Here is a 50,219-nt window from a genome sequence, read left to right as displayed (position 1 = left end):
TTCTCGGTGGTGTTGATCTTCTCGCCGCGGAACATGGCGTCCCGCAGCCCGAACACGTCGGTGGCGGCGGCCAGCTCCCGCAGCAGGGCCAGCGTCTCGTCGGTGACCAGGTGCTTGGAGTAGTCGACGTACAGGTCCCCCACCCGGAGGGCGTACGCGCTGCCGCGGCCGGGGTCGGCGGCGAACAGCTCGCGCAGCTGGACCTCGCCCAGCTCCTCACGGTGCTTGGCCAGCGCCGTCCACTCGGACGTCTGGTTGAGCCTGGTACGGCCGTCTGCGTTCATCTCGGACTTCAGCCTTCTTTCCTGTCCTGCCTGTGCTGCTGCGTACCTGCCCCGCTGCCGGTCCCAACCTAATTGATCAGCGGTTGCCGTGGCCTGTCGTCGTACCGTCCTCCGGCGCAACAACAGGTACGTCCCGGCGGCGCCCGGGTATCAGCGCGATGACGGACAGGACGAAGAAGGCGGCCGCGAGCAGGGCCGGGGTGTTCTTCCCCCAGGCCGTGGCGGCGGCCCCGCCCAGCACCGCGCCCAGGGGCGCGCCCGCGACGGCGAGCGTCCGGTATGCGGAACTCACGCGGCCCAGCATCTCGGCGGGGCTGCGCTGCTGCATCAGCGTCGTGGTGTTGACGTTCCACACCATGCCCATGAACCCGAAGACGGCCAGGGCGGCCGTCAGCGCGATCATGCTGCGCACCGACCCCATGACGAGGAGCGCTCCGGTCTGCGCCGTCCCGGCGACGAGGACCATGCGCATCCGCCCGAAGCGGGTGACGAGCCGGCCGCCCGCCACTCCCCCGGCCAGGCTGCCGGCCGTGCAGGCGGTCATCGCCGCCGCGTATCCCGCGTTCCCGGCGTCCAGCCAGCCGGTCACCAGGACCACGAGGGTGGCGATGAGGGCGCTCATGCCGATGTTGCACAGGGCGGTGGCGGCGCAGAGGCCGCGCAGGGCCTTGTCGCGCGCCAGCGTGCGCAGCCCTTCGGCGATCTCGCGGCGCAGGGTGCTGCCCGCCGGTCTGGGCTTCCGCTCGGACGCGGCGGCCGGCAGGGAGGCGATGAGCACGGCGGCCACCAGGAACGTCACGGCGTCGGCGGCGAAGGGCACGGCCGTCCCGGCGATCAGCAGCAGCGGCACGGCGGGGCCGCCGAGCAGGCCGCCCGCGATGCGCTGGCCGGTCAGCAGCCGGGCGTTGGCACTGCCCAGCGCCTCCCGGCCGACCAGGGAGGGCAGCAGCGCCGTGGCGGCGTTGTCGAAGAGGGTCTGGAGCGTGGTGAGGGCGAAGGCCAGGACGACGAGCAGGCCGATCGACGCGTGGCCGAGGGCGACGGCCACCGCGAAGGCGCCGACCAGCAGCCCGCGCACGGCGTCCACGAGCCACATGGCGCGCCGCTGGTCGACACGGTCGGCGACGGCCCCGCCGAGCAGGCCGAAGACGATCCAGGGCAGATAGCCGCAGGCCGTGACCGAGGCGACCAGCAGCGGCTCGTCGGTCAGTGTGACGGCGAGCAGGGGCAGTGCGGCCGTGCGCAGGGCGTCGCCGAAACTGGACAGCACGGCGGCGCTCCACAGCCGTCCGAAGCCCCCGCGCCGCGCGGGCGCACGCACGTCCCGCACCTCGACCCTCGCCACCGCTCCCCCTCGGTTCGCCCGATGCACGAACCGTAGAGGGCACCACTGACAATCGGCCGGCCGCGGACCGGGAGAGCAGCTCCGGCCGGGCACCCGCTGGTGCCCGGCCGGTCCCGACTGCTAGATCTCGCCCCGCAGTTTGGCGAGCGCCTCGGCGAGGATCGCCTCGCCGTCCGCGTCGCTGCGCCGCTCCCGCACGTACGCCAGGTGCGTCTTGTAGGGCTCGGTGCGCGGCGGGGCCGGGGGGTTGTCCCGGTCCTGGCCGGCCGGGAAGCCACAGCGCGGGCAGTCCCAGGTGTCGGGCACCTGCGCGTCGCTGGCGAAGCTCGGCTGGGTTTCGTGTCCGTTGGAGCACCAGAAGGAGACGCGCAGCCGGGGCGCGGACTCGCCGCGCTCGGCCTCGCCCATCGGCCCCGCCCCGACCCGGCTTCCCCGGATCGCGTTGCCACTTGCCACGGTCGTAACTCCCTGCGTGATGGTGCCGCGAAGCGAGTCGGCGTTCCGCTTCGCTGCGAGCGCCTCAGTCTACGTAAGGCCCAACGCGCGTCCAGTGGTTGGAGTTACAACCCTCACACCTAGACGCAAGCCCCATGATAGGCCGCGCTCAGCTGCGCGTACCGAACATGGGGCCTTACGTACGGGTTCCGTGCGGGCGGGGCTCGGTCAGTTGTTCACCTTCATCAGGATGCCGAGCACGACAATGCACGCGAACCACAGCAGACCGACCACGACGGTGATCCGGTCGAGGTTGCGCTCGGCGACCGAGGAACCACCGACGGAGGACTGCATGCCGCCACCGAACATGTCGGAGAGGCCGCCGCCCTTCCCCTTGTGCATCAGCACCAGCAGCATCAGCAGCAGGCTGAAGACGATCAGGGCGATCGAGAACCCCAAAACCACGGCTGGACCAACTTCCTCGGACTCGGATGGACGACGCGGGGCCCAGCACGGCGCTGGACCCCGCAAGGGTACGACGAATCACCGTTAGCGCATACTCACTGGTCGCGGAAGCGCACGATCTTGACGAACTCGTCGGCGTCCAGGGAGGCGCCGCCGACCAGGGCGCCGTCGATGTCGGCCTGCGCCATGATCTCGGCGACGTTGCCCGACTTCACGGAGCCGCCGTACTGGATGCGGACCTTGTCGGCCAGCTCCTGCGTGTACAGCTCGGCGATCTTGCCGCGGATGGCGGCGCAGACCTCCTGGGCGTCCTCGGCGCCGCAGACCTTGCCGGTGCCGATGGCCCAGACGGGCTCGTAGGCGATCACGATCGTCTCGGCCTGCTCGGCGGCGAGGTCCTTCAGGCCGCCCTCGACCTGGGCGAGGGTGTGGGAGACGTGGTTGCCCGCCTCGCGGACCTCCAGCTCCTCGCCGACGCACAGGATCGGGGTCAGGCCGTGCTTGTAGGCGGCCTTGACCTTGGCGTTCACCAGCTCGTCGGTCTCGCCGTGGTACTGGCGGCGCTCGCTGTGGCCGATGGCGACGTAGGTGCACTTCAGCTTGGCCAGCATCGGGCCGGAGATCTCGCCGGTGAAGGCGCCGCCGTCGTGCGCCGAGATGTCCTGGGCGCCGTACTTGATCTTGAGCTTGTCGCCGTCGACCAGGGTCTGCACGGAGCGCAGGTCGGTGAAGGGCGGCAGGACGGCGACCTCGACGGCCTCGTAGTCCTTGTCGGCCAGGGCGAAGGCGAGCTTCTGGACGTGCGCGATGGCCTCGAGGTGGTTGAGGTTCATCTTCCAGTTGCCCGCCATCAGCGGCGTGCGCGTGCTCATGTAGGTCAGTCCTCCAGTGCGGCGAGGCCGGGGAGCGTCTTGCCCTCGAGGTATTCGAGGGAGGCGCCGCCGCCGGTCGAGATGTGGCCGAATGCCGTCTCGTCGAAGCCCAGGGTGCGCACGGCCGCGGCGGAGTCGCCGCCGCCGACCACGGTGAAGCCCGGGGAGTCGATGAGGGCCTGGGCGACCGCCTTGGTGCCCTCGGCGTAGTCGGGGTGCTCGAAGACGCCCATGGGACCGTTCCAGAAGACGGTGGCGGCGTCGGCGAGCTTGGACGCGTACAGCTTGCGGGTCTCGGGTCCGATGTCGAGGCCCATCTGGTCGGCCGGGATGGCGTCCGCGGCGACGGTGGTGGGGTTGGCCGGGGCCTTGGTCTTCAGGTCCGGGAAGGCGCTGCCGGTCAGCGCGTCGACGGGCACGACCAGCTCGACGCCGGTCTTCTCGGCCCGCTCGACGTACTCGCGCACGGCCGGGATCTGGTCCTCCTGCACGAGGGACTTGCCGATCTCGTACCCCTTGGCCGCGAGGAACGTGTAGGCCATGCCGCCGCCGATCAGGATGCGGTCGGCCTTGCCGAGGAGCTGGTCGATCACGGCGAGCTTGTCGGAGACCTTGGCACCGCCGAGGGCGACGACGTAGGGCCGCTGGACGTCGTCGGTGAGCTTCCTGAGGACGCCCACCTCGCCCGCGATGAGGTAGCCGGCGTAGTGCGGCAGCCGGGCCGGGAGGTCGTAGACGGAGGCGTGCTTGCGGTGCACCGCGCCGAAGCCGTCACCGACGTAGACGTCCGCGAGGGCGGCGAGCCGGTCGGCGAAGGCGGCGCGCTCGGCGTCGTCCTTGCTCGTCTCGCCGGCGTTGAAGCGGAGGTTCTCGAGGACGGCGACCCGGCCGTCCTCGAGGGCGGCGACGGTCGACTCGGCGGACTCACCGACCGTGTCGGTCGCGAACGCCACGTCGGCGGTGAGGAGTTCCCCGAGCCGGGCGGCGGCGGGCGCGAGGGAGAAGGCGGGGTCCGGGGCGCCCTTGGGACGGCCCAGGTGCGAGGCGACGACCACGCGGGCGCCCGCCTCGGCGAGGGCCTTGACGGTGGGCAGCACGGCGCGGATGCGGCCGTCGTCAGTGATGGTCGTGCCGTCCAGCGGCACGTTCAGGTCGGCGCGGACGAAGACCCGCTTGCCCGCGACTCCTTCGGTGAGGAGTTCGTCGATCGTCTTCATGGGGACTCCTGCAAGTGCTCGTGATCGCTCGGAAGCGCTCGGGATCGAACAGGTCGGTTCTGTACGTGAGTCAGGGCTCGGACGGCGCGGTCACGCGCTGCCCGAGCCCTGCCCTCACATGGAGGCCTGCTCTATTCGATCAGAGCTGGTTGCCGACGAAGACCGTGAGGTCGACGAGGCGGTTGGAGTAGCCCCACTCGTTGTCGTACCAGCCGATGACCTTCACGTTCTTGCCCTCCTGGACCATGGTCAGGGAGGAGTCGAAGGTGCAGGACGCCGGGGCGTTGACGATGTCGGACGAGACGATCGGGTCCTCCGTGTACTCGAGGATGCCCTTCAGCTCGCCCTCGGCGGCCTTCTGGAAGGCGGCGTTGACCTCTTCCTTGGTGACCTCGCGGCCCAGCTCCAGGACCAGGTCGGTGACCGAGCCGGTGGGGACCGGCACGCGCATGGCCATGCCGTCCAGCTTGCCCTTCAGCTGGGGCAGGACCAGCGCGGTGGCCTTGGCGGCACCGGTCGTGGTCGGAATGATGTTCTCGGCGGCGGCACGCGCGCGGCGCAGGTCCTTGTGCGGGAAGTCCAGGATGCGCTGGTCGTTGGTGTACGCGTGCACCGTCGTCATCAGGCCCTTGACGATGCCGAAGTTCTCGTCGAGGACCTTGGCCATCGGCGCCACACAGTTGGTGGTGCAGGAGGCGTTGGAGATGACGTGGTGGTTCGCCGGGTCGTACGTGTCCTGGTTGACGCCCATCACGATGGTGACGTCCTCGTCCTTGGCCGGAGCCGAGATGAGGACCTTCTTGGCGCCGCCCGCGATGTGCTTCTCGGCGTCGGCCTTCTTGGTGAAGATGCCGGTCGACTCGATGACGATGTCGACGCCCAGCTCGCCCCACGGGATGTCGGCCGGGTTGCGCTCGGCGAGGACCTTGATGGTCTTGCCGCCGACGGTGATGGTGTCCTCGGTGTGCGTGACCTCCTGCTTGAGGCGGCCGAGGATGGTGTCGTACTTCAGCAGGTGAGCGGTGGTCGCGGTGTCACCCAGGTCGTTGACAGCCACGATCTCGATGTCTGCACCCTGCTCCAGCAGCGCGCGGAAGTAGTTACGACCGATGCGGCCGAAGCCGTTGATGCCTACGCGGATCGTCACGAACCGATCTCCTCGTTGGTACGCCGGCCATGAAGAGCCGGCGAGCTCTGTTTGGGATGTCCCCGACCGCCTCCGACCCTACCTCCCTGAGGCCCCGGTGGTGACATCCAGATGCCCCATACACGGCAGGGCGGTCCGTACCGGCCAGTAGGGGTACGGACCGCCCGGCCCCGGGAGCGGGGATCACCCGATTCCGCTCCTCGGAGTGGTGCCGGTCGAGCGCGGAGTTCCCCCTTCGGGGGAGGTCACACGTCGAGGGAGGCGAGCGCCTTCCTCATCAGTGCCGCCCGGTCGGCGGCGGTGGCGACGTGCTCCAGGCCGAAGCCCAGCAGCACGGTGTCGTCCGTGGTGACCGCGCCGTAGGTCTGGAAGAGCGCCCCGGTGCGGGTCCAGTCCTTGGTGACGGCCGGGCTGCCCGCGGGCGGCCCGGCGACCTTCCAGGCGCCGAGTGAGGTCTCGAAGCCCTCGGTCTCCTTCGCCGTGCCGCCCACGACCAGCGAGGCGTCGTCGGCCAGGACGCCGTGGCCGCCGGTGCCCGGGTCGGTGACGTAGCTGATCGCGACCTCGATCGTCCTGCCCGCGTACGCGCTCAGGTCGAACTCCACCTGCTGCCAGCCGCCGGAGCTGCCGGTGAGACTGTTCCACGCGCCGGTGCTGCCGGTGGCCGCGCAGCCGTCGTCGGACCGGGTCAGGTAGTGCGTCAGCCAGGGATGCTCGCGGAGGTAGAAGCCGCCCTCGCACTCCGCCGGCACGGTCGCCTTGGTCGCGCCGCCCTTCTCGGGCAGGGTCGTCCAGTCGTCGGCGCCCGTGGTGTGGGCCTCGACCAGGACGTTGTCGTAGCCGGGCTCGGTGTCCCACATCAGCCGGGTGCGCAGCGTGGGCCCGTCGGCCGCCGTGACACCGGTGAGGTCGACGGTGCGCATGAGGCGCTTGTAGCCGTCGTCGGTGTGGACGGCGGCGGCCATCGAGGAGCCGGCGTACGGGCCGTAGGGGTTGACGGCCCCGGCGAACTGACCGGCGCCCCTGCTCGCGAACTGCGGGAACTGCTCGGCGGGCAGTTCGTCGGAGGTGACGCTGTACCGGCCCGCCTTGTCCAGCGGGTTGCCGGGGGCCGCGGCCAGCGGGCCCGAGAAGCCGCGCAGCTCACCGGCGCCGGTGAAGCCGGTGGCTCCGCCGGCCGAGGTCCGGCTGTAGGCGCCCAGGTAGTACTGGCTGAAGTCGTCCGACAGGGCACCGCCGCCGAGGTCGACGCTGCCGCCGGCCTGCTCGCCGGCCTCGATCAGCCGCCCGCCCTCGTTGAGGAAGGCCCGCAGCTGCAGCTGGGTGGCGTTGCCGGGGACGCTCGCGCCCGTGTAGTGCACGACGGTGTCGAAGTGGCTCAGCACGCCGAGCGCGTCGGGCGCGCCGTGCCGGGCGACGTCCCAGACGACCGCCGTGCGGCCGCTCGCCCTGAGCGCGTCCACGTACTTCTGCGCCTGCGTGGCGGTCGCGCCCTCCTCGGCGACGACGAGGGTGTCGGCCCGGGGCCGCTCGGCGACGGTGTAGGTGAAGCGCTCGCTGGTCACCTTCCTTCCGCCGCGCGTCTCCGCGGTGAACCACACCTCGACCCTGTCGCCGGGCCCGCCGTCCTTCACCTTCGCCCGGTACTCGTCGAAGTAGAGGTTGTCCTCACCGCCGTAGGTCTCGCCGCCCTTCCAGGGCCTGAGCGCCATGTCGTGGGTGCGGCCGCCGTTGACGCGGTACCTCAGTTCCTTGTCGCGCAGCGCCTTGCGCGCGACGACGGAGACCTCCTGGTCGGCGCCGCGCGCGTACGACGTCGGGAACGCGGCCGGGGTGAAGTCGGCGGCGCTCAGCCCCACCGACGACTTCGGCCGGTCGGGGTGGGCGGCGGACTCGGCGACGGAGAGCGCGAACGGGACGTTCTTGGCGAACTCCTGCTGGATCAGCTTCTCGTCGTCCGGGAAGGTGAAGACCGAACGGCAGTCGGACGCCTTCCACTCGTCGTCCGGGTCCAGGTTGGAGGCGGTCTGGCAGGTCGACATCTCGGGGGTGAACATCGCCAGCCCGTTGACGTTCGCCGCGTGGCCGTCGGCCTCGCCGTTGGTGGTGTACAGCTCGGAGGAGACCTGCGGGTGGTAGCCCGGGACCGCGGGGTTCTCGGGCGTGCCGGCGAGCGCCTTGTACGCGACGTCGTCCGGGGTGTTCGTGGCCACCTGCCAGCCGACTCCGTAGAGGATCAGTTCGGCCGCGGAGTGGTAGTTGATGCCGTACGTGAAGCCGATCCGCTTCTGGAAGGCGTCCAGGGCCTTGGTCTCCGGCTCGGAGTTCGGGCCGGCGCCGCGGTAGGTCTCGCCGGCGGGGTTGGGGGACGAGCCCTCGTTGTCGTAGCCCCACTTGTAGGCGAAGTTGCGGTTGAGGTCGACGCCGTCGCCGGTGGTGATGGCGCCGTCGCCGTTGACGTCCCGGAGGTTCTTGCGCCACATGCGGTTGGCGTCGTCGGCGTGGGTGAAGTCGTAGCCGTCGGGGTTGGCCGAGATCAGGAACCACAGCTCGGTGGAGTCGACGATCTTCTTGACGCGCCGGTCCTTGCGGTAACTGTCCAGGTAGTGGTGCATCAGGCGCCGGGTCATCTCCGGCGTGATCCACTCGCGGGCGTGCTGGTTGGACATGTAGAGGACGGCGGGTTTCGAGCCGTCCTTGGTCTTCTTCGCGCCCTTGGTGAGCTTCAGGGCGAGGATGTCCTGGCCCTTCACGGTCCTGCCGATGGAGACGACCTTGGTGAGGTCCGGGTTCTCCTGCGCGACCCTGAGGATCTCCTCCTTCAGGCCGCCCTGCCCGCCGTACGGACGGAACACGCCTTCGGCGGCCGCCTCGACGCGGGCGTCCGCGCGGGTGGACAGGGTGTGCTCGGCGAGGTCGACGCCCTGTTTCTCCAGCTTCTTGGCCTGACGGGCGGTCAGGTAGACCTCGACGCTGGCGGTGCCCTTCTCGGGCACCCGTTCACTGAGCTCGTGACCGTCCTGGCCGGCCGCCAGCAGCAGGGGTACCTGCTTCCGGGTGACGTCGGCGTGGAAGACCTTGACTTCGTCCGGGTCGGACGGGGTCGAACTCCCCGGTTGTGCCTGGGCGATGGGTGCGATGCTCGCTCCGCCGAACAGGAGCGCGCCGACAGCGAGGATCGATCTCGCTCTTCGTCTCATGAACCCCCCTAGCGTGGGTCCGCCACAGCAGCGAACAGATGCCAGGCTCATGACAGTCCATGATCGAGTCAAGGGTGCTCGAACGACACGCGAAAGCCGGTGACGACCACCCAAGTGGCGGTCGGCACCGGCTTCTTGACGCTGCGTGGGTCCAGAGGTCAGCCCACGAGGTTGTCGGCGAGCTCCTCGCTGAGGTTGGCCTCCGTGCCGGGGATGCCGAGGTCGGAGGCGCGCTTGTCGGCCATGGCCAGCAGGCGGCGGATCCGCCCGGCGACCGCGTCCTTGGTCAGCGGCGGGTCGGCGAGCGCGCCCAGCTCCTCCAGAGAGGCCTGCTTGTGCTCCATGCGCAGCCGGCCGGCCGCGGCCAGGTGCTCGGGCACGTCCTCGCCGAGGATCTCCAGGGCGCGCTGCACCCGGGCTCCGGCGGCGACGGCGGCGCGCGCCGAGCGGCGCAGGTTGGCGTCGTCGAAGTTGGCCAGTCTGTTCGCCGTGGCGCGCACCTCGCGGCGCATCCGGCGCTCCTCCCAGGCCAGCACCGACTCGTGGGCGCCCAGGCGCGTCAGCAACGCGCCGATCGCGTCACCGTCACGGACGACGACCCGGTCCACCCCGCGTACCTCGCGGGCCTTCGCGGCGATCTGCAGCCGGCGGGCGGCGCCGACCAGGGCGAGCGCCGCCTCGGGACCCGGGCAGGTCACCTCCAGGGAGGAGGAGCGGCCGGGCTCGGTGAGCGAGCCGTGCGCCAGGAACGCACCGCGCCAGGCGGCCTCGGCGTCGCAGGTGGCCCCCGAGACCACCTGCGGGGGCAGGCCGCGGATCGGGCGGCCCCGCCCGTCGACCAGGCCGGTCTGGCGGGCCAGCTGGTCGCCGCCCGCGACCACCCGCACCACGTAGCGCGAGCCCCGGCGCAGCCCGCCCGGGGCCATCACGATCAGCTCGGAGCTGTGGCCGAAGATCTCCAGGATGTCCCGCTTGAGGCGGCGGGCCGCCATCGCGGTGTCCAGCTCCGCCTCGATCACGATCCGACCGCTCACCAGGTGGAGGCCGCCGGCGAACCGCAGGATGGCGGAGACCTCCGCCTTTCTGCAGCAGGTCCGGGTGACGGGAAGCCGGGAGATCTCGTCCTTCACCGCTGCCGTCATCGCCATGGGCCGATCCTTCCATGCATCCGAAAAATACGGTCGTACGCGGCGGCCAACAGCTCCGGGTCGTGCCTCGGGGTGCCGTCGGGCCGGGCCACCGGCGCCAGCTCGACCGCGGCCCCGAACCGCTTGGCGGCATCGGTCAGGAAGTCGCGGTCGGGCACGGCGGCCTCGTCGGCCAGCACCACGTCCAGGGCGAGTTTAGGGGCGTGTCGTCCCAAAACCTCCAAATGACGCTGCGGGGAGAAGCCCTCGGTTTCTCCGGGCTGCGGGGCGAGGTTGAGCGAGAGTACCCGGCGGGCCTTGGTCTGCGTGAGCGCGTCCAGCAGCTCGGGCACGAGCAGGTGCGGGATGACCGAGGAGAACCAGGAGCCTGGGCCGAGCACCACCCAGTCCGCGTCCAGGACGGCCTCGACCGCCTCGGGCACGGCCGGCGGGTCGCACGGCACCAGGTGCACGGACTGCACCTCGCCCGGGGTGAGGGCCACGGTGGCCTGGCCGCGGACCGTGTCGACCTCGTCGGGGCGCGCCGGGTCATGGCCCCTGACCAGGGCCTGCAGCTCCAGCGGCACCGCGGACATCGGCAGTACGCGGCCCTGGGCGCCCAGCAGGCGTCCGACCAGGTCGAGGGCCTGGACGTGGTCGCCGAGCTGCTCCCACAGGGCGACGATCAGCAGGTTGCCGACCGCGTGCTCGTGCAGGTCGCCCTGGGACTGGAAGCGGTGCTGGATGACCCGGGCCCAGGTCTGGCCCCAGTCGTCGTCGCCGCACAGCGCGGCCAGCGCCTTGCGCAGGTCGCCGGGCGGCAGCACGCCCAGCTCGTCGCGCAGGCGCCCGCTGGAGCCGCCGTCGTCGGCCACGGTGACGACGGCGGTGAGGTCGCCGGTGATCCGGCGCAGTGCGGCGAGCGAGGCGGACAGGCCCATGCCGCCGCCGAGGGCGACGACCTTGGGCTGGGTGCCGCGGCGGCGCGGGCGGCCGCCCCGGGCCTCGGCCGGCCGGGCCCCCCTGCCTCCGGTGTTGCCCTCGGGCACCACCCGGCGCAGCCGGCTCAGCCGCGGAGTACGTCGTGTCATTCGCGTCCCATGTCCCGGTGTACGACCACCGTCTCCACGCCCTCGGCGGCGAGCCGGGCGGCGAGCTTCTCCGACATGGCGACCGAGCGGTGCTTGCCGCCCGTACAGCCCACGGCGATGGTCACGTAGCGCTTGCCCTCGCGGCGGTAGCCGGTGGCGACGAGCTGGAGCAGTTCGGTGTACCGGTCGAGGAACTCCTTGGCGCCGGGCTGGTTGAAGACGTAACCCGACACCTCCTCGTTGAGGCCCGTGTACGGGCGCAGCTCCGGGACCCAGTGCGGGTTCGGCAGGAAGCGGCAGTCGACGACGAGGTCGGCGTCGACCGGCAGGCCGTACTTGTAGCCGAACGACATGACCGTGGCCCGCAGCTCCGGCTCCTCCTCGCCGGCGAACTGGGCGTCCATCTTGGCGCGCAGCTCGTGCACGTTGAGGCTGGAGGTGTCGATCACCAGGTCGGCGTCGCCGCGCAGCTCGCGCAGCAGCTCGCGCTCGGCGTCGATGCCGTCGACGATGCGGCCGTCGCCCTGGAGGGGGTGCGGGCGGCGCACCGACTCGAAGCGGCGCACCAGGGCCTCGTCTGAGGACTCCAGGAAGACGATCCGCCGGGTGACGTGCTTGGCCTCCAGGTCGGCGAGGGACTCGCGGAGGTTGTCGAAGAAGCGGCGGCCGCGGACGTCGACGACGACGGCGATCCGGGCCACGTTGCCCTGGGAGCGGGCGCCGAGCTCCACCATGGTGGGGATCAGCGCGGGCGGCAGGTTGTCCACGACGAACCAGCCGAGGTCCTCCAGGCACTTCGCGGCCGTCGAGCGGCCCGCCCCCGACATTCCGGAGATGATCACCAGCTCGGGGATGGCCGCGTCCGGGACCGGGGCCTTGTCGTTCGCCGTGCCCGTACTCACCTGTGCTCCCGCTCCGGCTTGTTCCTGCTGCTGGTGGTGCTCGTTCACATTCATGTCTCCTGCCCCCGTCGTTCGTCCGGTGCGCCCGTCCGTACGGGCTCGCCGCTGGAACCCATGGTGCCGGGTTCCTCTTCCATGATCTCTCCAGTCGCGGTGTTGACGGCGGGTGCGGGCGGGGCCGAGCGGGCCAGGGCCACGACGATCGTCTCCGCCGTCTTGCGGCCTATGCCGGGGACCTCGCAGATCTGGTCGATGGTGGCGGATCGCAGTCTCTTCAACGAGCCGAAGTGCTTCAGAAGTGCCTGCTTGCGCGTGTCGCCGAGGCCGGGGACGTCGTCCAGGGGGCTGGAGCGGAAGCGCTTGGAGCGCTTGGCGCGCTGGTAGGTGATCGCGAAGCGGTGGGCCTCGTCACGGACCCGCTGGAGCATGTAGAGGCCCTCGCTGGTGCGGGGCAGGATCACCGGGTCGTCGTCGCCGGGCAGCCAGACCTCCTCCAGGCGCTTGGCGAGGCCGCAGACGGCGATGTCGTCGATGCCGAGCTCGTCCAGGGCGCGCCGGGCCGCCGCGACCTGCGGGGCGCCACCGTCGACCACCACGAGCTGGGGCGGGTAGGCGAACTTCCTGGGACGGCCGTCGTCCTCGGTGAGCCCGCCCGGGCCGACCGGGGCGCCCGAGGCGGTGAGGACGTCGGGGCCGGCCGGTGCCTGCGTGCCGGTCAGGGCGTCCGGGCCGGCGAGGGTGCCGTCGCCGCCCCCGGTGCCCCCGCCGTTGTCGCCGTCGGTCCACTCGCCCGTCTTCTCCTTCTCGGCGAGGTAGCGCCGGAAGCGGCGGGTGATCACCTCGTGCATGGAGCGGACGTCGTCCTGCCCGGCGAAGCCCTTGATCTGGAAGCGGCGGTACTCGCTCTTGCGGGCGAGCCCGTCCTCGAAGACGACCATGGAGGCCACGACGTCGTCGCCCTGGAGGTGGGAGATGTCGTAGCACTCGATCCGCAGCGGGGCGCTGTCCAGGCCGAGGGCGTCGGCGATCTCCTCCAGGGCGCGCGAGCGGGTGGTCAGGTCGGAGGCGCGCTTGGTCTTGTGCAGCACGAGCGCCTGCTGGGCGTTGCGCTGCACGGTCTCCATGAGCGCCTTCTTGTCGCCGCGCTGCGGGATCCGCAGGGAGACGCCGGAGCCGCGCCGTCCGGCGAGCCACTCCTGGACCGGCTCGACGGGGTCGGGCAGGGCGGGGACGAGGACCTCCTTGGGGACGGCGTCCCCGGTCTCCTCCCCGTACAGCTGCTGCAGGGCGTGCTCGACGAGGGCGCCGGTGGTGATCTCCTCCACCTTGTCGGTGACCCAGCCGCGCTGGCCGCGGACGCGTCCGCCGCGCACGTGGAAGATCTGGACGGCCGCCTCCAGCTCGTCCTCGGCGACCGCGATCAGGTCGGCGTCGGTCGCGTCGGCGAGCACGACCGCGTTCTTCTCCATGGCCTTCTTCAGGGCCCCGATGTCGTCGCGCAGGCGGGCCGCCCGCTCGTACTCCATCTCCTCGGCCGCCTCGCCCATCTGCCGCTCCAGGCGGCGGATGTACGTGTGCGTGCGGCCGGTCATGAAGTCGCAGAACTCCTCGGCCAGTTCGCGGTGCTCCTCGGCGGAGACGCGGTCCACGCAGGGGGCCGAGCACTTGCCGATGTAGCCGAGGAGGCAGGGGCGGCCCGTGCGGGCGGCGTTCTTGAACACGCCCGCCGAGCACGTGCGCACGGGGAAGACGCGCAGGAGCAGGTCGACCGTGTCGCGGATGGCCCACGCGTGCGCGTACGGGCCGAAGTAGCGCACGCCCTTCTTCTTGTGACCGCGCATCACCTGCACGCGCGGGTACTCCTCGTTCATCGTCACCGCGAGGTACGGGTAGCTCTTGTCGTCGCGGTACTTGACGTTGAACCGGGGGTCGTACTCCTTGATCCAGGAGTACTCCAGCTGGAGTGCCTCGACCTCCGTGGACACCACCGTCCACTCCACGGACGCGGCCGTGGTGACCATGGAGCGGGTGCGCGGGTGCAGGCCCGCCAGGTCCTGGAAGTAGTTCGCCAGGCGCTGGCGCAGGCTCTTCGCCTTTCCGACGTAGATCACCCGGCGGTGCTCGTCGCGGAACCTGTAGACCCCCGGCGAGTCGGGGATCTCACCCGGTTTGGGGCGGTAGCTGGAGGGGTCGGCCATGTCTCACACCCTACTGGCGGGCACCGACAGCCGAGCGCGCGGCGGGACGTGATCACGGTCCCGGCCCGGGGGCGCTTTTCAACGGCATGTGCCGCCCCGGGGTTACGGCGGGCCGGGAGCGGGAATGCCAGCTTCCCACGGGCACGGCGGCGTCCGCAGGACGCAGGCCGTGCCGGTGCGGGCACGGATTGTCGGTGCGGACCGGCCGTCTCCCACGCGGAGCGGCTCGGGCCACGGGTCGGAGGGCTGCGCAGATGAAGCGGATGCGGATCGAGAAGAACCGGCGGACGGTCCGTGCCCGCCGGCACGCGGACGAGACGTTCGGGCTGCGCGACCTCCTGGACCCGCGTGACGCCGACATAGTGCGGGCCAAGCGCCTGTCGCTCGAGGAGCGGGGCGGCGGCGACCGCAACTAGAGGCCGTCGTCCGCCGAGGACGCCCGGGGCACACCGCCCCGGGCGTTCGCATGTCCGGATCCGGGCGGCCGGGCGTACGTCACTGTCCGGCATCAGGTGGTTGTCGGGACCAGGTCAACACGCTTCAATGCGGGGGAACTCGGGACCCTGAACGACGGCGTACGGATGTGAGGACCCGCCCGGCGCCGGCGGAACGGCCCCGGGCGGCCCGCGCGAACGGTCTGACCAGCCGTCGCCGACTCACAGGAAGGCCCCTGCATGCCGCACGCCCCACAGCACGCGGACGCCGTCACCGCCGAGCTGGACTCGGCCCTGCGGGGCGGCCCCTTCCACGTCGCCCTGCGTGCCGCGATCGCCGCCCGCGGGCTGCCGCTGCAGCGGGTGCAGCACCATCTGTCCCGCCACGGGGTGAAGGTGGGCGTGACGAGCCTCAGTTACTGGCAGCAGGGGGCACGGCGCCCGCAGCGGCCCGAGTCGCTGCGGGCCGTCCGCGCGCTGGAGGAGATCCTGCAGCTGCCCGAGGAGTCGCTGCTCCGGCTGCTCGCCGCGTCCGGCGACGGCCCCTCCGGGCAGCGGTCCGCGGCCCGGTCCTACCGTTCCCTCGTCGAGGCCTCCGGGGTCCTGGACCAGCTGCTGGCCGAGCTGGAGTGCCCGCCGGACGGGGGCCTGCACACCCTCGGGCACCACGAGCGGCTGCGGATCGGGGCGCGGCGCGAGCTGGCCGAGCGCGAGTCGCACCACATCGTGCGCGCCCACCGCGACGGCGTCGACCGCTTCGTCGCCGTCCACCACGGCGAGCGGGGGGCCGTGCCGCAGCGCATGCGGGTGCACGCCCTGGAGAACTGCCGTACGGGACGCGTCCGTTGGCACGGCGACACGGGGGTGCTCGCGGCCGAACTGCTCTTCGACACCCGGCTGCGGGCCGGGGACACGTTCCTGTTCCGCTACGGCGTGGAGGACGGCACCGCGGGTGTGTCGCGCGAGTACGTCCGCGGCTTCGACTCCCCCGGAGGCCAGTACGCGCTCCAGGTCTCCTTCGACCCGACGGCCCTCCCGCTGCGCTGCCACCGGTTCGCCCAGCACTCGGCGGCCGCGCCCCGCAGCGGCTGCCAGGAGCTGACGCTGAGCGGGCGGCACCGGTCGGTGCATCTGGTCGAGCCCCGGGTGCGGACGGGTTTCCTGGGGATCGGCTGGGACTGGGAGGCGGGAGTCTGACGGCGGTGTCCGCGGTCGCCCACTGCGGCACCCCTTGAGACGTAAACGCTTGCGCAAACGTTTACGCCTGTCGCCGGATGCGGTACGTTCCCCGCCTGAGGGCCCTGCCGGAGCAGCGGAGGAAGGGAGCGGCATGGCGACGATGGCCGACGTCGCGCGGAGCGCCGGTGTCTCCGTGGCGACCGTCTCGCACGTGCTGAACGGCACCCGGCCGGTGCTGCCGCACACCCGCCAGGCGGTCCTGGACGCCGTCGAGGAGCTCGGCTACACCACGAACACGTTGGCCCGTGCCCTGGTGACGTCCCGCACCCGGTCCATCGGACTGGCGGTGTCGGCGATCAGCAACCCGTACTTCACGGAGATCCTCCAGGGCGTCGAGGCCGCCGCGCTGGAGGCCGGCTACAGCCTGCTGATCGCCGATCCGCACGACGACCCCGAGCACGAACGCAAGGTGGTGCAGCTGCTGCACGAGCGCCGGGTGGACGGCATGATCGTCGCGCCCTCCGCCGATCCGCGCGGGCTGCTGGCCTACCTGGAGCGGCACGACGTACCGGCCGTGTTCCTCGACCGGCTGGTGGACGCCCCGGAGGCGGACGGCGGTCCGCGGTTCGACCAGGTGTGCGCGGACAGTGCCGAACCGACGTCCCGGCTGGTCGGCCATCTCGCCGGGCTCGGGCACCGGCGGATCGGGCTGGTGGCGGGGCTGCCGGGGCTCAGCACCACGACCGAGCGGATCATGGGCTACCGCACCGGCCTCGCCTTCGCGGGGCTGCCCTACGACGAGCGGCTCCTCGTGCACGGCGACTCGGCGTCCGCCGGTGCCGAGGAGGCCGTCGCCGCCCTGCTGTCGCTCGCCGTGCCGCCCACCGCGCTGGTCACCGGCAACAACGCCATGACCATCGGCGCGCTGCGCGCCCTGCGCGCCCACGGCCTCGCCGTGCCGGAGGACATCGCGCTGTGCTGCTTCGACGACTTCGCCTGGGCGGATCTGTTCTCGCCCCGGCTCACCGCGATAGCCCAGCCCAGCAGGGACATCGGCGCCCGGGCCGTGGGCGTGCTGCTGGAGCGGCTCGCCGAGCCGGACCGGCCCGCCCGGACCCTGCGGCTTCCCTGCACCTTCGTCCACCGCACGTCGTGCGGCTGCCCGTCCGAGGAAGGAACCCCGTCGTGATCGTCGTCGCCGGTGAGGCACTGATCGACCTGGTACCGCAGGGCACGGGTGCCCTGGCCGCACTGCGGCCGGCGCTCGGCGGCGGCCCCTACAACACGGCGGTGGCCCTGGGCCGCCTCGGCTCCCCCGCCGCCTTCTGCTCCCGGCTCTCGTCCGACGCGTTCGGGCAGGCCCTGCTGGACCGGCTGCGCGAGACCGGGGTGGACGTGTCGGCGGTGCAGCGCGGCTCCGAGCCCACGACCCTGGCCGTCGCCACGGTCGGCGCGGACGGCTCGGCGGCGTACTCCTTCTACGTCGAGGGGACGGCGGACCGGCTGTTCACGGCGCCCTCCGCGCTGCCGGACGGCACGCGCGCGATCTCCTTCGGCACCTGCTCGCTGGTGCTGGAGCCGGGGGCGAGCGCGTACGAGGAGCTGATGCGGGCGGCAGCCACCCGGGGCGTCTTCACCGCGCTCGACCCGAACATCCGGGCCGGGCTGATTCCGGACGCGGACGCCTACCGGGCTCGCTTCATGAGCTGGCTGCCGTCGGTGACGCTGCTGAAGCTGTCCGAGGAGGACGCCCGGTGGCTCGGCGGCACCCCCCAGGAGTGGCTCGCGGCCGGTCCGGCCGCGGTCGTGATCACCCGGGGCGGGGAGGGGCTGACCGCGTTCACGGCCGATGGCGGCACGTACTCCGTGCCTGGCGAGCGGGTGGAGGTCGTGGACACGATCGGCGCGGGCGACACGGTGAACGCGGCCCTGCTGCACGGACTCGCGGTACGTGACGCGCTCAGCGGGGCGGCCCTGGCCGCACTGGGGCCGGACGGCTGGTCGGAGCTGCTGGGCTTCGCGGCGCGTGCGGCGGCCGTGACCTGCTCGCGCGCGGGGGCGGAGCCGCCGTACGCGCGTGAGCTGGAGGGCTGACGAGCGCCGGAGCCGTCCGGTCGCTCAGCCCGTCTCCCCCACCGCCCGCAGCGCGCCGGGGCGGCGGCCGTCGAGGCGGTCCAGGGCCGCGGCCGTGGCGTCGTCGGCGGGCAGGTGGATGATGACGCGCTGTCCCTCGTCGGGGAGCGCGAGCGTCTCGTGCAGCAGCCGCAGGGAGCCGGCCTCCGGGTGGTCGAGGTGCTGCGAGCCGGTCAACCGCGGTGCCATGGTCAGGTCGGCGAACCGGTCGGCGAAGTCCGCCCCCGCCGTCACCGTCAGCTCGTCGGCCAGCTCCGTGAGGTGGGGGTCCCTCAGGGGGACGCCGTGCCGCAGCCGGGCGACGAGGTCGTCGGCCACCCGGTCCCAGTCGCGGTAGGCGCTCCGCGCCCGCTCGTCGGTGAACAGGTAGCGCAGCAGGTTCGGCCGCTCGTCGTCGAGCAGGCCGATGGGGCCGACCAGCCGCGCGTAGCCGGCCGTGTACGCGAGGACGTCGCCGATCCAGTTGACCACCAGCGCGGGAGCCGGCTCCAGGCGGTCCAGCACGGCCCGCACGGTGGGGCGGGCCGTGCGGCTGAGGTCCGGGGCGGCGCCGCAGACCAGGGGGTCGCCGCCGTCGGCCTCCTTGGTCAGGCGGCGCAGCAGCATCCGGTCGGCCAGGGACAGGTTCAGCGCGTCGGCGAGGGCGCCGAGCACCTGGGCGGACGGGTTGCGGTCGCGGCCCTGTTCCAGCCGGGTGAGGTACTCGACACTGATGCCGGCGAGCGTGGCCAGCTCGGCGCGCCGCAGGCCCGGCGTGCGGCGCCGCGGGCCGGTGGGAAGCCCGGCCTCGGCGGGGGTGACGGCTTCACGCCACGTGCGCAGGTAGGTGCCCAACTCGTTGTCGCTCACCCACAGGAACGTACCTCGCCCACGGGCGCGGAGGATGGCCCTGTCACTACCAGCCTCGGGCCGGTCTCCCTGTCCGGCCGCGCAGCCCGCAGGGTGGGGGGCATGACGAATGACACCGCCACCACCACCCTGCCGCTGGCCCCCGGGCACTGGGCCCTGGACCCGTTCCACTCCTCCGTGAACTTCACCATCCGTCACCTGGGCATCGCCAAGGTGCGGGGCCGTTTCGAGCGGCTGGAGGCCGAGCTGTTCGTCGGGGAGCGGATCGAGGACGTGCGCGTCCGTGCCACCGTCGACCTGGCCTCGATCGACACCGGCAACGCCGACCGGGACGCCCATGTGCGCGCCTCCGACCTGCTCGACGTCGCGAAGCGCCCGACGATGACGTACCGCTCGACCCGGGTGTCGGGCGCGGGCGAGGACTGGACGATGGAGGGCGAGCTGACGATCGGCGGCGTGACCCGCCCGGTGACGCTCGCCGTGGAGTTCGGCGGGCTGGTCGACGTGCCGATGGACGGCAGCCGGCATGCCGGGTTCGAGGCGACGGGCGAGATCCGGCGCAGCGAGTTCGGGCTCGACTTCGCCCCGGGGCTGCTCGGCGAGGTGGTGAAGATCCAGCTCGACATGCAGTTCGTGGAGCCGAAGGGCGACTGACCCCCGGCACACGGACGCGCCATGCCCCACGGGAGTCACCCGTGGGGCACGGCGCGTCCGTCGTGAGCCGTCAGCCCTTGGTCGTCCGCGTGGTCTTCTTCGCGGTCGCCTTCGTGGTCCTGGCGGTGGTGGCGGTCGCCTTCGTGGTCCTGGCGGTCTTCTTCGCCGTGGCCTGGGCCGGGACCGTCTTCTTCGCCACCCGGCGCGGTGCCCGGACCGAGGAGGCGTCGCTGATGCGGTCGGCGCCGAGGACCTCCCGGAGGAACTTGCCGGTGTGGCTGGCCGGGACGGCGGCGACCTCCTCGGGCGTGCCCTCGGCGACGACCAGACCGCCGCCGGCGCCGCCCTCGGGGCCCATGTCGATGATCCAGTCGGCGGTCTTGATCACGTCGAGGTTGTGCTCGATGACGATGACCGTGTTGCCCTTGTCGACCAGGCCGGACAGGACCTTCAGCAGCTTGCTGATGTCCTCGAAGTGCAGACCGGTGGTCGGCTCGTCCAGGACGTAGACGGTGCGGCCGGTGGAGCGCTTCTGCAGTTCGCTGGCGAGCTTCACGCGCTGTGCCTCGCCGCCGGACAGGGTCGTCGCGGCCTGGCCGAGGCGGACGTAGCCGAGGCCGACGTCCTTGAGCGTGTTGAGGTGCCGGGCGATGGCGGGGACGGCCGCGAAGAACTCGGTGGCCTCCTCGATCGGCATGTTGAGCACCTCGGCGATGGACTTGCCCTTGTAGTGGACCTCCAGGGTCTCCCGGTTGTACCGGGCGCCGTGGCAGACCTCGCACGGGACGTAGACGTCCGGGAGGAAGTTCATCTCGATCTTGATGGTGCCGTCGCCCGCGCAGTTCTCGCAGCGGCCGCCCTTGACGTTGAAGGAGAAGCGGCCGGGCATGTAGCCGCGGACCTTCGCCTCGGTGGTCTCGGCGAACAGCTTGCGGATGTGGTCGAAGACGCCGGTGTACGTCGCCGGGTTGGACCGCGGGGTGCGGCCGATGGGCGACTGGTCGACGTGGACGACCTTGTCGACGAGGTCGTCGCCGTCCACGCGCGTGTGCCGACCGGGCACGCTCCTCGCGCCGTTCAGCTCGCGGGCCAGGTGCGTGTACAGGATGTCGTTGACCAGGGTCGACTTGCCGGAACCGGACACGCCGGTGACGGCGGTGAACACGCCGAGCGGGAAGGACACGTCGATGTCCTGGAGGTTGTTCTCCCGGGCGCCGTGCACGGTGAGCTGCCGGGACGGGTCCAGCGGGCGCCGGATGTCGGGCAGCGGGATGGCCTTCCGGCCGGACAGGTACTGGCCGGTCTGCGACTCCTCGTTGGCGAGGAGTTCCTTCAGGGAGCCGCTGTGCACGACCTTGCCACCGTGCTCACCGGCGCCGGGGCCGATGTCGACGATCCAGTCGGCGGTCTTGATGGTGTCCTCGTCGTGCTCGACGACGATGAGCGTGTTGCCCATGTCGCGCAGCCGGACCAGGGTCTCGATCAGCCGGTGGTTGTCGCGCTGGTGCAGGCCGATGGACGGCTCGTCCAGGACGTACAGCACGCCGACCAGGCCGGAACCGATCTGGGTGGCCAGGCGGATGCGCTGGGCCTCGCCGCCGGAGAGGGTGCCGGCCGCGCGGTTGAGGGAGAGGTAGTCCAGGCCGACGTCGACGAGGAACCGCAGCCTCTCGTTGACCTCCTTCAGCACGCGCTCGGCGATCTTCTTGTCGCGGGCGGTGAGCTTCAGCTCGCCCAGGAAGTCCGCGCAGTCGCTGATCGACATGGCGGAGACCTCGGCGATGGACTTGCCCATGATCGTCACCGCGAGGACGATCGGCTTCAGGCGCGTGCCCTCACAGGTGGGGCAGGGCACCTCGCGCATGTAGCCCTCGAAGCGCTCGCGGCTGGAGTCGCTCTCGGCCTCGCTGTGCCGGCGCTTGACGAAGGGGACGGCGCCCTCGAAGGCCGTGGTGTAGCGGCGCTCGCGCCCGTAGCGGTTGCGGTAGCGCACCTCTACCTGGGTCTTGTGACCGTGCAGCAGGGCCTTCTTGGCGCGCTGCGGCAGCCCGGCGAAGGGGATGTCCGTACGGAAGCCCAGCGCGTCGGCGAGGGCGCCGATCAGGCGGCCGAAGTAGTCCTTGGTGTGGCCGTGCGACCAGGGGTGGATGGCGCCCTCGTCGAGGCTCTTGTCCGGGTCCGGGACGATCAGCTCCGGGTCGACCTCCATGCGCGTGCCGATGCCGGTGCAGTCCGGGCAGGCGCCGAAGGGCGAGTTGAAGGAGAAGGAACGCGGCTCCAGCTCCTCGAAGGACAGGTCGTCGTACGGGCAGTAAAGGTGCTCGGAGAACATGCGCTCGCGCTCGGGGTCGTCCTCGGGGAGGTCGACGAAGTCGAGCACGACCATGCCGCCGGACAGGCCGAGGGCGGTCTCGACGGAGTCGGTGAGGCGGCGCTTGGCACCGTCCTTGACCGTGAGGCGGTCGACGACCACCTCGATGGTGTGCTTCTCCTGCTTCTTCAGGGTCGGCGGGTTCGACAGCTGGACCGTCTCGCCGTCCACCCGCGCGCGGGAGTAGCCCTTGGTCTGCAGGTCGGCGAAGAGGTCGACGAACTCGCCCTTGCGCTCGCGCACCAGCGGCGAGAGCACCTGGAAGCGGCTGCCCTCGGGCAGTTCCAGGACCCGGTCGACGATGGCCTGCGGCGACTGGCGCGAGATCGGGCGGTGGCACTCGGGGCAGTGCGGCTTGCCGATGCGCGCGAAGAGCAGGCGCAGGTAGTCGTAGACCTCGGTGATCGTGCCGACCGTGGAGCGCGGGTTGCGCGAGGTCGACTTCTGGTCGATGGAGACGGCCGGGGACAGGCCCTCGATGAAGTCGACGTCCGGCTTGTCCATCTGGCCGAGGAACTGCCGGGCGTAGGAGGAGAGGGACTCGACGTAGCGCCGCTGCCCCTCGGCGAAGATGGTGTCGAAGGCCAGCGAGGACTTGCCCGACCCCGACAGGCCCGTGAAGACGATGAGCGAGTCGCGCGGGAGGTCGAGCGAGACGTTCTTCAGATTGTGCTCGCGCGCTCCACGAACGATGAGACGGTCGGCCACGCCGGTCCGCACCTTTCTTGAGAGAAGTGACAGGGGCGGGGCCCCCGTCTTTCCCAGACTAGGGGGAGCCACTGACAACGCCGGTCGGATTCACGGGTTGCCAACAAACCCCGGCTCTCCAGCATGCCCGACGCCACGTCCGACCATATAGCACGTGCTTTCGAATTACGGCACTCCTTCACCACCTTCACCCGAAGGAGTGGCGAGGCTAGGGTCAGCACCATGATTGATCACGCTCATGACCTGGCGTCTGTACGTGTCGCGACGGAACGGCTGCTGACCGCAGTCGGCACCCTGGACAACGCCGCTGTGACGCAGCCGTCACGGCTGCCCGGCTGGACCCGGGGCCACGTCCTGGCCCACCTCGCCCGGAACGCGGACGCCCTCGTGAACGTCCTGGAGGGCCGCCCCATGTACGTCTCCGGCGAGGCCCGGGACGCCGACATCGAGCGGGACGCCCCGCGTGCCCTCGACGTCCAGCTCACGGACCTGCGGGAGAGCGCGGCCCGCTTCCAGGAGGCCGGGGACGCTCCGGCGGACTGGTCACGCACGGTGGAGCTGCGCAACGGGGTGAAGGACACCGCGGCCCGGGTGCCGTTCCGGCGGTGGGTGGAGGTGGAGCTGCACCACGTGGACCTGGGCATCGGGTACGAGCTGGAGGACCTGCCGGCGGAGTTCACGGAGCGGGAGATCGACTTCCTCGCGGACCGGTTCGCCGGGCGTCCCGATGTGCCGTCCACCCGTGTGACGGACGGCACGCGCGCGTGGAGCACGGGACGCCGGCCGGACGACGGACCCGAGGTGACCGTCACGGGTTCCCCGGCGGACCTCCTGGGGTGGCTCGCGGGACGCCGTGACGGGGCCGCGCTGACGGTGGACGGCGGTCCGCTTCCGCCGCTGCCCCCGTTGTAGGACCCGGGCCCCTCCCCCGCTATAGGCTGGCGGTCATGACGTACAGCGGACAGGTGACGGTCGGCGGGCCTGCCGACGTGCACGAGCTCAAGGACCTGATGATCACGAAGATCGCGGTCGGTCCGATGAACAACAACGCCTATCTGCTGCGCTGCCGGGCCACGGACGAGCAACTGCTGATCGACGCCGCCGGCGAGGCGGGCACGCTGCTCGGCATGATCGGCGACGACGGGATCGCGTCGGTCGTCACGACCCACCGGCACGGCGACCACTGGCAGGCGCTCGCCGAGGTCGTGGCGGCCACCGGCGCCCGCACGTACGCGGGCCGCGACGACGCCGACGGCATCCCCGTACGGACCGACGTGCCCGTCGACGACGGCGACACGATCCGGGTGGGACAGGTGGAGCTCACCGCACGCCACCTGGTCGGGCACACCCCCGGTTCGATCGTCCTCGTCTACGACGACCCGCACGGGCATCCCCATGTGTTCACCGGGGACTGCCTGTTCCCCGGCGGTGTGGGCAACACCCACGACGATCCCGAGGCGTTCGCCAGCCTCATCCGCGATGTCGAGACCAAGATCTTCGACGTCCTCCCGGACGAGACGTGGGTCTACCCCGGACACGGCAACGACACGACCCTGGGCGCGGAGCGCCCGCACCTGCCGGAGTGGCACGCGCGCGGGTGGTGACGGGCCGCCGGTCTGTCGGTCCCCGCCCGCGGCCGGCGGCCCCGGCGACTGCCGAACGCGGCGTGCGGCGGGAGCAGTTCACACGGCCGCAACACCCGTTCCCACTATCCGGACATCTGTTGCCGTGACCTCGACAAACAGGACCGTCGGCTGCCAATCTCCCGCCATGCGACCTGCCCAGCGAGCCCTGCGCCGCACCGCCGCCGCCGTCGTTCTCCTAGCCGCCGTGAGCTGCGCTCCGCAGCCGGAGAGCTCGGGCAAGCCGTCGGCATCGGCCTCCGGTGCCTGCGACAAGGGCGAGCTGGCCACCGAGACACCGGGCAGGCTCACGATCGCGACCGACGAGCCCGCCTACGAGCCCTGGTTCAAGGACGACGATCCGGCCGGCGGCAAGGGATTCGAGTCGGCGGTGGCCTACGCCGTCGCCGAGCGGCTCGGGTACGGCAAGGACAAGGTCGTCTGGCAGACCGTGCCCTTCAACAAGGCCTTCGCGCCCGGTGAGAAGACGTTCGACTTCGACATCAACCAGGTGTCCATCAGCGACGAGCGCAAGAAGGCCGTGGACTTCTCGTCCGGCTACTACGACGTGCGCCAGGCCGTCGTCGCGCTGAAGGGCTCCACGGCGGCGAAGGCGAGGAGCGTCGCCGATCTGAAGGACGTGAAGCTGGGCGCCCAGGTCGGCACCACGAGCCTCGACTACATCAACGACGTGGTGCGGCCCACGCGGGCGCCCGCGGTGTACGGCAAGAACGACCAGGCCAAGTCCGCCCTGAAGAACGGCCAGGTCGACGCCATCGTCGTGGACCTGCCGACCGCCTTCTACATCACCGGGGCCGAGGTGACGGACGCCAAGATCGTCGGCCAGTTCGCGCACCGGGGCGGCACGCCGGAGCAGTTCGGCCTCGTCCTCGACAAGGGCAGCGCGCTCACCTCCTGCGTCTCGCGAGCGGTGGACGCGCTGCGCGAGGACGGCACGCTCGGGAGGATCGAGAAGCAGTGGCTGTCGGACGCCGTCGACGCGCCGGTGCTCAAGTGACGGTGGACGACAAGGAGCTCAGCGCGGGCTCCGGGCACGACGGTTACGTCCCCTCCGAGCGGCGCCTGGAGCGTGAGCGTCACCGGCGCGGCCGCGCCCGGCGCGCCACGGCGATCGGCGCGGTGTCGACGCTGGTCACCGGGGCCGTGCTCTACCTGGTGGTCGTCAACGCCCCGGGCTGGCCGCGCACCAGGGAGACCTTCTTCGACTGGGGGTACGCGCGCGAGGCGTTCCCGAAGGTCCTCGAAGGACTGTGGCTGAACGTCCGGCTGCTGCTGGTCTGCGGGGCCGCGGTGCTCGTCCTCGGCATGCTGATCGCCGTCGCCCGGACGCTGCGCGGCCCGGTGTTCTTCCCGTTGCGGTTCCTGGCCGCCGCGTACACCGACTTCTTCCGGGGACTGCCGCTCATCATCAACCTGATGATCGTCGTCCTCGGCGTCCCTGCGCTGCGGCTCCAGGGCGTGACCGTCGACCCGGTGATCCTCGGCGGCACCGCGCTCACCCTGACCTACTCGGCGTACGTGGCCGAGGTGTTCCGGGCCGGCATCGAGTCCGTGCACCCCTCGCAGCGCGCCGCGGCCCGTTCGCTCGGACTCAGCAACCGGCAGGCGCTGCGGTACGTGGTGCTGCCGCAGGCGGTGCGCCGCCAGGTGCCGCCGCTGCTCAACGACCTGGTGTCGCTGCAGAAGGACACCGGGCTGGTCTCGATCGGCGGGGCGGTGGACGCGGTGCGGGCCGCCGACATCATCGTCGGGCGCAGCCTCAACTACACGCCGTACATCGTCGCCGGCCTGGTCTTCGTCGCGCTGACCATCCCCATGACCCGCTTCACGGACTGGGTGACGGCACGCATGGACCGCCGTCGGGCGCAGGGAGGAGTCGCGTGAGCGGGAGGCCCGTGCTGCGGATGGAGTCGGTCCGCAAGAGCTTCGGCGATTCGGTCGTGCTGCGGGACGTCGACCTGGAGGTCGCCCCGCACACGGTGACCGCGCTGATCGGCGCCTCCGGTTCCGGCAAGTCCACGCTGCTGCGATGCGCCAACCTGCTGGAGGAGATCGACGACGGGGCGATCTGGCTGGACGGTGAGGAGATCACCGATCCGCGCGCCGACCAGGACGCCGTCCGCCGCCGGATCGGTGTGGTCTTCCAGGCGTACAACCTGTTTCCGCACATGACCGTCCTGGAGAACATCACGCTCGCTCCCCGCCGGGTGCACGGGATGTCCCGCGCCGAGGCCGAGGCACGCGCGCGTGAGCTGCTGGAACGGCTGGGACTCGGCGGGAAGGCCGGCGAGTACCCGGACCGGCTGAGCGGAGGCCAGCAGCAGCGCGTGGCGATCGTCCGCGCCCTGGCCGTACGCCCCCGGCTGCTGCTCCTGGACGAGATCACCGCCGCCCTCGACCCCGAGCTGGTGGGCGAGGTCCTCACCGTCGTGCGCGGCCTGAAGGACGAGGGCATGACCATGGTGCTGGCCACGCACGAGATGGGCTTCGCCCGGGACGTCGCCGACCAGGTGTGCTTCCTGGAGGGCGGCGTGGTGCTGGAACGCGGCACCGCCGAGCAGGTCTTCCAAGCGCCTCGGCAGGAGCGCACCCGGCAGTTCCTGCGGCGGATCGTGGAATCGGGGCGGTTGTAAGGGCCGCACGCCAGGCAGTCGGTCCTTACGCCTCCGCCTGGCCGGCCGCCGCCAGTGCCGCGACGCGCTCCACGCCGAACACGTACCCCTGGACTCCGCATCCGGCGATGACGCCGTCGGCTCGCAGCGAGACGTAGGAGTGGTGGCGGAACGACTCCCGCCGGTGGATGTTGGAGATGTGGACCTCGATGACGGGCATGCCGTCACAGGTGTTGAGAGCGTCCAGGATGGCGACCGAGGTGTGCGAGTAGGCGCCCGGGTTGATCACGATCCCGCAGTGGTTCAGCCGTGCCTCGTGGATCCAGTCCACCAACTCCCCCTCGTGGTTGGACTGCCTCAGGTCCACCGTGCCGCCGTGCGCGGCGGCCGCCTCGGCGCACAGCGCCTCGACGTCGGCGAGGGTGTCGGAGCCGTAGATCTCCGGCTGGCGCTGGCCGAGCAGGTTCAGGTTGGGGCCGTTGAGGATCATGATCGGGGCGTTGGCCAGGGTGCGGGGCACGGTTCCTCCGGTCCGTTCGGGGTCGGGCGGCCCGTGACGGACCGCTGCTCACAGCCGGTTTATCACGGTGCGCCGGCAGCCCGCCGGGCCGTAGCCTCCCGGCATGACGAGCCCTGCCTATCCGCCCAAGCCGTCGCCCGGCGACCGCATCGCCGTGCTCTCGCCCTCGTCCGGTCTGCCAAGCCTCTTCCCGCTCCCCTACGAGTTGGGGCTGGAGCGGCTGCGCGAGGAGTACGGGCTGGAGCCGGTCGAGTATCCGGCGACCCGCCGGATGGGTTCCACGCCCCGGGAGCGGGCCGCCGACCTCCACGCCGCGTTCGCCGACCCGGGCATCAGGGCGGTCATCGCCTCGATCGGCGGGGACGACCAGATCACCGTGCTGCCGCACCTGGACCGTGAGGTGTTCCGGGCGAACCCGAAGCCGTTCTTCGGGATGAGCGACAACACCAACCTGCTGGCGTTCCTGCGCAACAGCGGCATCGTCGGCTACCACGGCGGCAGCGTCATGTGCGAGCTGGGCCGCCCCGGGGCCATGCATCCGCAGACCGCCGAGTCCCTGCGGGCGGCCCTGTTCACGTCGGGCCCCTACGAGTTGAGGCCCGCCGAGCGGTGGCGGGACGTCGACCGCGACTGGGCGGACCCGGCGACCTTTGAGGCCGAGCCGGAGACCCGTCCCGGCACCGGCTGGACCTGGGTGAACCCCGACCGGGTGGTGGAGGGGCGCAGTTGGGGCGGCTGCCTGGAGATCCTCGGAGGGCTGCTGATGGCCGACCGGGAGGTCGCGCACGACCTCTCCGTGTACGACGGCGGTGTCCTGTTGCTGGAGACCTCCGAGGACATGCCGAGCGCCACGGAGGTGTACCGCGCGATCCGGAGCATGGGCGAGCGCGGGCTGCTCCAGCGCTTCTCGGCCCTGCTGATGGGCCGTGCGAAGACCTGGTCCCTGGAACGCCGCAACAGCCCGCAGGAATCCGCCCGTTACGCCTCCGAACAGCGCGAGGCCGTCCTGCGCGCCATGCGGACCTACGCGCCCGGCACCACGATCGTCTTCGACGTGGACTTCGGGCACACGGACCCGCAGCTGGTGATCCCGTACGGAGGCACCGTGCGCGTGGACGGACCGGCCCGGCGCATCACGGTCATGTACTGAGGCCCCGAGCCCTGCGCGCCCTCCGCGCGCCCCCGTAACCGCCCGTCACCGTGGGTAGTTGACGCGGCATGCACGACGTACGCACCGTGAAGGCACCCTCCATGCCGCGCCTCGCGGCCGCTTCACTCGCCGGAACGGCCATCGAGTTCTACGACTTCTTCGTCTACGGCACCGCGGCGGCCCTGATCCTGGGGCCGCTGTTCTTCCCGACCTTCTCACCGGTGGCGGGGACGCTGGCCGCCTTCGCCACCTTCGGCGTGGGCTTCGTGGCCCGGCCGCTGGGGTCGGTGCTGTTCGGGCACATCGGCGACCGGCGCGGGCGGCGGCCGGTCCTCGTCGCCTCCCTGCTGCTGACCGGCGCGTCCACCGTCGCGGTGGGCTGCGTGCCGACCTACGACACGATCGGCGTGGCCGCTCCCCTGCTGCTCCTGGTGCTGCGTTTCCTGCAGGGGCTGGGGCTCGGCGGGGAGTGGGGCGGGGCGGTGCTGCTGACGGTGGAGCACGCGCCCGCCGGGCGGCGCGGGCTGTGGTCGAGCTTCCCGCAGGTCGGGCCCGCACTGGGCTTCCTGCTCGCCAACGGGGTGGTTCTGGGCCTGTCCTCGGCATTGTCCGAGGCGCAGTTCGCCGCGTGGGGGTGGCGGGTGCCGTTCTGGGCGGCGGGGGTGCTGGCCGTGGTGGGGTTGTGGCTGCGTTCGTCGCTCGCCGAGAGCCCGAGCTTCCTGGAACTGGACGACCACGCGCGCGTGCCGCTGGTCGAGGTCGTACGCCACCACTGGCGCCTGCTCCTGCTGACCGGCGGCGCCCTCGCCATCGGCTACGCCATCTTCTACGCCGTGACGACCTGGTCCCTCGCCTACGGCACGGAGCGGCTCGGTGTCAGCCGCGGTGTCATGCTGACCTGCATCATGGGCGCGGTGGTCGTGAAGGGCGCGCTCACCCCCCTGGTGGCGTTGCTCGGGGACCGCTACGGACGGCGGCCCCTGTGCCTGATCGGGTGCGCGGCCGCGGCCCTGTGGATGTTCCCGATGGTCGCGCTGCTGGCCACCGGCGCGCCGCTGCCGATGTTCCTCGGCTTCCTCGGCGCGATGCTCTCGTTCATCACGATGTTCGCCGTGATCGCGGCGTACCTGCCGGAGCTCTACGAGCCGCGGGTGCGCTGCACCGGCGCCGCCGTCGGCTACAACCTCGGCGGGGTCCTCGGTGGCGCGCTCACCCCGATCGTCGCCACGGCCCTCGCCGAACAGGGCGGGCGTGTGCCCTGGGGTGTGGCCGCGTACCTGACGGTGATCGCGCTGTGCAGCCTGGCCTGCTTCGCGATGCTTCCGGAGACCCGGCCGGTGCCGGTGAGGGCGGCTGCGGAGGCGGCTTGAGCCGGGGGTGGCGTCGGGAAGGTGTGGGTACGGGGTGATGCAGGGCCGGCCGGATGCGTAAACCGTGCGCGAGCGCTTGCGCAAGCGTTTACCACCCACTCACGGGTTGATCGCCAGCTCCAGGTACGCCGCGAACAGCACCAGGTGGACACCGCCCTGGAGTGGCGTGGCCCGGCCCGGTACGACCGTCAGCGAGGCGACCACCACCGTCAGGGCGAGCAGCACCATGTGCGTGGCGCCGAGGCCGAGGACCAGCGGGCCGGAGAGCCAGAGCGAGGCGAGTGCGACGGCGGGGATGGTCAGGCCGATGCTGGCCATCGCCGAACCGAGTGCGAGGTTCAGGCTGGTCTGGACACGGTCGCGGCGGGCCGAGCGCAGGGCGGCGATGGTCTCCGGCAGGAGAACCAGCAGCGCGATGATCACACCGACGACGGCGGGGTGCAGACCGGCGGCCTCCACCCCGGACTCGATGGTGGGCGACACCCCTTTGGCCAGGCCCACCACGCCGATCAGCGCCAGGCCCAGCAGTCCCAGGCTGATCGAGGCGGTGCGGGCGGTCGGCGCCTCGGCGTGGGCCTCCGCGGTGATCACCTCGCCGTGCCGGGTGATCGGCAGGAAGTAGTCCCGGTGCCGCACGGTCTGCGTCGCGACGAAGAGGCCGTACAGCACCAGGGAGGACAGCGCCGCGAAGGTCAGCTGGACCGTGGAGAACTCCGGGCCCGGCTTGCTCGTGGTGAACGTCGGCAGGACCAGGCTGAGCGTGGCCAGGGTGGCGACGGTCGCGAGGGCGGCGCCGGTGCCCTCGGGGTTGAACACGGCCGTGCCGTGCCGCAGTGAGGCGACCAGGAGGCACAGTCCGACGATGCCGTTGCAGGTGATCATCACGGCCGCGAAGACCGTGTCGCGGGCCAGCGTCGAGCTCTTGTCCCCGCCGTCGGCGATCAGGGTGACGATGAGGGCGACCTCGATGATCGTGACGGCGATGGCGAGGACGAGGGAACCGAACGGTTCGCCGACCCGGTGGGCCACCACCTCGGCGTGGTGCACAGCGGCCAGGACGGCTCCCGCGAGGACCAGTGTCACCAGCGCGACGACCGGGCCGGGCAGATCGCGCCCCCAGGTGAACACCAGCAGCACGGCGGCGAGCAGGGGCGCCAGGGTCGTCCACTGTGCCGCGAGCGGCCGGCGCCGAGCGATCATGCAGTGATCGTCCCAGAGGCGACGGAGACCTGCATTCCGGTCGTGCGGGCTCCGTCACTCGCGGGGCGTCCTACGCGAGGTCGCGGGTGTCCAGGACGTCGCAGTTGGTGTAGACCCGGTCGCCGATGCAGAGGGCGCCCAGCCGCTCCGCCATCCTGCCGGTCTCGGGGTCGTCGCTGTTGCGCATGGCCTCCTCGTACGAGTCGAACTCGATGAGGGCCAGGTAGCGGTTGGGGTTGTCGCGGTCCTTCAGGAGCGTCCGGTGGGTGGGGCCGCCCGCACGCCCGCCGCTGCGCTGCCCGGCCTCTTCGAAGATCTGCTCCATCTCGTCCAGACGCTCGGTCTCGAAGTCGATGATCTGAACGAACTTCATGGCGTCTCCCGCCGGCCGTGGCGTCCCCGGGCCGGGGAACGCGCTCAGGACCAAGCAAGCACCGGGACCGGTGCTCGGCAATTCGCCGAGCACCGGTCCGGGTGAGGGTCGCCCTGCGTCCGACGGGGTCAGACGTCGATGCTGTCCTTCGGAGTGCTTCCGCCCTGCCCCTGCGCCGCCTCGGCAGCCGCCTGCTTCTTGGAAGCCATCAGGCTGGTGATCGTGGTGACGATCAGGACGGCGCAGATCACGCCGAGGGAGACCGGAATGCTGATCTCGGGGACGTGCACCCCGGACTCGTGCAGCGCGTGCAGTACCAGCTTGACGCCGATGAAGCCCAGGATGATCGACAGGCCGTAGCTCAGGTGGACCAGCTTCTTGAGCAGGCCACCGATGAGGAAGTACAGCTGGCGCAGACCCATCAGGGCGAACGCGTTGGCGGTGAAGACGATGTACGGGTCCTGGGTCAGGCCGAAGATCGCGGGGATGGAGTCGAGGGCGAACAGCACGTCCGTCATGCCGATCGCGAGCATCACGACGAGCATCGGGGTCATGACCCGCTTGCCGTTCTGCTGGATCCACAGCTTGGTGCCGTGGTAGCGGTCGGCCACGCCGAAGCGGCGCTCGACGGCCTTGAGGAGCTTGTTCTCCTCCCACTCCTCGTCCTCCTCGTCCGCGCGGGCCTCCTGGATGAGCTTCCAGGCGGTCCAGATGAGGAAGGCGCCGAAGAGGTAGAACACCCACGAGAAGCTGGCGAGGATCGCGGCACCGGCGGCGATGAAGATCGCGCGCAGGACCAGGGCGATGAGGACGCCGACCAGCAGGACGCGCTGCTGGTACTGCGTGGGCACCGCGAACTTCGCCATGATCAGGACGAAGACGAAGAGGTTGTCGACGCTCAGCGACTTCTCGGTGATGAAGCCCGCGAAGAACTCACCGGCCGGCTGGCCGCCGGCGAACATCAGCAGGCCGAGCCCGAAGAGCACGGCGAGGACGATCCAGACGACCGTCCAGATGCCGGCTTCCTTGATCGACACGTCGTGCGGCTTGCGGCCGATGAAGAAGTCGACCGCGATGAGGGCGGCCAGGCCCACGATCGTCAGGACCCATAGGGTCATGGAAACATCCACTGCGCCTCCGGCAGTCGTAACGGCAAATGTCAGCGTCGTAGCTGCCGGAGGTCTCTTCCACCCAGAGATGGGCCGACGCCCCGGGCCCAGGTCCGATCTCTACCGACCTGTTCCGTATTGACGGGTACGCCGCAGCAGACAGGGAGTACTCCCCTCCGTGCCCTCAACAGTACCCAATCACCAAGAACAGGTAAAGCGCTTGGCAAAAGAAAGACCAAAAACCCTGGTCAGCTGGCTTTACGCATACTTGGTACGAGCGGCCGCGACCTGTGCGAGCACCTGGTGAAGGATCTGGCTGCCGGGCGGCACGAGCGACGGCTCGTACGTCCAGGCGTGGCCCACCCACGGGTCGGCGAGGTGGTCGTCGGCCACCGGGGTCAGTCGCAGCAGGGAACGCCACAACGGGTCGAGCAACGGCCCGTACGCGGAGGACTCCTCGCGGTCGGCCACCATCATCAGATGGACGCCGAAGGCGGGGCCCTCGTCCGCGAGGTAGCGCAGCTGGTTCACGGCCCGGTCGTCGAAGCCGTGCGGGAAGTCGTTGACGATCAACAGCTGCTGAGCGGTGTCGAAGCCGGGCGGGAGGGCGTCCGCGGCGCCGCCGCGGACCGCCATCTGCACCAGGTCGACCCGCTGGGTGAGCCGCGTCAGCACGTCCGTCACGCCCGCCGCGCCGAGGGCGGGCGGGGCCGCGAGCACACCGGTCCGCACCAGAGGCGCCAGCGGCTGTGCTCCGGAACCGGCCGGGTCGATGACGTGGACGGTGAACTCGCCCGCCGGGTAGACGGCGAGCAGCCGGGCCGCGTGCGCGACCGCCGTCTCCAGCGCGAGACGTCCCAGGGAGTGGGCGTCGGCGAACGATCCGTCGGACGACGCGGTGCGACCGCTGTCGATCCACAGTCCGCGCTCCAGGGGCAGCCGGACCAGCATGGGAATGCGGATCTGCTCGGCCTCGGGGAGGTGCAGATCGCCCAGGCGCAGGGCCATGGGGATCTCCATGGGCACCCGGTAGGCGTGCCACACCGGGTTGTCCCACCGCGCGTACGCCGGCGGCAGGGCCGGTTCGACGACGTCGGCCTCGGCCTGCAGCTGGACGAGGTCCCGGTCGAGGGCCTCCCGGGCCCGCTCGACGAGCTGGGCGTACCGGGCGCGGGCCGCCTCGCGGGCGGCGTCGCCCTGCCCGCCGATCCGGCTGCGCGGGTCGGACAGGACCTGTTCCAGCTCCTTGTCCATGCGGGACTCGGCGAAGTCGACGGCGCTGCGGTAGGCGGCCGTGGTGCGGGCGAGGTCCTCGAACATGCCCCACACCTGGTTGTAGAGCCGCTCCTCCATGGACCAGCCGGTCGCGTCGCCCGCGACGGGTTGGGCGGGCTGCCCGGGCGCGGCCGGGGGCGCGGTGGGCGGCGGCGGGGGCGGCGCGGAGTTCTGCCGGCGCGGGTGGCTGTAGTCGATCGGTCCGCCCGCGGTGGGCGCGGACGTGGACGCGGACGGCTGGGTGACGGCGCTCGGGTCCGGCGTGGCGCCGGGGTAGGACGGCGACTGGGGGGCAGTCTGCCCAGGTCCCCCGGACGTCTGGCCTCCGTACGGGGAGACCGGCGGGACGGGATTGGGCTGAGGGGCGGTGCCGCCCTGGTCCGGGCCGAGGGCCGGAGCCGCGGCCTGCCGGGAGCGGTCGCCTTCCGCCGTGCGCGGGGGAGGTGCCTGTACCGAGCGGGCCAGCCCCTGGGCCACCGCCTCGTTGACGCTGCCGGCGAGCTGCTGCGCCTGTGCCAGGCCCTGGTCGCTGAGGAGTTCGGCGAGACCCCCCGCGTAGCCCTGGCCGACGGCGCGCACCTTCCAGGCGCCCTGGCGGCGGTAGAGCTCCAGGGCGACGACGGCCGACTCGGCGTCCAGGCCGTGGATGGTGTAGGTGACGATCTCGGCGCCGTCCAGGCCGGTGACGGCGACGAACGGGGCGGCCACGGAGCCGAAGCGGACCGGGCCCGCCCCGCCGGTGGGCAGGGCGAGCAGCACGCCGACCCGGTGGACGGTCTCGGGCATGGCGTCCAGGTCCACCGCGAGGCGGTGGTCCGCGGCGGCCTGCCGGGAGACCTCGAGACCCGGCTGGGTGGGCGCCCCCGGGTGGGCGACCCACTCCACGCCGTGGATCCGGCCGTTCTCGTCGCTGAGCGCGGCCGCGGCCACGATCGGCGTGCCGGCCGAGATCCGTATCTCGAGACGGGCCTGGGAGAGCGGGTGGTTCTGCCCCCGCACCAGCTCGGCCGTCATCGCCTTCGTCCCCCTGTGTCGTTGTGTGGTGTCGTGTGCTGCCCGCCGGGCCCGCGGTCCCCCCGCCGGTCCCGGGCGCTCTCAGAGCACCGGCAGGATCGCCGGCATCAGGTCCTGGAAGGTGCGGCCGTTGGCCGGGTTGCCCAGGGCCGTCATCGTCCAGCCCGTGCCCGAGCGGTGCACCTTGGCCATGATCTGGGCCGTGTACTGGCCGCCGCCGGCCAGCGTGTAGCGGGCGAGCTCCTGGCCGTTGGTCTCGTCGACGAGGCGGCAGAACGCGTTCTGCACCTCCTGGAACGTCTGGCCCGTGAAGGAGTTCACGGTGAAGACGATCTGGTCGATGTGGACCGGGACCCGCGCGAGGTCGACGAGGATCGCCTCGTCGTCGCCGCCCTGGCCGACACCGCCGACGAGGTTGTCACCGGTGTGGCGGACCGAGCCGTCGTCGCTCACCAGGTGGCGGAAGAAGACCACGTCGACCGGCTGCTTGTCGGCGAACAGCACGGCGGAGGCGTCGAGGTCGATCTCTCGCGTGCGCGAGCCGAACAGGCCGCGCCGGGGAGCCGCCTGCCAGCCGAGGCCCATGCGCACCGCGTTCAGGCTGCCCCCGTCGTTCTTCTGCAGACTGATGGCCTGACCCTTGGTCATGTTGACGGTCACGCGCCGATTCCCCTCTCGAACGTCCCCTGTTGCCGCGCATCGCGGTTGACCAGCACCTTACGCAGGGGCACTGACAGCGCCCCACCCCGGTCCGCACTTTGTGTCGGTCTTGCAACACAGCGAGTACGCGGTGCGCTGTCAGGCCAGGCCTGCCTCCTTCATCTGGCGCAGCTCCTTCTTCATTTCGGACACTTCGTCGCGCAGCCGGGCCGCGATCTCGAACTGCAGGTCCGCGGCGGCGGCCCGCATCCGCGTGGTGAGTTCCTCGATCTGCTCGGCGAGTTCGGCCGCGGGGCGGTCGGTGGGCACGGTCTCCTTGGCCTTGCCCTTGCCCCTGGCGGGCTTGGCCGCCTCGGCCGCCTTGCCGAGGGAGGGGACGGGCGCCTTGGTGCCGCCGCCGTCCTTCCTGGACTTGCGGTAGCCCGAGCCGAGCAGCTGCTCGGTGTCGATGTCCTCGCGGGCGATCTGGGCGACGATGTCGTTGATCTTCTTGCGGAGGGGCTGGGGGTCGATGCCCTTCTCCGTGTTGTACGCGATCTGCTTCTCCCGGCGCCGGTTGGTCTCGTCGATGGCCTTCTCCATCGCCGGGGTGATCTTGTCGGCGTACATGTGGACCTGGCCGGAGACGTTGCGCGCGGCGCGGCCGATGGTCTGGATCAGGGACGTGCCGGAGCGCAGGAAGCCCTCCTTGTCGGCGTCCAGGATCGCCACCAGGGACACCTCGGGCAGGTCGAGGCCCTCACGCAGGAGGTTGATGCCGACGAGCACGTCGTACTCGCCGGCGCGCAGCTCGCGCAGGAGCTCGACGCGCCGGAGGGTGTCGACGTCGCTGTGCAGGTAGCGCACCTGGATGCCGAGCTCCAGGAAGTAGTCCGTGAGGTCCTCGGCCATCTTCTTGGTGAGCGTGGTGACCAGGACGCGCTCGTCCCTCTCGGTGCGCTGGCGGATCTCGTGCACCAGGTCGTCGATCTGGCCCTCGGTGGGCTTGACGACGACCTCCGGGTCGACGAGGCCGGTGGGGCGGATGATCTGCTCGACGTAGCCGTCCGCGCGGGACATCTCGTAGGTGCCCGGGGTGGCCGACAGGTAGACCGTCTGGCCGATGCGCTCCTGGAACTCCTCCCACTTCAGGGGGCGGTTGTCCAGGGCGGAGGGCAGCCGGAAGCCGTGGTCGACGAGGGTGCGCTTGCGGGAGGCGTCACCCTCGTACATGGCGCCGATCTGCGGCACGGTGACGTGCGACTCGTCGATCACCAGGAGGAAGTCGTCCGGGAAGTAGTCCAGCAGCGTGTTGGGCGGGGAGCCGGGCAGGCGGCCGTCGAAGTGCATCGAGTAGTTCTCCACGCCGGAGCAGGTGCCGATCTGGCGGAGCATCTCGATGTCGTAGGTGGTGCGCATGCGCAGCCGCTGGGCCTCCAGGAGCTTGCCCTGCTTCTCCAGCTCCGCCAGGCGCTCGCCCAGCTCCTTCTCGATGTCGTTGACGGCGCGCTCCAGGCGCTCGGGGCCCGCGACGTAGTGGGAGGCCGGGAAGACGTACAGCTGCTGGTCGTCGCTGATGATCTCGCCGGTGAGCGGGTGCAGGGTGGAGAGCGCCTCGATCTCGTCGCCGAACATCTCGATGCGGACGGCGAGCTCCTCGTAGACCGGGAAGATCTCGATGGTGTCGCCGCGGACGCGGAAGGTGCCGCGGGTGAAGGCCATGTCGTTGCGCGTGTACTGGATGTCCACGAAGCGGCGCAGCAGATCGTCCCGGTCGATCTCCTCGCCGACCCGGAGGGGGACCATGCGGTCCACGTACTCCTGCGGGGTGCCGAGGCCGTAGATGCAGGAGACCGAGGCGACCACGACGACGTCGCGGCGGGTGAGCAGCGAGTTGGTCGCGGAGTGGCGCAGGCGCTCCACCTCCTCGTTGATCGAGGAGTCCTTCTCGATGTAGGTGTCCGACTGCGGGACGTAGGCCTCGGGCTGGTAGTAGTCGTAGTACGAGACGAAGTACTCGACGGCGTTGTTCGGCAGCAGCTCGCGGAACTCGTTCGCCAGCTGGGCGGCCAGCGTCTTGTTCGGCGCCATCACGAGCGTGGGGCGCTGGAGCTTTTCGATCATCCACGCGGTGGTGGCGGACTTGCCGGTGCCGGTCGCACCGAGCAGGACGACGTCCTTCTCGCCCGCCTGGATGCGCCGGGCGAGCTCGGCGATGGCCGCCGGCTGGTCGCCGCTGGGCTGGTAGGGGCTGACGACCTCGAAGGGCGCCACCGTGCGTTCGATCTGGGAAACGGGCCGCATGGGTTCCACCGTACGACCTCCCACTGACAACCTGCTCTGATCAGCGGTTCTGCGGGGTGCGGGAGCCCGGGTGCCGCACGGGGCGGCGGGGGCGGAACCGCAGGCGGTCCGGGTTGTGGTGGACGGTGTGGTGCGTGCGGGCGGGGATGCCGGGCTTGTCCTCGACGAGTGCGACGGCGGGCTTTCCCATGACCATCAGCGGGTCGAACATCACCACGACGCCGGCGAGCAGGAGGAAGGCGAGGGGGCCGATCAGCATGGGGGCGAGCAGGGTGGCGGGCGACTCCCCCGTGGTGGGCTCGGCCGCGCCGTGGAGGTGGACGTCGAGGGCGGCCATCCCGGTGTAGTGCATGCCGCTGACGGCGAGCCCCATGACGAGGCTGGCGCCGACGCTCCACAGCAGGCCACGGACCTGGCCGGCCGCCCACAGGGCCGCGGTGGCGGCGCACATGGCGATCACGACGGAGGCGCCGACGGTGAGGGTGTTGTACTCGAACGTCCCGTCCAGGCTCATGCTCGCCATGCCGAGATAGTGCATCGAGGCGATGCCCAGGCCGGTGATCGTGCCCCCGGTGAACAGGGCCGTTCCGCGGGCGCCCCTGTAGCCGACGATGAAGATCCCTACGCCCACCATCACGATCGCGACGGCCAGGCTCGCGAAGGTCATCGCCTTGTCGTAGTGGATCGGCGTCCCGCGGACCGTGAAGCCCATCATGGCGATGAAGTGCATGGTCCATATGCCGGAGCCGATGGCGGCCGAGCCGAGGGCGAGCCAGCCGGGGCGCCAGGACTGGGCGACGAGCATGGATCTGGTGGTGCAGCGCAGTCCCAGGGCGCCGCCGAGGCAGGCCATGAGGTAGGCGACCAGGGGTGTGACCAGGCCGTAGCTGAATCCGTCGACCGTGCCCTGCATGCGCGGCTGCCCTTCCCGCCCTTTGCGTCCCGGAATACCTGATGTGCGCCCCCTCCCAGGACCGCACGAGCGGTCAGGGTCGACGCAGAGAGTATGACCCCCACCGGAATGGTCGAACGACTTTCCGGCAAAGAAACACGGCCCCGCCCCAGTTGTGCGGTACCAGTGAGCGGAGTTGGGTCACCTCCGTTCGGCCTGTGGCCATCCCGCACCCCCCTCGCGTTGACCCTCTGCTGTCAGAGTTGAGCTGTCCGTGATGACGCCGATGACCGTTCGACGCGAGGAGTACGCATGCACGCGCGCGCCGTTGCCGCCTCGACCACCGCGCTCCTGGGGACCGCCGCCCTCCTCTTCCCCGTCTCCCCCGCGCGGGCCGCCACCGACGATGGCGGCCCGCCCCGTGTCATCGCCCACCGGGGCGCCTCCGCGTACGCGCCCGAGAACACGCTGGCCGCGGTGGACAAGGCGGCGGAGCTGGGCATCGGCTGGGTGGAGAACGACGTCCAGCGGACCAGGGACGGCGAACTGGTCGTCCTCCACGACGACAACCTGCGGCGTACCACCGACGTCGAGGAGGTCTTCCCCGGCCGGGCTCCCTGGAAGGTGAGGGACTTCACCGCAGCGGAGATCGCCCGGTTGGACGCGGGCAGCTGGTTCGGCCCCGCCTACGCGGGTGCGCGCGTGCCGACGCTGGAACAGTTCGTGCGCCGCGTCGAGCTCCACCACCAGAAGCTGCTGCTGGAGATCAAGAACCCGGAGTTGTATCCGGGCATCGAGCGGCAGACCCTGAAGGTCCTCAGCAACGAGGGCTGGCTCGACCGGTCGCATCGGGCGAGCCGGCTGATCGTGCAGAGCTTCAGCGCGGACAGCGTGCGGACGGTGCACGCGCTGAAGCCCGGGGTGAGGACGGGGCTCCTCGGGACGCCGCCCGTGTCGGACCTGCCGGGCCTGGCCGGCTACGCCGACCAGATCAATCCGTCGCACGGTTCGCTCACGCTGGCGTACGTCTCGTCCGTCCGTGCGTTCACGGGACCGCACGGCAGACCGTTGAAGGTCTACACCTGGACGGTCGACGACGCGGCGACGGCCCGTCGGGTCGCCGCGTACGGCGTCGACGGGATCATCACGAACCGGCCGGACGTGGTCCGGAGGGCCGTTGGGGAGTGAGCGGCTGGGCGGACGGGTGATCGGCCGCGTCCGCGGGTGACCGGCGGTTTGGTGGTCGCCCGGTCGTCACGGCGGTGATCCGTGGTCCGGCGGTGAGCCGCGGCCGACGGGACGGCGTTGTCGGTGGTGGGTCGTACCGTGGGCGCATGGACAGTCAGGAGCAGGGCGAGCAGCGGGTCGTGTGGGCCGTGGTCGGCACCGCGATCGGTCCGCTGCTGCTGGCCGCGACCAAGGACGGCCTGGTCAACGTCGTGTTCCATGCCACGGACGCGGTGCGGGACCGGGCGGTCGAGCGGCTGGCGTCGCGGTTCGGCACCGAGCCCGTCGAGGCACCCGGTTCCCCGCTGCTGGCCGAGGCGATACGCCAGGTGGAGGCGTACTTCGCCGGTGAGCGCCGGGACTTCGACCTGCCGCTGGACTGGTCGCTCATCTCCGGCTTCAACCGGCAGGTCCTGCGCGCGCTCGCCGCCGGTGTGCCGTACGGCTCGGTCGTGGGGTACGGCGATCTCGCCGGGCGGGTCGGGCAGCCGGGCGCCGCGCAGGCCGTGGGCATGGCGATGGGGGCCAATCCGCTGCCGGTGGTGGTGCCCTGCCACCGGGTCGTCGAGAGCGGCGGCGGCATCGGCGGGTTCGGGGGCGGGCTGGAGACCAAGCGGAAGCTGCTTGCCCTGGAAGGAGTGCTGCCGGAGCCGCTGTTCTGAGGCGGCCCCTCAGTCGTAGTGCCGTGCCTCGAAGACGTTGCCGTCCGGGTCGCGGAAGTAGAAGCTGCGGGTGGCCTTGCCCCGGGCCCCGAAGGAGTCGTACGACAGATCCGACAGCGGCACGGAGCGTTCCCGGAGACGGCTGAGGAGCGCGTCGAAGTCGCCGCGGGACAGGGACAGGCAGACGTGGTTCACGGGGTGGCCGGCGCTGTCCGCGGCGCCGGGCAGCATGGTCATGCGTGCGGCGAAGGCCAGCGGCATGAGGTCGAGGATCGTCTCGTCGTTGACGCGCACGGAGGGGAACGGAACCTCGCCTGCGGCGAACTCGGTGAGCCTGAGCGGCTCCATGCCGACGGCCTTCTCGTAGAAGTCGGCGGCGGCGAGCGGGTCGCGCACCCAGAGGACGACGTGGTCGAGACGTGCTGTGTGGTCCGTCATGCACCTCAGGCTCGTGGGGTGTCCGACGGGCCGCAAGGGTTTGGCCCGGTGTGCCGCCCGCCAGAGATGAGGGAAGACCGACTGGCCGACTGACAGGAGGCAGGCGCGTGGTGCTGGTGGTGTCCGAAGAGGTGCGGGAGGCGCTCGACGCGGGTCGGCCCGTGGTGGCGCTGGAGTCCACGATCATCGCCCACGGGCTGCCGCGGCCTCGCAACCTCCGGGTGGCGGTGGAGCTGGAGACGGCCGTGCGGCAGGAGGGCGCGGTGCCCGCGACGATCGCCGTACTCGACGGGCGGCCCCATGTCGGGTTGGACAAGGAGCAGCTGGAGCGGGTCGCGAACGAGGACGGCATCCGCAAGCTGGGCCATCGCGACCTGCCGCTCGCGATGGCCACCGGAGCCAGCGGGGCGACGACGGTGTCGGCGACGGCGCTGCTGGCGGCGCTGGCCGGGGTACGGGTGTTCGCGACGGGTGGGCTCGGCGGGGTGCACCGGGAGTGGACGGTGACGCAGGACGAGTCGGCCGACCTGGGCCTGCTCGCCCGGACGCGGATCACGGTGGTGTGCGCCGGGGTGAAGTCGATCCTGGACGTGCCGGCGACCCTGCAGCGGCTGGAGACGCTCGGCGTCGCGGTGGCCGGGTACGGCACGGACCGGTTCCCCGGCTTCTACCTGTCCGACTCGGGGCATCCGGTGGACTGGACGCTTGACACGCCGGAGCAGGTGGCGGACGTCATGCGGGCCCAGGACGCGCTCGCCGGTCCCGAGTCGGCGCTGATCGTCGCCAACCCCGTTCCCGAGGAGGAACAGCTCGATCCGGACCTGCACGCACGCGTGCTCGCGGACGCGCTGCACGCGTGCGAGGCGGAGGGGATCACCGGCCAGGCCGTCACGCCGTTCCTGCTCGACTATCTGGTGCGGCACACCGACGGCGCTTCCCTGAGCGCCAACCTGGCGGCGGTCCGCGGCAATGTCCGCCTGGCGGCGCGGATCGCGGCGGCCCGGGCGCGGGGATGAGCGGGGGCGAGGGCCGGGGCGGATCCGGGGGTGGTGCCGGAGCGGGCTCCGCTGGGGACGGTGCCGGTTCGATGGGGGATGCCGCAGCGGGCTCCGCATCGGCCGCCGCCGGCCCGACGGGCAGCGTGGGCTCAGCGAACGCCGCCGGCCCGACGGGCAGCGTGGGCTCAGCGAACGCCGCCGGCCCGACGGGCAGCGTGGGCTCGACGGACGGCGTGCGCCCGACGGACGGCGTGGTCTCGATGGGCAGTGCCGCAGCGGGCTCCGCGCCGGCCGGTGCCCGCGCGCGGGAGGGCGTGGGATCGCCGGGCGGCGCGGGCTCGATGGAGGCCCGGGCGTTGCTCGTCGTCGGGGACGTCGTCACGGATGTCGTCGCGCGGCATCGGGCGCCGCTCGCCGCCGGTACCGACACGGCCGCCGTCATCCGGACGGTGCCGGGCGGTGCGGGCGCGAACGTGGCGTGCTGGGCCGCGCACCAAGGCGCCGCGGACGTGCGGCTGCTCGGGCGGGTGGGGGTGGAGACGGCTGCCTGGCACCAGCGGGAACTGGCTGCGCAGGGCGTGCGTCCGTGCCTCGTCGTGGACCCGCGTGCACCGACCGGCACGGTGATCTGCCTGGTCGACGAGGGCGCTTCGGCGGAGCGGACGTTCCTCACCGACAGCGGCGCGTCCCTGCGGCTCGAACCCGCCGACTGGTCGGACGCGCTGCTCGACGGCGTGGCCCGGCTCCACCTGTCGGGCTATCTCCTGTTCGCGGAATCGAGTCGCGCACTGGCGACCGTGGCCCTGGAGGCGGCACGCGCACGTGGCGTGCCGGTGAGTCTGGACCCTGCCTCGGCCGGGTTCCTGGGACAGCTGGGCGCCGGGCGGTTCCTGGAGCTCGTCGAGGGCGTGGACGTACTGCTGCCCAGCCGGGACGAGGCCTGCCTGCTGACGGGAATCACCGACGCGGCCGACGCGGCGGCCGCGCTGAGCCTGCGCGTTCCGCTGGTGGTCGCCAAGCAGGGGTGCGACGGAGCGCTGGTGGCGCGTGCGGGGAGGGTGTGCGCCCGCGTTCCGGCCGTGCCGGCGAGGCCGCGGGACACCACCGGCGCCGGAGACGCCTTCACCGGCGCGTTTCTCGCCGCCCTGCTCGCGGGCGCCGATCCGGAGGCCGCGGCGGCGGAGGGCTGCCGGGCCGGTGCGCGGGCGGTGGAACGGGTGGGTGGGCGGCCGCCTGTGCCGGAGTGACGGCGCGGCCTGTGTCCCTGATGCGACTGGTCGTCCTGGACCCTTGGTCCTGCCTTCGGCGCTCGCGTTCCTGACGACTATCCCCGGCGCCCCCACGCCGAGATCATGGGCGGGGTCGTCAGATCGAGCGCGCCGGACGTGACGTTCGCGAGGTGCCGGTCGATCTCCTGGTCCGTGGCGAACCCGGCCGCGACGAGCTGGTCGCGGATCTGGCGGATCGTGACGGACTCCAGGGCCGCGCAGGCCGGGGAGGCGAGGGGGAAGTAGGCGTCGGCGTGGACACGGGTCAGACCGGCGTCGCGCAGCATGCGGGGCAGGGTGCGGCCGCAGGGCAGTTCGGTGCCGCGGTCGGCGAGCAGCTTGCGGAAACCGCTCCGCAGCCGGTTCGCGAGCTGCTGCTCGGGGCCGGACTCGTCGGGGCACAACAGGGGCTGGAGTCCGGGGTCGGCGTCCTCGACGAGGAGGCGGCCGCCGGGGCGCAGGGCCCGGACCATGGACCGCAAGGCCCGCTCCCGGTCGGTGACGTGGACGAGGGCGAGACGGGCGTGCACCAGGTCGAAGCCCTCCCCCGGCGGCTCGTGCGACCCGAGTTCGTGGGCGCGCACCTCGACGGGCGGCCGGGCCGCGGAGGCCAGCCGCGCGGTGTCGGTGTCGGTCGCGACGACGCGCCCGGTCGGGCCGACCTTCTTCGCCAGCCAGGACACCACGGTCGTGCCGGCCCCGACCTCCCAGCAGCGCCAGCCGGATCCGACGCCGAGCGTCTCCAGATGCCGGAACGTCGTCGGGTCGAAGAGGGCGGCGAAGGCGCTGAAGTGCTCGGCCTCCTCGGTCTGCCGGGTGTCGAGGAGGTACCCATCGGTTTGCATCATGCGCCGATCATCCCAGTTGTCCGACTTATCCCCCAGAACCTGCCCAGCGCGCCTCACAGAACCTCCTCCGCCCGCCCCGCAGAACCACCCGGCGCCGGCGGGCGTCGAAGCGTCAGGGCCTCACTTCCGCGCGCCGTTCGTCCACAGCCGGGAACCAAGCGGAACGGGTCGTATCCACAGGCTTACCCGCAGCTCATCCGGGCCTGGCAGACTGGCGGGCCAGGGCGCAGGGACGGCGCGAGGGGTTCCACGCAAGGAGATCCGGATGTCCATGGCAGGGAATCTGCGGAAGGTCACGAGCCTCGGCGGGGTCGGCGGCCTGCGCAGGGTGGCTCGGCTGGCCCGGCGGCGTCCGCGCGTCGACCTGAGCCACCCGGCCCGCTCCCCGCTGGGTTCCTCGGTGGTGAACTGCGTGGCGTACCGGGACGGTGTCCGCACCCCCCTGCGCGGCGATCTGGTGGACGTGGTGGAGCGGGTGCGCAAGCACCGGGAGGGCTTCGTCTGGCTCGGCCTGCACGAGCCGACGGACCGGGAGTTCGCGGGCATCGCCGAGCTCTTCGACCTGCACCCGCTGGCCGTCGAGGACGCCGTGGAGGCCCATCAGCGCCCCAAGCTGGAGCGCTACGGCGAGACGCTGTTCGCGGTGTTCAAGACGGTCTGCTACGTCGAGCACGAGGAGCTCACGGCCACCAGCGAGGTGGTGGACACCGGCGAGATCATGGTGTTCGTCGGCCACGACTTCGTGATCACGGTGCGGCACGGCCGGCACGGCTCGCTGGGTCCGCTGCGCGAGGAGCTGGAGTCCGACCCGCAGCAGCTGGCGAAGGGCCCGTCCGCGGTGCTGCACGCGATCGCGGACCACGTGGTCGACGACTATCTGACCGTCACGGATTCGGTGCAGCTGGACATCGACCAGGTCGAGACGGACGTGTTCGCGCAGGACGGCGCGCGGGCCGACCCGGGCCGTATCTACCAGCTCAAGCGTGAACTGCTCGAACTGAAGCGGGCGGTGGTGCCGCTCAGCCGGCCGCTGGAGGATCTCGCCACCCGGCCGATCCGCGCGGTGGATCCCGAGATACAGGCGTACTTCCGCGACGTCTCGGACCATCTGCTGCGGGCGAAGGAGCAGATCGCCGCGTTCGACGAGCTCCTCAACTCCATCCTGCAGGCACATCTCGCGCAGGTCACCGTCGCACAGAACGAGGACATGCGGAAGATCACGGCGTGGGCCGCGATCATCGCCGTGCCGACGATGGTCTGCGGGGTGTACGGCATGAACTTCGACCACATGCCGGAGCTGCACTGGCGGTACGGCTACGGCATGGTCGTCGGCGTCATATCCGTGGCGTGTCTGTCGCTGTACCGGATGTTCCGGCGCAGCGGCTGGCTCTGACGATGGCCGTGCCCCGCCGCAGGGGCACGCGGGTCAGGCCGTGGTCGTGTTCCTGGCGTAGACACCCTCGGCGAAGAAGGCGATCTGGTCGTCGGCCAGACGCCGGGCCAGGTCGGCTTCGCTGATCATGCCGACCAGTCGCTTGTCCTGGATCACGGGCAGGCGGCGGATCCGGTGCTCGCGCATCTCGCGCAGCACCTCGCTGACATCGGCGTCCGCGTCGATCCAGCGGGGCGTGCCCTTGGCCATCTCGCCCGCGGTCACCCTGGCGGGGTCGTGGCCCAGGGCGACGCAACCGACGACGATGTCGCGGTCGGTGAGGATGCCGCAGAGCCGCTCGTTCTCGTCGCTGATGGGCAGGGCGCCGACGTTCAGCTCGCGCATGAGCTCGGCCGCGCGGTCGAGGGTCTCGTGGGCGGGGATCCACTGGACGCCGCGGTGCATGATGTCTCCGGCGGTGGTCATGAAGTACCTCCCGGTGCCGGACGGCCGGCGCGGCGCGGGGACGCACCGCGAGTCCCGGCGTCCTTCATTCTCGCCGCGCCACCGGACGCCCGCATACGGAGACCACCTGCACACCAAGCCACCCGTATACGGAGACCGCCCGTTGCGGGGACCGCCCGTTACGGAGACCACCCGTACGCAGACCACCCGCACCGGAAACCACCCGAACACGGTGCCGGCCCACGCACAGCCGCACACAGGAATCACTCACCCCCACGCTCACCCGCTCCAGGCGGGATGGCGCGGGTCGTCGGCCCGGACCAGCACGTCGGCCGTGGCCGCCGGGTCCGTCTCCTGCTCGTAGCGTTCGAAGGCCGGCAGGGTCCAGTGCTCGTCCGCGGGGGTGCGGCGGCGCAGGGCGCCCGGGGACAGGAGGACGTGGACGCTCAGATCGAAGGGGAACCAGTGCCGGAGGAGGAAGGGACCGTGCAGCAACAGGAGTCCGTCCGGCGGGAGTTGGACGTAGGCACTGCGGGTGGCCCGGTCGGCGGCCGGGTCCCAGAGGTCCGGCAGGACGCGGCCGTCGCCGCCCGCTTCGAGGGGGCCGAAGACCTCCCGCCACAGGGCGCCGGTGTCGTACCAGCCGCTGTAGTAGGCCTCCACGTCCCGGTGGCCGTACTCCAGCCGGACGGAGGCGGGCCGCAGGAAGCCCTGCGTGCCGACGACGAGCGAGGAGCGGCCGCGCACGCGCAGCGCTTCACGGACGCGGTGGGCGAGGTCGCCCGGGTGAGCGGCCGGGGCGCCGTCGAAGGCGATGCGCGGCCAGGGACTGCCGTCGGCGGGCTTCAGGTCGAGCAGGCGCTCGGCGAGCAGGTCGCCGAGCCGGTCCCAGGTGATCGCTTCGAGTCGCACACGGCCCATGATGCGTCAGGCCCCGGCACGGCGTCTGCGAGGTCACGCCACCCGCGCGGGCGGCGGCCTCGTGCAGGGCGTCAAAGACGCACGGGTCGACCGTCGTGGCACGCGGTGCGCGCTGCCGCCGGAGGGAATGAATCCGGTATGGCCGCTCGCGCGACGCTCCCGCCCCACTCCGGACTTCTCGTCTTCCAGCCCCACAAGCGGCGGCAGTGCGCCGAGTGCCGGCGGGGGCCGCTGTCCTTGCTCGTCCTGGAGGACGGTGCCCCGCGCTGCCTCGACTGCGCGGACCTCGGGCACCTGGTGTTCCTGCCGCGCGGCGACACCGCGCTGACGCGCAGATCGCGCGAGGAGAGCGCGCTGTCGGCGGTGGTGGTGCGGTTCAACCGGCGCAAGAGCCGTTACGAGCGGCAGGGCGTCCTGGTCGAGGAGGCGGCCCTGGCCAGGGCGGAGCAACGGTGTCTCGCGGACGCCGAGGCGCGACGGCGGCGCCGCGCCCGGGACGCGCGGCGTCGGGAGGCTCAGGACGCCCTGTTCGCGCAGGCGTTCGCCGCGGAGATACTCCGGCTGCTTCCGGGGTGTCCGCCCGGCCGGGCGCGGGCCATCGCCGCGCATGCCTCGGAGCGGGGCAGCGGACGGGTGGGCCGCGGCGCGGCCGGGCGGGCGCTGACCGAGGGTGCGGTGATCTCGGCGGTCGTGGCGTCCGTACGGCATCTGGACACGTCGTACGACCGGCTGCTGATGAGCGGTGTGCCGCGGCACGAGGCGCGGCGGCGGATCGCGGCGGCGGTGGAGACGGTGCTGCGGGGGTGGACGGAGGCGGGGCTCGGTTCCACGGGGTGACAGGGAAGGAGGCCCCGTCGCCCGGACGGCGGCAGCCGCCCCGCCCCCCGCTCCCCTTCCCAGCTCCCTTTCTCCGAACGCGGCTGTCCCAGGCAGGGTCCGTGGACGTCGGCGTATGCCCCCGCGCCGCTCGGCGATGGTCACTGGGCTCGTACGGAATTTCACTTGTGGTGGTAGCGGGTGCCGGGCCGGATCCCGGCTCGACGGGCGGAAGAGGCTGACATGACCGACGGACCGTTTTTCTGGCTGACCGTGCTGGGTGCGCTCGGGACCGGCCTGGTGGCCGGGGTGTTCTGCGGCTTCTCGACCTTCGTCGTGCGGGGCCTCGCCGCGCTGCCGTCCGCGCAGGGGGTCGCCGCGATGAAGGCGATCAACGTGGCCGCGGTGACGCCGCCCTTCCTGGCCGTGTTCCTCGGGTCGGCCGTGCTGTGCGCGGTGATCGCCGTGGTGACGTTCGTGCTCTGGCCGGACGAGGGGACGGTGGAGGTGCTGGTGGGCAGCGCGCTGTACCTGTTCGGCTCGTTCGGGGTCACGATGGTCGCCAACGTGCCGCGCAACGAGACGCTGGCCGGGCTGGAGCCGGGCACCTCGGAGGCGGCGACGTACTGGCCGGCGTACGTACGCGAGTGGACGCTGTGGAACCACGTCCGCACGGTGGCCTCGGCCGGGGCGGCCCTGGCCTACGTCCTGGCACTCACCTGACGCCTTCCCCGCACCCGCAACCGCACCCGCCCCCGCACCCGGCGACAGGCAGCGACAGGCAGGCGGACGTATCGTGGCGAGAAGAGTGCCGCCCGACGACGCACGGCCTGTCACCCGCGCACGCAAGGAACACGGCCATGGCCGATCCCAAGGGTTTCCTGACCACGCCCCGCCAGGACTGGCCGCGCCGGCCGGTCGAAGAGCGGGTGCGGGACTGGGACGAGGTCTACGTCCCGGGGGCGCTGCTGCCGATCATCGGCCAACAGGCCGACCGCTGTATGGACTGCGGCATCCCCTTCTGCCACGAAGCCTGCCCGCTGGGGAACCTGATCCCGGAGTGGAACGACCTGGTGTCGCGGGAGGACTGGCGGGCGGCCGTGGACCGGCTGCACGCCACGAACAACTTCCCCGAGTTCACGGGCCGGTTGTGCCCGGCGCCTTGCGAGGCGGGGTGTGTGCTGGCGATCAACCAGCCGGCCGTGACCATCAAGAACGTCGAGTGCGCGATCGCCGACCGGGCCTGGGAGGAGGGCCTCGCGCCGCCGCGGCCGCCGGATCGGCTGTCGGGCAGGACGGTCGCGGTGATCGGTTCGGGACCGACCGGGCTGGCCGCCGCCCAGCAGTTGACCCGGGCCGGGCACACGGTGGCGGTGTACGAGCGGGACGACCGGCTCGGCGGCCTGATGCGGTACGGCATCCCCGCGTTCAAGCTGGAGAAGCACCATCTGGAGCGGCGGCTGGAGCAGATGCGGGCCGAGGGGACCAGGTTCCGCACGTCGACGGCGGTCGGGCGGGACATCGGGGCCGACGAGCTGCGCACCCGCTACGACGCCGTGGTGATCGCGACGGGCGCGACGGCCTGGCGTGAACTGCCGGTGCCGGGGCGTGAGCTGACGGGTGTTCACCAGGCGATGGAGTACCTCCCGCTGTCCAACCGGGTGGGCGAGGGCGATCTGGAGACCTCCCCGCTGTCGGCCGCCGGGAAGCACGTCGTCATCGTCGGCGGTGGCGACACCGGCGCGGACTGCCTGGGCACGGCCGTGCGGGAGGGCGCCGCGTCGGTGACCCAGCTGGACATCTACGCGCTGCCGGACGCGGAGCGCGACGAGGACACCGAGCCGTGGCCGACCTACCCGATGCGGGTCTACCGGCTGTCCGCCGCGCACGAGGAGGCCCGAGACCTGCGGACCGCCCCGGTCGCGAACGCGGACGCTCGGCTGTTCGCGGCGTCCACCCTGCGCTTCGACGGCGACGCGCAGGGGCATGTCCGCTCCCTGCACCTGGTGGAGGTGGACGCGCGGCGCCGCCCGGTGGACGGCACCGGGCGGACGCTTCCGGCCGACCTGGTACTGCTCGCCCTCGGTTTCTCGGGGCCGGACCGGCAGGACGGCCTCGTCGACCAGCTGGGGCTCGAGCTGGAACCCCGGGGCACGATCGCACGGGACGCCGGGTTCGCCACCAGCGTGCCCGGTGTCTTCGCGGCGGGCGACGCCGCCCGGGGCCAGTCGCTCATCGTCTGGGCGATCGCCGAGGGGCGGGCGGTGGCGGCGGCCGTGGACCGTCATCTGACGGGCGGTTCGACGCTGCCGGCGCCGATCGGACCGTACGACCGGCCGATGGCGGTATGACCACCCCACGACCACCCGGCACCGAGGCGTCCGCGGTCAAGGCCGCCGCCTGGCAGGGCATCGCGCTCGACGGCCTCGCCGCGTTCCGGCATCCGAAGACGGACATGCCGGCGGGCGACGGACTCGTCGTGGGGTACGCGA

At 71.7% G+C, this 50,219-nt stretch carries 45 protein-coding genes and 1 pseudogene; 20 read left to right on the top strand and 26 right to left on the bottom strand.

The window, feature by feature from the left end; all coding sequences use genetic code 11:
* From RIN80_RS07675 to uvrC, 12 genes and pseudogenes are all read right to left on the bottom strand, one after another.
* Positions 1–284: pseudogene (locus RIN80_RS07675) on the bottom strand (glucose-6-phosphate isomerase); the annotation flags it as partial.
* Between the two features lie 76 nt (positions 285–360).
* Complete coding sequence (locus RIN80_RS07670) at positions 361–1,629, bottom strand: MFS transporter (protein ID WP_309094749.1); 1,269 nt, start codon at positions 1,627–1,629, stop codon at positions 361–363.
* 120 nt (positions 1,630–1,749) lie between these two features.
* A complete protein-coding gene (locus tag RIN80_RS07665; protein WP_129797281.1) occupies positions 1,750–2,085 on the bottom strand; it encodes an RNA polymerase-binding protein RbpA in 336 nt (111 codons plus the stop codon).
* Positions 2,086–2,292: 207 nt separating this feature from the next.
* Entirely contained in the window at positions 2,293–2,523 is a 231-nt protein-coding gene (gene secG / locus RIN80_RS07660) for a preprotein translocase subunit SecG (protein WP_009300451.1), read from the bottom strand.
* Between the two features lie 101 nt (positions 2,524–2,624).
* On the bottom strand, positions 2,625–3,401 hold the full coding sequence (gene tpiA / locus RIN80_RS07655; RefSeq protein ID WP_309094748.1) for a triose-phosphate isomerase: 777 nt from the start codon (positions 3,399–3,401) through the stop codon (positions 2,625–2,627).
* 5 nt (positions 3,402–3,406) lie between these two features.
* The gene (locus RIN80_RS07650) at positions 3,407–4,618 is read right to left on the bottom strand and encodes a phosphoglycerate kinase (protein WP_309094747.1); all 1,212 of its coding nucleotides are present in this window, start codon (positions 4,616–4,618) and stop codon (positions 3,407–3,409) included.
* Positions 4,619–4,757: 139 nt separating this feature from the next.
* Positions 4,758–5,765: a type I glyceraldehyde-3-phosphate dehydrogenase gene (gap, locus tag RIN80_RS07645; RefSeq protein ID WP_309094746.1), complete on the bottom strand. Its 1,008-nt coding sequence runs from the start codon at positions 5,763–5,765 to the stop codon at positions 4,758–4,760.
* A 245-nt stretch (positions 5,766–6,010) separates the two neighbouring features.
* Complete coding sequence (locus RIN80_RS07640; protein WP_309094745.1) at positions 6,011–8,965, bottom strand: M14 family zinc carboxypeptidase; 2,955 nt, start codon at positions 8,963–8,965, stop codon at positions 6,011–6,013.
* Positions 8,966–9,123: 158 nt separating this feature from the next.
* On the bottom strand, positions 9,124–10,113 hold the full coding sequence (gene whiA / locus RIN80_RS07635) for a DNA-binding protein WhiA (RefSeq protein WP_309094744.1): 990 nt from the start codon (positions 10,111–10,113) through the stop codon (positions 9,124–9,126).
* Positions 10,104–11,183 (bottom strand): uridine diphosphate-N-acetylglucosamine-binding protein YvcK, encoded by a 1,080-nt coding sequence (yvcK, locus tag RIN80_RS07630; protein WP_309094743.1) that lies wholly within the window; start codon positions 11,181–11,183, stop codon positions 10,104–10,106. The genes whiA and yvcK overlap by 10 nt, the downstream gene beginning before the upstream one ends.
* The gene (gene rapZ, locus RIN80_RS07625) at positions 11,180–12,139 is read right to left on the bottom strand and encodes an RNase adapter RapZ (protein ID WP_309094742.1); all 960 of its coding nucleotides are present in this window, start codon (positions 12,137–12,139) and stop codon (positions 11,180–11,182) included. The genes yvcK and rapZ overlap by 4 nt, the downstream gene beginning before the upstream one ends.
* Positions 12,136–14,283, bottom strand: coding sequence for an excinuclease ABC subunit UvrC (gene uvrC, locus RIN80_RS07620; protein ID WP_309094741.1), 2,148 nt, complete (start codon positions 14,281–14,283; stop codon positions 12,136–12,138). Before uvrC ends, rapZ begins: the two co-directional genes overlap by 4 nt.
* 254 nt (positions 14,284–14,537) lie before the next feature.
* Here uvrC and RIN80_RS07615 point away from each other — a divergent pair, with 254 nt between their 5' ends.
* The 4 genes from RIN80_RS07615 to RIN80_RS07600 all read left to right on the top strand — a co-directional run bounded on the left by RIN80_RS07615 (position 14,538) and on the right by RIN80_RS07600 (position 17,990).
* The gene (locus RIN80_RS07615; RefSeq protein ID WP_309094740.1) at positions 14,538–14,699 is read left to right on the top strand and encodes a hypothetical protein; all 162 of its coding nucleotides are present in this window, start codon (positions 14,538–14,540) and stop codon (positions 14,697–14,699) included.
* Positions 14,700–14,957: 258 nt separating this feature from the next.
* Positions 14,958–15,914 carry a hypothetical protein gene (locus RIN80_RS07610; protein WP_309094739.1) on the top strand — a complete coding sequence of 319 codons (957 nt, stop codon included), beginning with the start codon at positions 14,958–14,960 and terminating at the stop codon, positions 15,912–15,914.
* Positions 15,915–16,047: 133 nt separating this feature from the next.
* Positions 16,048–17,085 carry a LacI family DNA-binding transcriptional regulator gene (locus RIN80_RS07605; protein WP_309094738.1) on the top strand — a complete coding sequence of 346 codons (1,038 nt, stop codon included), beginning with the start codon at positions 16,048–16,050 and terminating at the stop codon, positions 17,083–17,085.
* Positions 17,082–17,990, top strand: a complete 909-nt coding sequence (locus tag RIN80_RS07600) for a carbohydrate kinase (RefSeq protein WP_309094737.1) — start codon at positions 17,082–17,084, stop codon at positions 17,988–17,990. The genes RIN80_RS07605 and RIN80_RS07600 overlap by 4 nt, the downstream gene beginning before the upstream one ends.
* A 24-nt stretch (positions 17,991–18,014) precedes the next feature.
* Here RIN80_RS07600 and RIN80_RS07595 read toward each other — a convergent pair whose 3' ends face one another.
* On the bottom strand, positions 18,015–18,878 hold the full coding sequence (locus RIN80_RS07595; protein WP_309094736.1) for a helix-turn-helix domain-containing protein: 864 nt from the start codon (positions 18,876–18,878) through the stop codon (positions 18,015–18,017).
* Positions 18,879–18,980: 102 nt separating this feature from the next.
* Here RIN80_RS07595 and RIN80_RS07590 point away from each other — a divergent pair, with 102 nt between their 5' ends.
* Positions 18,981–19,532 (top strand): YceI family protein, encoded by a 552-nt coding sequence (locus RIN80_RS07590; protein WP_309094735.1) that lies wholly within the window; start codon positions 18,981–18,983, stop codon positions 19,530–19,532.
* Positions 19,533–19,602: 70 nt separating this feature from the next.
* On the opposite strand, the gene uvrA is transcribed toward RIN80_RS07590, so the two are convergent.
* Positions 19,603–22,611 carry an excinuclease ABC subunit UvrA gene (gene uvrA / locus RIN80_RS07585; RefSeq protein WP_309094734.1) on the bottom strand — a complete coding sequence of 1,003 codons (3,009 nt, stop codon included), beginning with the start codon at positions 22,609–22,611 and terminating at the stop codon, positions 19,603–19,605.
* Between the two features lie 222 nt (positions 22,612–22,833).
* Here uvrA and RIN80_RS07580 point away from each other — a divergent pair, with 222 nt between their 5' ends.
* The 5 genes from RIN80_RS07580 (at position 22,834) to RIN80_RS07560 (ending at position 26,887) form a co-directional block, all read left to right on the top strand.
* Complete coding sequence (locus RIN80_RS07580) at positions 22,834–23,523, top strand: maleylpyruvate isomerase family mycothiol-dependent enzyme (protein ID WP_309094733.1); 690 nt, start codon at positions 22,834–22,836, stop codon at positions 23,521–23,523.
* A 35-nt stretch (positions 23,524–23,558) separates the two neighbouring features.
* On the top strand, positions 23,559–24,215 hold the full coding sequence (locus tag RIN80_RS07575) for an MBL fold metallo-hydrolase (RefSeq protein WP_309094732.1): 657 nt from the start codon (positions 23,559–23,561) through the stop codon (positions 24,213–24,215).
* A 166-nt stretch (positions 24,216–24,381) separates the two neighbouring features.
* Positions 24,382–25,251, top strand: a complete 870-nt coding sequence (locus RIN80_RS07570; protein ID WP_309094731.1) for an ABC transporter substrate-binding protein — start codon at positions 24,382–24,384, stop codon at positions 25,249–25,251.
* Positions 25,248–26,138 (top strand): amino acid ABC transporter permease, encoded by an 891-nt coding sequence (locus RIN80_RS07565; RefSeq protein ID WP_309094730.1) that lies wholly within the window; start codon positions 25,248–25,250, stop codon positions 26,136–26,138. Before RIN80_RS07570 ends, RIN80_RS07565 begins: the two co-directional genes overlap by 4 nt.
* Positions 26,139–26,158: 20 nt before the next feature.
* Positions 26,159–26,887, top strand: a complete 729-nt coding sequence (locus tag RIN80_RS07560; protein WP_309094752.1) for an amino acid ABC transporter ATP-binding protein — start codon at positions 26,159–26,161, stop codon at positions 26,885–26,887.
* A gap of 25 nt (positions 26,888–26,912) precedes the next feature.
* Here RIN80_RS07560 and aroQ read toward each other — a convergent pair whose 3' ends face one another.
* Positions 26,913–27,386, bottom strand: a complete 474-nt coding sequence (gene aroQ, locus RIN80_RS07555) for a type II 3-dehydroquinate dehydratase (RefSeq protein ID WP_309094729.1) — start codon at positions 27,384–27,386, stop codon at positions 26,913–26,915.
* 103 nt (positions 27,387–27,489) lie between these two features.
* Between aroQ and RIN80_RS07550 the strand changes: the two genes are divergently transcribed.
* On the top strand, positions 27,490–28,536 hold the full coding sequence (locus RIN80_RS07550) for an LD-carboxypeptidase (RefSeq protein ID WP_309094728.1): 1,047 nt from the start codon (positions 27,490–27,492) through the stop codon (positions 28,534–28,536).
* Positions 28,537–28,637: 101 nt separating this feature from the next.
* Positions 28,638–29,906: an MFS transporter gene (locus RIN80_RS07545; protein ID WP_309094751.1), complete on the top strand. Its 1,269-nt coding sequence runs from the start codon at positions 28,638–28,640 to the stop codon at positions 29,904–29,906.
* 99 nt (positions 29,907–30,005) lie between these two features.
* On the opposite strand, the gene RIN80_RS07540 is transcribed toward RIN80_RS07545, so the two are convergent.
* The 7 genes from RIN80_RS07540 to RIN80_RS07510 form a co-directional block, all read right to left on the bottom strand.
* On the bottom strand, positions 30,006–31,106 hold the full coding sequence (locus RIN80_RS07540; protein ID WP_309094727.1) for an ionic transporter y4hA: 1,101 nt from the start codon (positions 31,104–31,106) through the stop codon (positions 30,006–30,008).
* A gap of 70 nt (positions 31,107–31,176) precedes the next feature.
* On the bottom strand, positions 31,177–31,479 hold the full coding sequence (locus RIN80_RS07535; RefSeq protein WP_309094726.1) for a hypothetical protein: 303 nt from the start codon (positions 31,477–31,479) through the stop codon (positions 31,177–31,179).
* A 128-nt stretch (positions 31,480–31,607) separates the two neighbouring features.
* Complete coding sequence (locus RIN80_RS07530; RefSeq protein WP_309094725.1) at positions 31,608–32,609, bottom strand: TerC family protein; 1,002 nt, start codon at positions 32,607–32,609, stop codon at positions 31,608–31,610.
* Between the two features lie 237 nt (positions 32,610–32,846).
* On the bottom strand, positions 32,847–34,877 hold the full coding sequence (locus RIN80_RS07525; RefSeq protein WP_309094724.1) for a TerD family protein: 2,031 nt from the start codon (positions 34,875–34,877) through the stop codon (positions 32,847–32,849).
* A gap of 81 nt (positions 34,878–34,958) precedes the next feature.
* Positions 34,959–35,537 (bottom strand): TerD family protein, encoded by a 579-nt coding sequence (locus RIN80_RS07520; protein ID WP_309094723.1) that lies wholly within the window; start codon positions 35,535–35,537, stop codon positions 34,959–34,961.
* Between the two features lie 138 nt (positions 35,538–35,675).
* Positions 35,676–37,820: an excinuclease ABC subunit UvrB gene (gene uvrB / locus RIN80_RS07515; RefSeq protein WP_309094722.1), complete on the bottom strand. Its 2,145-nt coding sequence runs from the start codon at positions 37,818–37,820 to the stop codon at positions 35,676–35,678.
* A gap of 40 nt (positions 37,821–37,860) precedes the next feature.
* Complete coding sequence (locus tag RIN80_RS07510; RefSeq protein WP_309094721.1) at positions 37,861–38,733, bottom strand: MHYT domain-containing protein; 873 nt, start codon at positions 38,731–38,733, stop codon at positions 37,861–37,863.
* 291 nt (positions 38,734–39,024) lie between these two features.
* Here RIN80_RS07510 and RIN80_RS07505 point away from each other — a divergent pair, with 291 nt between their 5' ends.
* Positions 39,025–39,900: a glycerophosphodiester phosphodiesterase family protein gene (locus RIN80_RS07505; protein ID WP_309094720.1), complete on the top strand. Its 876-nt coding sequence runs from the start codon at positions 39,025–39,027 to the stop codon at positions 39,898–39,900.
* A gap of 146 nt (positions 39,901–40,046) precedes the next feature.
* Positions 40,047–40,601 carry a methylated-DNA--[protein]-cysteine S-methyltransferase gene (locus tag RIN80_RS07500; protein WP_309094719.1) on the top strand — a complete coding sequence of 185 codons (555 nt, stop codon included), beginning with the start codon at positions 40,047–40,049 and terminating at the stop codon, positions 40,599–40,601.
* A gap of 9 nt (positions 40,602–40,610) precedes the next feature.
* Here RIN80_RS07500 and RIN80_RS07495 read toward each other — a convergent pair whose 3' ends face one another.
* Positions 40,611–41,039, bottom strand: coding sequence for a VOC family protein (locus RIN80_RS07495; RefSeq protein ID WP_309094718.1), 429 nt, complete (start codon positions 41,037–41,039; stop codon positions 40,611–40,613).
* Between the two features lie 107 nt (positions 41,040–41,146).
* On the opposite strand from RIN80_RS07495, the gene RIN80_RS07490 reads away from it, so the two are divergent.
* Positions 41,147–42,055, top strand: a complete 909-nt coding sequence (locus tag RIN80_RS07490; protein WP_309094717.1) for a pseudouridine-5'-phosphate glycosidase — start codon at positions 41,147–41,149, stop codon at positions 42,053–42,055.
* 323 nt (positions 42,056–42,378) lie between these two features.
* Positions 42,379–43,284 (top strand): PfkB family carbohydrate kinase, encoded by a 906-nt coding sequence (locus tag RIN80_RS07485; protein ID WP_309094750.1) that lies wholly within the window; start codon positions 42,379–42,381, stop codon positions 43,282–43,284.
* A gap of 77 nt (positions 43,285–43,361) precedes the next feature.
* Here RIN80_RS07485 and RIN80_RS07480 read toward each other — a convergent pair whose 3' ends face one another.
* Positions 43,362–44,153 carry a methyltransferase domain-containing protein gene (locus RIN80_RS07480; protein WP_309094716.1) on the bottom strand — a complete coding sequence of 264 codons (792 nt, stop codon included), beginning with the start codon at positions 44,151–44,153 and terminating at the stop codon, positions 43,362–43,364.
* Positions 44,154–44,418: 265 nt separating this feature from the next.
* Here RIN80_RS07480 and RIN80_RS07475 point away from each other — a divergent pair, with 265 nt between their 5' ends.
* Positions 44,419–45,546 carry a magnesium and cobalt transport protein CorA gene (locus RIN80_RS07475; protein WP_309094715.1) on the top strand — a complete coding sequence of 376 codons (1,128 nt, stop codon included), beginning with the start codon at positions 44,419–44,421 and terminating at the stop codon, positions 45,544–45,546.
* Between the two features lie 33 nt (positions 45,547–45,579).
* On the opposite strand, the gene RIN80_RS07470 is transcribed toward RIN80_RS07475, so the two are convergent.
* Entirely contained in the window at positions 45,580–46,011 is a 432-nt protein-coding gene (locus RIN80_RS07470; protein ID WP_309094714.1) for a CBS domain-containing protein, read from the bottom strand.
* 258 nt (positions 46,012–46,269) lie between these two features.
* Entirely contained in the window at positions 46,270–46,911 is a 642-nt protein-coding gene (locus tag RIN80_RS07465; RefSeq protein WP_309094713.1) for a uridine kinase, read from the bottom strand.
* A gap of 138 nt (positions 46,912–47,049) precedes the next feature.
* Here RIN80_RS07465 and RIN80_RS07460 point away from each other — a divergent pair, with 138 nt between their 5' ends.
* The 3 genes from RIN80_RS07460 to RIN80_RS07450 all read left to right on the top strand — a co-directional run bounded on the left by RIN80_RS07460 (position 47,050) and on the right by RIN80_RS07450 (position 50,078).
* Entirely contained in the window at positions 47,050–47,748 is a 699-nt protein-coding gene (locus RIN80_RS07460) for a DUF2293 domain-containing protein (RefSeq protein ID WP_309094712.1), read from the top strand.
* A 222-nt stretch (positions 47,749–47,970) separates the two neighbouring features.
* Positions 47,971–48,450: an anthrone oxygenase family protein gene (locus tag RIN80_RS07455; protein WP_309094711.1), complete on the top strand. Its 480-nt coding sequence runs from the start codon at positions 47,971–47,973 to the stop codon at positions 48,448–48,450.
* 137 nt (positions 48,451–48,587) lie between these two features.
* Entirely contained in the window at positions 48,588–50,078 is a 1,491-nt protein-coding gene (locus tag RIN80_RS07450) for a glutamate synthase subunit beta (RefSeq protein ID WP_309094710.1), read from the top strand.
* Positions 50,079–50,219 lie beyond the last annotated feature (141 nt).

This window comes from Streptomyces sp. (assembly GCF_031181705.1).
GTDB lineage: Bacteria > Actinomycetota > Actinomycetes > Streptomycetales > Streptomycetaceae > Streptomyces.
Note: the sequence above shows the minus strand (reverse complement) of the source record. Positions and strands in the feature narration are given on the sequence as shown.

Excerpts from the sequence above, each read along its gene's own strand:
- tpiA (WP_309094748.1), bottom strand. The coding sequence starts at position 3,401 with ATGAGCACGCGCACGCCGCTGATGGCGGGCAACTGGAAGATGAACCTC.
- RIN80_RS07650 (WP_309094747.1), bottom strand. The coding sequence starts at position 4,618 with ATGAAGACGATCGACGAACTCCTCACCGAAGGAGTCGCGGGCAAGCGG.
- RIN80_RS07640 (WP_309094745.1), bottom strand. The coding sequence starts at position 8,965 with ATGAGACGAAGAGCGAGATCGATCCTCGCTGTCGGCGCGCTCCTGTTC.
- whiA (WP_309094744.1), bottom strand. The coding sequence starts at position 10,113 with ATGGCGATGACGGCAGCGGTGAAGGACGAGATCTCCCGGCTTCCCGTC.
- yvcK (WP_309094743.1), bottom strand. The coding sequence starts at position 11,183 with ATGACACGACGTACTCCGCGGCTGAGCCGGCTGCGCCGGGTGGTGCCC.
- rapZ (WP_309094742.1), bottom strand. The coding sequence starts at position 12,139 with ATGAATGTGAACGAGCACCACCAGCAGCAGGAACAAGCCGGAGCGGGA.
- uvrC (WP_309094741.1), bottom strand. The coding sequence starts at position 14,283 with ATGGCCGACCCCTCCAGCTACCGCCCCAAACCGGGTGAGATCCCCGAC.
- RIN80_RS07615 (WP_309094740.1), top strand. The coding sequence starts at position 14,538 with ATGAAGCGGATGCGGATCGAGAAGAACCGGCGGACGGTCCGTGCCCGC.
- RIN80_RS07610 (WP_309094739.1), top strand. The coding sequence starts at position 14,958 with ATGCCGCACGCCCCACAGCACGCGGACGCCGTCACCGCCGAGCTGGAC.
- RIN80_RS07605 (WP_309094738.1), top strand. The coding sequence starts at position 16,048 with ATGGCGACGATGGCCGACGTCGCGCGGAGCGCCGGTGTCTCCGTGGCG.
- RIN80_RS07590 (WP_309094735.1), top strand. The coding sequence starts at position 18,981 with ATGACGAATGACACCGCCACCACCACCCTGCCGCTGGCCCCCGGGCAC.
- RIN80_RS07580 (WP_309094733.1), top strand. The coding sequence starts at position 22,834 with ATGATTGATCACGCTCATGACCTGGCGTCTGTACGTGTCGCGACGGAA.
- RIN80_RS07575 (WP_309094732.1), top strand. The coding sequence starts at position 23,559 with ATGACGTACAGCGGACAGGTGACGGTCGGCGGGCCTGCCGACGTGCAC.
- RIN80_RS07570 (WP_309094731.1), top strand. The coding sequence starts at position 24,382 with ATGCGACCTGCCCAGCGAGCCCTGCGCCGCACCGCCGCCGCCGTCGTT.
- RIN80_RS07560 (WP_309094752.1), top strand. The coding sequence starts at position 26,159 with ATGGAGTCGGTCCGCAAGAGCTTCGGCGATTCGGTCGTGCTGCGGGAC.
- RIN80_RS07550 (WP_309094728.1), top strand. The coding sequence starts at position 27,490 with ATGACGAGCCCTGCCTATCCGCCCAAGCCGTCGCCCGGCGACCGCATC.
- RIN80_RS07545 (WP_309094751.1), top strand. The coding sequence starts at position 28,638 with ATGCCGCGCCTCGCGGCCGCTTCACTCGCCGGAACGGCCATCGAGTTC.
- RIN80_RS07540 (WP_309094727.1), bottom strand. The coding sequence starts at position 31,106 with ATGATCGCTCGGCGCCGGCCGCTCGCGGCACAGTGGACGACCCTGGCG.
- RIN80_RS07535 (WP_309094726.1), bottom strand. The coding sequence starts at position 31,479 with ATGAAGTTCGTTCAGATCATCGACTTCGAGACCGAGCGTCTGGACGAG.
- RIN80_RS07525 (WP_309094724.1), bottom strand. The coding sequence starts at position 34,877 with ATGACGGCCGAGCTGGTGCGGGGGCAGAACCACCCGCTCTCCCAGGCC.
- uvrB (WP_309094722.1), bottom strand. The coding sequence starts at position 37,820 with ATGCGGCCCGTTTCCCAGATCGAACGCACGGTGGCGCCCTTCGAGGTC.
- RIN80_RS07510 (WP_309094721.1), bottom strand. The coding sequence starts at position 38,733 with ATGCAGGGCACGGTCGACGGATTCAGCTACGGCCTGGTCACACCCCTG.
- RIN80_RS07505 (WP_309094720.1), top strand. The coding sequence starts at position 39,025 with ATGCACGCGCGCGCCGTTGCCGCCTCGACCACCGCGCTCCTGGGGACC.
- RIN80_RS07500 (WP_309094719.1), top strand. The coding sequence starts at position 40,047 with ATGGACAGTCAGGAGCAGGGCGAGCAGCGGGTCGTGTGGGCCGTGGTC.
- RIN80_RS07495 (WP_309094718.1), bottom strand. The coding sequence starts at position 41,039 with ATGACGGACCACACAGCACGTCTCGACCACGTCGTCCTCTGGGTGCGC.
- RIN80_RS07485 (WP_309094750.1), top strand. The coding sequence starts at position 42,379 with ATGGAGGCCCGGGCGTTGCTCGTCGTCGGGGACGTCGTCACGGATGTC.
- RIN80_RS07480 (WP_309094716.1), bottom strand. The coding sequence starts at position 44,153 with ATGATGCAAACCGATGGGTACCTCCTCGACACCCGGCAGACCGAGGAG.
- RIN80_RS07475 (WP_309094715.1), top strand. The coding sequence starts at position 44,419 with ATGTCCATGGCAGGGAATCTGCGGAAGGTCACGAGCCTCGGCGGGGTC.
- RIN80_RS07470 (WP_309094714.1), bottom strand. The coding sequence starts at position 46,011 with ATGACCACCGCCGGAGACATCATGCACCGCGGCGTCCAGTGGATCCCC.
- RIN80_RS07465 (WP_309094713.1), bottom strand. The coding sequence starts at position 46,911 with ATGGGCCGTGTGCGACTCGAAGCGATCACCTGGGACCGGCTCGGCGAC.
- RIN80_RS07460 (WP_309094712.1), top strand. The coding sequence starts at position 47,050 with ATGGCCGCTCGCGCGACGCTCCCGCCCCACTCCGGACTTCTCGTCTTC.
- RIN80_RS07455 (WP_309094711.1), top strand. The coding sequence starts at position 47,971 with ATGACCGACGGACCGTTTTTCTGGCTGACCGTGCTGGGTGCGCTCGGG.
- RIN80_RS07450 (WP_309094710.1), top strand. The coding sequence starts at position 48,588 with ATGGCCGATCCCAAGGGTTTCCTGACCACGCCCCGCCAGGACTGGCCG.